This is a genomic window from Fluviicola chungangensis (assembly GCF_007558725.1).
GTDB lineage: Bacteria > Bacteroidota > Bacteroidia > Flavobacteriales_D > Crocinitomicaceae > Fluviicola > Fluviicola chungangensis.
This window is the reverse complement of record NZ_VLPL01000001.1, coordinates 536,479-594,149: the sequence shown is the minus strand read 5'-3', so window position 1 is coordinate 594,149 and position 57,671 is coordinate 536,479. Positions and strand designations below refer to the sequence as shown.

Sequence of the window (57,671 nt, the reverse complement as noted above, 5' to 3'; positions counted from 1 at the left end):
CTTCTTTCTTTTCCGTTTTTGGATCTTTTTCGGTTTGAGCCATAGCAACTCCACTTCCGATCAGGATCAATCCAAGGATTGTGATCTTTTTCATACTCATAAGTTTAGGAGGTCAAAATACACGCTTCTTCCAACAATGAAAAATGCAGGATGTTAAGCGATGTTAAGAAGTAAGGAAAAGGAAAGAATAGACAAGTTTTGAAGATTTTAGTTTAAATAAATAGAACCTTAATTAAATAATTTGCTTATCGCGACTAGTTTCGGACCATCAAGTTCAATAGTATTTGAGTTTTCCCTTACGAAACTTTTTTTATCTACAAAAGAAAGTTCTTTTTGACGTGGTACTCTAAGTCTTAATACGGTTAATCCCTTATAATCTATGACATCAAGTTGACTTAATACCTGGCTTTTTAAAGGTTCTGATAAGTTTGATTTTGAAATTTTATTTAAAAGTCTGTTAATGTAATCATCAAGAGAGCCTTTTTGTAATTCTAATTCACGGTCTATCCCAACAATGTGTCTTTGATTAATTGTTTTATAATCGATTCTATCTAAAACCTGAATTCGTTTTGCATCGGCCTCCTTATCAGCAACACCGATGAATAGAAATCCATCTTCTTCAGGTCCAATATTTGCGATACCACATATTGTTTCAATAATTTCATCATAAAGATTTTCATTTAAATCTCGTGTGTTTGAAAGATCATAGAATCCTTGTTTGCATTCATACCTATTCGACTCTATTTTGGCTCGTCGAATTGAATTTTCAAAATCTAATGCCAAACCTGCTCCGTGTCTTAGTACTGGAGGATCTTTTTTGACAAAATATTTTTGAATCAATCCTGTTGTAAGATTGATATTTTTTTCTCTATCTGGAGTAACAGAATAATTTGCTGTTGAAGTCATCTTTTTTTGCAATCCGTGAAGTGCTTTTACTATTTCTGCGCTGTCGGCAGGAGATTTTTCTTCCTTAACAATTAAATGAAAAAAAGACATGAAGATAGAATAAAAGGATTCCTTAACTGGATTTCTGGATTTCGGGTTGACGACATTAATGATACTTGTATTTTGATCTTCAAATACCCCTTCAATTAGTGAAAAAGTAACTTTGATCTCGTGCATTATTCTATCAACTCCATATTTTACTAAAAGAGAATTGAACTCCTTATGTTCATTATTCTCAATATTGTATATTTTGTTGAATAGCTCACGACTTTTTGCTAAAGGCTCATCTTTTACAATACTTGCAATGATATCTAGAATCATTTCTTCATCTTCGCTATCTCTAAGTTGTTTTTTCCATATAATTCCGTTCTTACACCAAAATATATCTTCGGCGATAAGTCCATATCCTATATTTTCTCGATTGGAATCAATACTAATTTCAGGCATTTCTGCTAAATCCAATATATCCTTAGAAGAATCTCCTCTTATTTCTGAAGAAACCTTTCTAACTGTGTCAGAAAGTACATCGAGCATTCCTGCCTGCCTTTTTTCTTGAGGACTTAGTTGTTTCCCTCCAGAATTTATTCTCCCAAAAATATCTGTAATCTCAGCTTCGTTGTCGGTTGGATAAATAGTAATTGCTAATTGATAATCTAGAAAATTAGCACAAACTTTAGCGTCTAACAATTGAGTATCATCTGTTATTGGAACAAAAATACCTTCTTCTGCAGATTGCTTTGCTCTTGATGATTGTTTTGTGTCAAAATATTTTCCATGGATTGAAAATCGATTTTCTACAAAGGAAATTATAGCGTTCATGCGCTGGAGACCGTCTATAATTTCAAGTTTACCGTCATCCGTCTGAGCTAAAAGAATCAAGGGAATTGGTAAATCATTTATGATACTATCAATCAGATATTCTTTTTCATCAACCGTCCAGACAAGTTTTCTCTGGTACTTTCTGTTTACTAGGAACTTTCCTTCCGAATAATTTCTATAAGCTTCTTGCAAGCTCATACCTCTAGGAGTAATACTCATCTTTAATAATAATTAATCATTTTAACTAGGGATGTATAAATACTAAATTCATTTTTCATCAAGATTTAAGCCTGAAAATCAACAGAAAATCGTGAATGTGGTTTCAGTAAATAGTGCATTTGCGCGTTTCGCTCTTCCAATACTACTTAAAAAATCGAAACGAAAGTGATAGTTAGATAAATTGGTTACAAAAAAAGTGGAATTGTGAAAACGATTCCACTACTATAATTAGTTAAAAGTCTTAATTCTAACAGTCCTGACCCTTGACTCTTAGTCGTTTGTCTGGTTTTCCAAATCCATTCTTTCGTGCAATATCCGTATAATCTCTATTTCATTTTCTGAGACCAGGTGATAAAACAAAATGTGTTTTCCCGACTTGAATCCTAATAAATTCGGGTTTACTTCTATGTAAACTTTTCCAAGTGTTGGATCGTTTCCAATTTCTTTGCAGGCCGATTGAATTGCTTGATAATACTTGTCCGCTTGTTTTTCTGACCACTTATGTAAGGTATACTGCCAAATGTCAGTTAAGTCGTTTATTGCCTCTTGTCTTAAGATAACTTTAGGCATTTCTACTTCTTTTCAGATTTTAAGTTGGTTAAATGTTCATCAAAGTCAAAATTCTCAACTCTTGGACTATTTAGTCCTTCCTGGATAGCACTTTTTAAAGCAATTAATTTACTTTCTTCATTCTCCAAAAGTCGAAGCCCGGCGCGAATAACCTCACTCACATTTTTATACCTTCCGGCTGAAATTTGTTGACTTACAAATTCATCGAAATAATTACCAAGTGACACAGATGTATTTTTCATGATCGAAATTTTTCTTAAAGTTACCAAAAATTGGTACTTTATCCAAGTGTTTGATTTTTATGTCATAAAAAAGTGGAACTGCTTTCACAATCCCACTTGAGTATTATAAGGAAGAATTAATAGTTGTCCTTCCTCCCCCTTAATCCCCCTCCAAAGGGGGAGATAGATTCTCTACTTCTGATAAAAAGGCATCTTCACCACTTTTGCCAAAACTCCTTTGTCGCGGATCTCGATAAAGATCTCGCTGTCCGGAGCAGCAAATTCGGTATTTACATAACCCATTCCAATTGCTTTCTTCACGCTTGGTCCTTGTGTTCCGGAAGTGACTTTCCCGATCACGTTTCCGTTTGCATCCAAAATGCGGTAATCGTGACGTGGAATTCCCCGGTCGATCAGTTCAAATCCAATCAGTTTTCGGCTTACACCTGCTTCTTTTTGCGCTTTTAACTTCTCAGAATCCACGAAATCTTTCGTGAATTTCGTGATCCATCCCAATCCCGCTTCCAACGGAGAAGTCGTATCGTCGATGTCGTTCCCGTATAAACAGAATCCCATTTCCAGACGCAAGGTATCGCGAGCTGCCAAACCAATCGGTTTGATCCCGAATGGAGCGCCTGCTTCAAAGACTTTGTCCCATACTTGCTTCACTTCCGAGTTTTTGCAGTAGATCTCAAAACCTCCCGAACCGGTATATCCTGTTGCGGAAATAATTACATGATCAATCCCTGCAAACGGCCCCACTTCAAAATGGTAGTATTTGATCGCAGAAAGATCAACAGACGTCAGTGATTGCATTGCTTCAACGGCTTTTGGTCCTTGAATGGCCAACAAAGAATAATCGTCTGAAAGGTTTCTCATCGATACATTTTTGGTATTGTGAGAAGTAATCCAGTTCCAATCCTTTTCGATATTCGAAGCGTTCACTACCAGCAGGTATTCCTCTTCTTTGATCCGGTATACAATTAAATCGTCCACAATTCCGCCTTTTCCGTTTGGAAGACACGAATACTGAGCGCGCCCGATAGTTAATGTCGAAGCATCATTGGTGGTAACCCGCTGAATCAAATCCAAGGCATCCGGACCGGATAACAAAAACTCTCCCATGTGAGAAACGTCAAATACACCAACAGCATTCCGAACTGTTTCGTGTTCAGCAATTACACCTTCATATTGTACTGGCATATTGAATCCCGCAAATGGAACCATTTTGGCACCCAAAGCCTCGTGGACCTGGGTAAGAGCAGTGTTTTTCATTTATTTTGTTTTTTTAGACTGTAAAAGTAATGATTTCGTTCAATTTCGAAGAGAGAACGCCGGAAGATTACTGCGTAACCAATTTGGATCCATGATAGGGGCAAAACTCATAGTTCGCAGGGAATAATTCTCCGTCATTCGTGCACTTTGCATCTTTGTATAAACTTGGAAGGGGAAGGTGAAAAGTAGCTTTTGTGGAAGCCAGGCTGAGATTAAAATCGGTATTTCCATACGGATTCAATAAATTATCTCCCACATTATCGGTGACTTCAAAATAAAACACCGACATTCCGGCTCCCATATCGCCAAGCATTTGAGCGAACATCGGTTTTAGGTAATCATTCAGCATCAGCAATTCTTCCGATAATTTGGATTCCGGAATGGGTTTGTAGTTTTTACCGTTGAATGTTGCAGAAATGTTATTACGCAGGTAGGAGGCTTCTTTTGATTCGAAGGTCCGTGATGCCGAACTTACTTTCCCGGAGATGGCAATAAAAATGGATTTGTTGCCGAGCATTTGTTTTAACTGGGTGATCACTTCCGGACCAAATGCCTTCGGGTCCTTTGCAGAAAGCACTTCCCAGTAAATTTCCGGGAACCAGTAGAGGATGGTGATCTCCTCGTTTGATGTATTGGTGTAAACAATATCTTTCAGGAGTTTGTTTTGATCAACATCCTTCAGCGCTAATTTTTGTTGTGCAAAGGAAGAAACTGAAAACGTCAGGATAATGAAGCAGAGTATATTTTTCATGTTCAAGGTTTTGAACACAAAGTTATCGAAATTGTCGAAATTCAAAGAGGCGAATTAATTCTCTTGTAATTTGGAAAAACGGATCAGGAAATCGCGTTCTTCGGCTGCCGGATTTTCAAAAGAACCGAAACGGAGTGTTGCAACCGATTTGTCCATGAAGTAATGCTGTTCCAGGATCGGTTTGATTGACTGAAAGATCTGGTCTGCATTTTTCCCGTTAAAATAAAGGTAACCGTCACCGAAATCCATTGAGATATCGTGACCTTCATATTTCCCCAACTCACTGTCTTTAATGTTAGAATCCAATTGCTTTTCCAGCTCATGCAATTCATTTAAATCCTCAATTCCATAGAAGAATTGAATAACAACCAAATGATTTTCGTCCATATGCGTGATATTTTCGTTGGTTGCTTTCTTTTTCTTCCGTTGAAAAAAACCAAACAAGTTCATTTTAAGTGTCTTTCAATTAAGAAGTAAGTTAGATAAAAAAAATGAAAATTCAAGGCCGGATGATTTATTTAACACTACTCTGATTCCTTGGGGAGCCGTCTTTTAAAACAGGAAGTGTGAATTCAATAAAAGATGTGAGTAGGGTTTATTTTGGTTATTTTTAGAAAGACCCCTTTGAATTAACAGGGGGTGTTTATAAAATTTTGCACTTTTTCTTGGAATACCCCCTTTGAAAAATGTATTTTTGTCAAAAATTTTGAATTTATGGCAACAAAGCGATTACAGGCGTATCAGGATGTACTCAATCGTACACCAAAACACATCGATTACGATGGGAAAGTTTCCGAACTGTTCGGGAAAAATGTATTTCATGCAGAAGTGATGCGTGAGTACCTTCCGTCGGATGCATACAAATCCATGATGGAATCCATTCAGAATGGAACCCGCCTGGATCGTAAAATGGCCGATCAGGTTGCCTCCGCTATGAAAGACTGGGCTATCACAAAAGGAGCAACACATTATACACACTGGTTCCAACCGCTTACCGGTGCAACTGCTGAAAAGCACGATGCATTTTTCAAACCGGTCGGACCAGGACGTGCAATTGAGCGTTTTGACGGAGAATTGTTGGTTCAGCAGGAACCGGATGCTTCTTCTTTCCCGAACGGGGGAATCCGGAATACCTTTGAAGCAAGAGGTTATACGGCGTGGGATCCGTCTTCGCCGGCATTTGTGATCGGGAAAACATTGTGTATCCCGACCATCTTTATTTCCTATACAGGTGAATCACTGGATTATAAAATGCCTTTATTGAAAGCATTGCACGCTGTGGATAGCATTGCCACGGAAGTATGCCAGTATTTCGATAAAAATGTAACGAAAGTAAACGCAACATTGGGTTGGGAACAGGAATATTTCCTGGTTGACCAGGCATTGTTCAACTGTCGCCCGGATTTGATGATGACAGGCCGCGCATTGTTCGGTCACGCTCCTGCAAAAGGACAGCAATTGGATGATCATTATTTCGGGTCGATTCCTGAACGTGTAACTGCATTCATGCGTGAGTTTGAAAATGAAGCCATCTTATTGGGAATCCCGGTAACAACACGCCATAATGAAGTTGCTCCGAACCAGTTTGAATGTGCTCCGATCTTTGAAGAATGTAACCTGGCAAACGACCACAACTTGTTGTTGATGGATTTATTGGAAAAAGTTGCACGTAAGCATGATTTCCGTGTATTACTACATGAAAAACCATTCGCAGGAGTAAATGGTTCCGGGAAACACAACAATTGGTCCTTAGGAACGAATACAGGAGTGAATTTGCTTCAACCGGGAAAAAACCCGAAAACAAATCTTCAGTTCCTGACGTTCTTTGTGAATACCATTAAAGCGATTCATGATAACGCAGATTTGTTGCGTGCATGTATTGCTTCCGCAAGTAACGATCACCGTTTGGGCGCAAACGAAGCTCCTCCGGCAATTATCTCCACATTCATCGGTTCCCAGTTATCGGAAGCGCTGGATGAGTTGGAAAAAAGTGTGAAAGCGGGAAAAATGTCCCCGCAGGATAAAACGGAATTGAAACTGAATATCGGTAAAATTCCTCAGATCATGCTAGACAATACGGACAGAAACAGAACTTCCCCGTTCGCGTTTACAGGAAATAAGTTTGAGTTCCGTGCGGTTGGTTCTTCTGCAAACTGTGCTTCTGCTATGATTGTTTTGAATACTATTATGGCGAAACAATTGCAATTGTTCAAAGTGAGTGTAGATGCACGCATCGAAAAAGGAGAATCGAAAGATGAGGCAATTCTGAAAGAGCTTCAAATCCTGATCAAGGATTCCAAGAAAATTCGTTTTGAAGGAAACGGATACGGTGAGGAATGGGTGAAAGAAGCTGAAAAAAGAGGATTAAACAACTTCAAAGACACTCCGCGCGCATTGAAAGCTTGGGGAGACAAGAAATTCGTGAAGTTGTTCGATGAAATGAATGTATTGACACCACGTGAGCTGGAAGCACGTCAGGAAATCGAGTTTGAAAGCTATATTTTAAAGATCCAGATCGAAGCCCGTTTGATGGGAGATTTGGTTCAGACACACATTATTCCTGCAGTAGTGGAATACCAGAACAGATTGTTGTCCAATATCCAGGGAATCATGTCTGCTTTGGGTGAAAAAGCAGGGAAAGAGGCTGCGGCAGCTCAAATAGAGTTGGTTACTAAGATTTCCATGCATTTGAATAAGATGAAAGCAACGTGTGATACGATGCTCCAGGCACGCAAAGACGCCAACAAAATTGAGCATGCGGAAGAGAAAGCAGTGGCATATTGTGATAAAGTAAAAGTTTATTTTGACGAAATCCGTTACCATGCAGATAAATTGGAGTTATTGGTAGACGATGAGTTATGGCCGTTGCCAAAATTCAGAGAAATGTTATTTACCAGATAAGAGAAAGCATCGCTTTCGGAAAAGTAAAATTCAACCCGGTTCTGATTCAGGATCGGGTTTTTGTATCATAAACTCTTTACGAAGTTTTAGAAAAAAAAACGATGCTTGGGATAAGTGCAAGCTTATCCACCATTTACCATGGTATTTAATTTAAGTTCTTTGGAGAAAGGTGATTATTTAATAATTGCAACTATTCCGTAACTTTGTTAAACAAATGAAACAATTCGATATTCCATCCATATTTCGCTCGCCGATCATTTCAAAAGTGAAGGCATTTCGGAAGAGTCAGGATCCGAGGAAGAAGGATTTCTCGCCGACGGTGTTGGATTTTGGAAATGTTCAGTTATTTATTGCGCGGCATTTTGGCTTTTGCTATGGTGTTGAGAATGCGATAGAAATTGCTTATCGCGCTGTGGAGGAAAACGCCGGAAAACGCATTTTTCTTTTGAGCCAGATGATCCATAATCCGACAGTGAATGCAGACCTCACACAACACGGTATTCGGTTTATTCAGGACACTTCGGGAAAACAGTTGATCCCCTGGGAAGAATTGAATCCGGATGACATGGTTATTATTCCTGCATTCGGAACAACATTGGAAATTGAACAAATATTAACCAATCGGGGAGTTTCGACCGAAAAATACGATACGACCTGTCCATTCGTGGAAAAGGTTTGGAACAGGGCAGAGAAATTGGGTACTGAAAATCATACATTGGTCATTCATGGAAAGTACGATCATGAAGAAACACGGGCCACATTTTCGCATGCGGCTTTGAATGCGGAAGCAGTAATTGTAAAAAATATGGAAGAGGCTGCTTTCTTGGCTAAATGCATTACCGGTGAAGCTTCAAAGGAAGAATTTTACCACTTTTTCAAGGGAAAACACACACTAAATTTCGATCCTGAAATCCACTTAAGCAAAATAGGAGTGATCAATCAGACAACCATGCTTGCAAGTGAAACGCAGAAAATAGCCGAATTCCTGAAAACCGTTACGGAAGAGTTCGCTGCACGTTCGAAAGTAAATAAAACAGTTGCCGATACGCGTGATACTTTGTGTTACGCAACCAGTGATAATCAAAGTGCTACGGAAGCCTTGATGAACGAACCACTGGATTATGCCATCGTAGTAGGCGGATATAACAGTTCAAATACCTCCCATTTGGTGGAATTACTGGAGCAAGGTTGTCCCGTATATTTCATAAAAGACGAAACGGAAATCGTGGATATGGAAACAATTCGCAGCTTCAATAGGCATACCCACGAGGTAGAAACCATTAAAAATTGGATGAGAGGTGGAAAAGTGGGAATTACTTCAGGTGCCTCTTGCCCGGATTCAATCATCGATCTTGTAATTACCAAGGTACTGCGATTGGCGAACGGTCAGAGGTCAATTGATGAAGTAATCAATGACTTAAATTAGCAGATTGTAATTTTTTGAAAATGAGTTTCATCGTCATAATGAGAGTCCTTTTCAAAAATTAATTCACTGGCATTGCATTGGATGTGCCATTTGAAACCCACCCCTTCAATAAAATTTTTACTGGTTTTGCTGGAGCACACAATATCAATGGTGTTGCATAATTTTTCTACACCGTTGACAATAACTCTCCATTCTTTGGAGTGGGGATCTTCTTGATTGTAGTTTGTATTGAAACGAATTAAAACTTCTAGCTCAGAGTTCATGAGGTAATACTTAGTATACGAAATTAATTAAATTTGCGATAAACCTTACGTATTTATGATAATTCAATTAACAGGAATGTCTGGTGCCGGAAAGACTTCACTTTCAATTTCTACAAAAAAAGTATTGCAGGAAAAAGGAATTAAAGTCGAAGTACTGGATGCGGACGATTACAGGCAAAATGTATTCAAAGAATTGGGTTATACAAAAGAGGACCGGAACGACAATATCAGAAGACTGGCATTTGTAGCGAACAAGTTTAGTCAGCAGGGAATTGTGGCCATTATTTGTGCCATTAATCCTTATGATGCCATTCGCAACGAATTGCTTGAAAAGTATTCGGAGATGTATACGGTTTACGTTCAGTGTGATTTGGAAACGCTTACGCAAAGGGATACGAAGGGATTGTATCACAAAGCGATGCTCCCGGATGGGCACCAGGATAAAATTTACAATTTAACCGGGGTAAACGATCCGTTTGAAGTTCCGCAGGTATGTCATTTAACCATTGAAACAAATAAAGAAACGCTGCATGAATCCACGCAGCGTTTAGCTCAATTTATTCAGTCAAAAGCAAATAACTAACTGATTGCTTTATCTTTTCTGTTTCTGTATAGTTCGGAATCAACGGATGCTACCATTTGAGCTACATCCAGCTTGTTTTCAAGAAATATATTGACCCGTTCAGCCTCTGCTGATGGATTTTCAATTACATCAGAGTAATTCACAAATAATACATCCATGTGTGGTTGAGCTTCCAACCATGCCCTGTTTTTCTCCTTTTGCTGTTCGAAAGTAGTTTTAAGCTTTGCATTGTAAGTATCAACCGGTTTACCCAACATCTTTTGCTGTGACTGCATGACTTCATCCAGGTCTCTTTCCATGAAAATAATTTTATAGTCACAGTTCAAATCCAGGTTTCCGAGTAATTGCATAATCACTTTGATTGTTTTGCCATTTTGGTCCTTTAACCAGGAATTGTCTTTCAGAAGGCTTTTAACAGGTTCGTATTCCAGGTATCCTTTCGGGTTGTTTTCATCACTCTGACGGATGTTGTCGGTAAGAATATCTGCTCCCCCTGCTTTCAGCATCTGCATCATCATGGATGTACCCGAACGGGGCAATCCTGAAACAATGGTTATTTTCGGTTTCATGTTTTTGTTTAATATTTCCTGATGTCTCTTGGCAAGTTCAGGTTTATTCAAATAATTGGTATAAATCTGTACCAGGTGTTTGCGGGCAATGCTGTATCCCGGTTCCTGTTGAAGTGCCATTTCAAACGCGTTGGCAGCGTGTTCATATTCCTTGGCAGCAAGTAAGGCCTCTCCTAAATGATAATGAGCAACAGGGAACCAGAACTTGATCCCGATAGCAGAAATACCGCTTTCTATAGCTTTTTGATAAGATTTCATCCTAAGATAGGTAAGGCAAAGACCATGGTAAGCGTCAGCATCTTCGTTGTTGAGCTGTACCGCTTTGTTAAAACTTTTATTGGCCTTTTTCCATTCTCTCAGCATCAAATATGTTTTTCCCTGGAGAACATAAGCTTCAGGGGTTTCCATTTCGCTATCGTTCAAACTATTCAATAATTCAAGCGCCTTTTTTGGATTCAGGTCCAGCATGTGAATCTTGCTTTCCAGTATATTGATATAAGGGGTGTTTTTGTAACCAAAAATTTCGCGCATTCTTTTAAGAATCGATTTTGCTCCTTCTATTTCTTTCAGGGAAACATAGGTGTTCAGCAAACGAATAAGAATCTTCCCGTTTCTTGGAGTCAATTCCAATAATTCGTTAAATAACACAATTGCTTCCTGAAGAGCTCCCTTGGAGTATTTGATGCGCGCAGAATGGTATTTGAACTCAAACTGCATTTGTCTCTTTTGTAAGTCTGCATTTTCACCAAGCGGTTCAACGTATCCTAAGGCGATGAGCTGTTCCAGTGATTCCTGGGCAGCCCAGACATCGTCTTTGTCATTCGGGTCCAATTCTCCCCAGTCTCCTTCACGATCAGTTTCGTAACTATCAATGTATTTGATTTCCTGCGGTTTCTCAAATGCCTGGACCAATACTTTCCCAGACATATCCCGAGCCACCGGAAGTCCGAATAAATGCAGGATCGTCGGTGTGATATCCAGTAACCCGGAGCCATAGATTTGCTCGTCTTTTTTTATTCCCGGACCGGATAAACAAACAATACCAAAAGGTGAATGTTCATATGCCGGAGCCATAGAATCTTTCGGAAGTTGCAGAAGACGTCTGTGGTCTGAATAGAATCCATGATCGGATAAAAGAATAATATATGTATCCTCATCAACTAAATGAAGCAATCTATCCAGCATCATATCATGATACCTGTAAAATCCTTTCATTACTTCGCTGAAGAGTTCATATTCGTCTTCAGCGACATGGGCTTGTCTGGGAGGATGGTATTTCATGAATTCGTGGGAGGCGCGGTCAATGGCATCCAGGTACAAACCTAAAAAGTTCCATTCTTTTTTTTCTAAGATCTCTGTAGCAACATTATGAAAGGAGCTGCAACGTGCGAGTAATAACGGAATTTGTTTTAATAAATTCTCATATTTGGGATTGTCCAGCTGTTCCTGTGTTGCTTTGGGTAAAAAAGGTCCTAAATGAGCCCAGGTTAATTCAGAAGGATGAATCCTAAGGTCTTTTAAATTTTCCAGCTCGGATTTTGGGTTCACATGGATTTCATTTAACGCCCAATTACTTTCGTTATCCTCTTTTGTGAAATCCGTAAAATGATTTGATACCATAATCCCATTGATCGGTTCACATGGATAGCTTGGCCACCAACCACACACATGTGTTTTCAAGCCCTCATGGTGCAGGATATTCCAAATTGCTCTACAGTTACGGGAATGGGATGAAATGGGCCTGCGTTCACCGGTTGTCGGATGAGGTTCCTGAAAAGATAAGATCCCGTGTTCGTCACCGTATTTGCCAGTCGCGATGGAAGTCCATAAAATAGGAGATAATGGAGGGTCCAATGTCTGAATATTCCCCATTACTCCCTTTTCAACAAGTGTTGCCAGAGCCGGCATTTCTCCTTGGTCTAATAATGGATTAATAAATTTCCAATCGGCAGCATCCCATCCCAAAAGGAGAACTTTTTTTTGATTCTTGGTACCTGACATCTTATTTTTTCTTTTTTGATTGAGACTTTTTTGCTTCGGCTTTAGCTGCCCGCCAAGCTCTTAATCCTAAAGAACCTAATGCCAGCAAGCCTAATGATCCATTTTCCGAAATGGTCATTTTATAGATGTCAATCGTTTCGTCTGTTGTTTTATTTGATTTGGAGTCCACTGTTCTTAAAATAAAAAACCTCCAAAAGTTTTACAACTAATGGAGGTTCAAATATAAATTAATTCTTAGTTAAGAATCACTTTTTTTGTTCCCATTACGCCATTGTCCTCAAACTGAACGATGTACATTCCGGAAGTAGCATGGCTAAGGTCCATAACAGCAGAACCGTTTTCCATTTTTCCTGTAGCAACTGTTTTTCCTGTCATATCAATCACAGTTAGGTTACCTTGTTGCTTAGAAGTAATAGTAACATTTTTACCGTTTACGGAAGTGAACCAAACATCCGCAGGCATTTCAGCAATTCCCAATCCTGTTTCACCTGTAGTAAGTCCCATATCAGGAGTCACACGGTAAGCGTAATCCTTGATCATTGTTGAACTAACATCTGTAGGAACCTGGATGCGAACCCATCCATAGTGAGTACCTGTAGTCAATACGAAACGAGCTCCGATATAAAGATCTGCTCCTGTATTGAATTGTCCGTAAGCACCGATTGTAGCAATATCTACTGCGTTTGAAGCTTGTGACCCACCGAAAGCAGTTGTATCATACCAGTTTGTTGCAGCCGGATCAACAAGCACTCCTGAAGCTAATGCAGCTGTGTATGGATATCCTGCATCATCATAACCCATTAATGCAGCAACATCGTTCGGCTGGATAAGGTTCATTGACAAGTTAATTTGACCTGCTGTCGGGTGAACGAATCCATAAGAACCAACAATCATATCAGCATTTCCATCACTGTCGAAATCAACTTCGTAAGCGTTTAATGAATCGTTGATTACATTCAATGTTACATCCGGGTTAACGTCTGTATAAACGATTTGTGCATCAGCTGCAGCTGCAGTTCCAAATACCGCAGAAGCCAAAGCTGAATAAGACTTCAATTTTTCTTTAAGTAATGATTTATTCATACCGTAATAGTTTTAAATAAAATATTTTGGTAACGAATATACTCGTTTTTTTTCTACAACTCACTTTCTCTATTATTTTTTTTATTAAAAGAATGTTTTTGATAAGTTAAATAATTGATTCTTTTTTTATCAGTTCTTGTAAAGTTATTTCCTTCATCACGGATTGGAATTAATTATTATCTTCATTTTTAGTTTGTAGATGTTTATGGAGCGACTGATTAACATTTTGATTATTGATGAAAAGGATTCGGACCAGCTGGCCTTAAAAGAAATTCTTGGCGGAGGTGGGAATATCCTGTTATTTTGTGATTCCATTGATGAGGCACACGATATTCTGAAAAGAAGAGAAGTAGGGATTATTTTAATCAATGTAGACAGTCCGCATTTTTCATCGATGGAAGATTTCAAGGAATTGTTGCACGTCCATGCTTCCAATACGCATTATTCAATTATTATCACTGAAAATACACGAACGGGATCCAAGCTGTTGAAAGGGTTTAATTCGGGTGCAGTGGATTTTATTACCAAACCGTTCAATCCTTTATTGATCCAGGCAAAACTGGATGTATACAAATCCTTGTATTATAAAGATCAGCGCATTGCCCAGCTATTGGGAAATATTCTTCCTGAAAATGTGCTCGACGATTTAAACCAGTTCGGTAAATTCTCTCCGAAAAGGGTCGACAAGGGAGTGGTCCTGTTTACCGATTTTGTGGACTTCTCTATGAAATCCAAATCCATCAAACCGATCAAACTCGTTAAGCGCCTGGAATATTATTTTACGGCATTTGATGAGATCGTTGAGCGGTATAAGCTTGAGAAAATTAAAACGATTGGGGATGCTTACATGGCAATTGCGGGGGTAAATGAAGACAATGCCCAACCGATATTGAGAGCCTGCATGGCTGCGCTGGAAATGCGCAATTTTATCCGCAACGAAAAGGAACTGGCGAAAGCTATGAAAAAGGATTATTGGGAAATCCGGATCGGTGTTCATGCCGGACCATTAGTTGCAGGGATCATCGGATCCAAAAGATATTCGTTCGACGTATGGGGCGACACGGTTAATATTGCCGCAAGAGCACAGCAGTTTTCGGGAATCGATCAGATTACGATTACCCAGGCGATTTATGATGAATGTCACGCGTATTTTGACACCAAAGACCTGGGGAACGTTCCGATCAAAAAACGTGGCGGAACGATGGAAACATTTGAACTGGAATCTTTGAAACAGGAATTTAGCCTGTATGCCAATGGGAAAGTCCCTTCCGTTGAATTACGAATCTTATGTGAAATTGCTACGGTAGATTTCGAACATATGCGAAGTGATATCCTGAATAAATTGAAATCCATGCTTCCGGATGAAGTTGTTTATCACGATTTGGGACATACCTTAAATGTGGAAAAGGCAGCGATTCGACTGGGAAAACTGGAAGGCTTGCATGACGATGAAATGCTATTGTTGAGAACTGCAGCGTTATTTCATGATACCGGGTTCATTTTTACCTATCACAAGAATGAATTACATGCTGTAAGGCTTATGGAACAAATGCTTCCGAAATACGGATTCAACCAGGATCAAATTTATCAAATCCGTGAAATGATCCTGGCCACTTCCCTGGATATTGAACCGGTGGGACTGCTCCAGGAAATTCTGTGCGATGCGGATCATGACTATTTGGGAAGAGCGGATTATTATGTAGTTGCATCTAAACTAAAAGACGAAATGATCGCTTTTGGAATGGAATTGTCGGAAGAAGATTGGATCCGGATGCAGATTCAGTTTTTAGGAGAGACGCATCAATTTTATACCATTACGGCAATGAATATTCGCCAAAAGGGAAAAATGAACCGTTTGGGGGAATTAAAGATCGCTTTGACAGAACTGCAGAACCAGCGAGTTTAAACAATTCAAATTGCAAAATTCAAACCCCTTAATAATTCACTAAAAGCTCGGTTCTATCAGCATTAAATAATCACTGGTTTGAATACTTGGCTTATAATCTTTTGCGGATGAGGCATAAAAACCTCCCGGATTTAAATCGGCATCCAAGCCTGCTTTAGTTAGAATGTTCAGATCTTTTTTTCCATCTGCTTTTTCCGCTCCAGTCGATTTGCTTTGATCATCGGCTCGGCCACTTGAAGAAGTGACCCTGCTTCCATCTGGACGGTTTACTTTATATGGTGCGCCTGCAACAACTGGTGGAGCAGAAGCTTTGTCGCTCAATGTATAGCTTGCTGAAGTTGTCCCATTACTGTAAATGGAAACATCTTGGGATACATTTTTATCTTCCGGAACGGCAGATGCTGCAGTAAATTCTTTTTTGGTCTCTTCATTAAGCGGGAATTTCTTCTTTTGCTCAATATTGACTGTTTCAGGAGAAACAGAATCTGTGCTTGCCGTTATTTTGGCTGCATGGCTTTTTTCCAATTGTTCTTCAGGAAGTGAGAACCAAAGGGTTGTCGCGCTAGCAGATAACAACAGAACAGCCGCTACACGAAATATCGTACGATTGTATAAGGGGACGATTTTCTTTTCAGTTACTTCGGCAGGTGCATTCCAGTTTTGACTGATTCCGGGATGTTTGGCCTGGAAAACAGTGTTCAGGCTTGTTTTCACGGAAGCAGAAACTTCCTCTCTGTTTGAAATAGCCAACTGATCAATCTCCGCGTAAAAGGATTTCATTTCATTGTATTCTTCTTCTGAAGAAACCAATTCCTGAATGATTTCCAGTTCGTTGGAGCTTAATTCACTGTACGCTTTTGTTTGTATGATTTCATCAAATGTATTCATGGTAATTTTGTATGTTCCGGTTGGTATTCTTTTAATCCTTGTGCCAGGTATTTGGTAGCATAGAATAAACGCGATTTGATCGTGCCCTCACTAATCTCCAAAGCTTCGGCTATCTCTTTAATCGATAATCCATCGAAATGGCGCATTTCAAATACTTCCCGATGTTTATCTTCCAGTTGCGTGACCTGATAATTATAAGCTTCCTTAAAAAGCGCATGATGTACTTGGTTCTCGGTATTTTTATTTACATCACTAACAGCATACGTGTGGTCTAATCCGTTCGTTGTGTTTTTTCTGATTTCTTGTTTTTTATATTCGTTTTTGCACATGTTGTTTGCTACCGAATACATCCACGTTTTAAAGGAACGGGTAGTATCAAACAGCTCGGGCCGGTGAATCAACTTGGTAAAAAAATCGTGTACAAAGTCTTCTGATTTTTCGCGGTCACGCCACAGCATGCGTATGAAATACGAGAGCAGGGCAGATGAATAACGGCCATAAAGTTTGTCAAAAGCTCGCTGATCACCTCCTGCCATCGCAATAACCAATTGTTCATCGGTCATCTGGTCGTATTCCTTTTTAATCATTCGCATCAGCGCTTAATTTTTGAAAGTTGACCGGTTTTGTGAGCCCTCGTGGCTACGCTCATGATGATGTGGTTGATTTCCTTAACGTCTTCTGTTTTATTGTATTCTTCATATAATCTCGAAACGCTCAGGAGTGCAGGCAGGTAATTTGCCGAGAGAGCATCCGATTGCTGATCCTTCCCAATACCCAGTTCGTATTTTTTCCATTTTGTTTCGACCAGGGAAATGTTCCAGGCATTGTAATCCAAAGAAGCTGATTGATCATATGCAAAGGTCAGACCAACCGGATTCAGGGCCGAACTCATTCCCTGGAAATACTCCTTCGGGAAAGACATGGAAAGATACAGGTTTTTTGAAACATTGAGTGCGCAGAAATTTTGCACGAAGGTGGTGTCAACATACGTTGAATTCGGGAGGATATATCCGCGAGAACTCAAACTTGCCTGATATTCCGGGCTTTGCATCAAATCCACTGAGATCAGCTGAAGATCAGCTCTTCCCAGCGTGTTTTTTTCATAGTTTACAGGAATTAATTCGGTATACCCATGTAAAAGAAGTGTTCCGTTACTCGGAACTGAATTCACCATATCAGTGGCATAACTCAACAAACCTGCACTAATCTTGTTTTGAGCGATCATTTGAAGCGCGACACTGTCTGCCAGTTCCTGGTCATTCACGGCTACTCCGTATGCTGCCAGTTCTTGCTGAACTTCCGTTTTGGTCGGTTCCAATTTAGCGGCTTGCAGCAATTCGGGGAATTGTTTCGGATCGTATTTGCTTAACAGATAGGTGTAAAAGTGTTTTTCAAAGCTTCCGGGCAGCATGTTCGCATAGATCTGTGCACTTTGCTTCATATTCAGAATTTCTTCCGCACTGGCACTTCTCCGGGTTAATTGATGTTTCGAATCGGCATAATTGCTTTCGAATTGATACTTCGCGCTTTTTAATTGTTGAATGCTTGCATTGGAATCCTTATCGGCAGACTCTTCCGCAAATTTTGGATTGGAAACTGTTCGGTAAGCTTTGCTTTTCTTTGTTGCAACCTGGATTTCCTCCAGTTGCGGTGCTGGAACTCTTGTGGTATCCTGTTGAAGGGGTTCGTTTTTATTGGAATTGTTTTGATATACATTGTTTTGTGCACTGCTATAAGCAGCTGTAAGAATGAACAAAACAAGAAATATGTATCGGTGCATAAAGCAATTTTTATCTGTAGTACAATCAGATTAAAATTAGGTTCAAAAAATGAAAGAAAAAAATTTCCTAGGAATTAGGATCCGCTGCAAACAAGAATTTGTTTGGGGACACCAGGTTTGTTTTTACAGCATAGATAACGATTCCGGCCGTATTCTTTACCCCAAGTTTCGCCATGATGTTCTTACGGTGTGTATTGATCGTGTGATTACTCAGGCACAGAGAATCTGCAATCATTACATTCGTTAATCCTTCAGCGATCATGGTAATGATTTCGGTTTCACGCTCACTCAGGGTGATGGGTTCGCAGCTGAACGAATCAAAATCGATATCATTCACATCAATGGAGGCGTCACGAATCGTTTCCAGGATTTGTCCGCAAAAGAATTTATTTCCTCTCCATGTCTCCCGGATAGAATCGATGATCTCTGAACTGTCACAATCTTTTTTGATGTAGCTTTTTACTCCTGAACGCAAGGCATTGACCAATGTCTGAGCGGATTGCTCCGGCGTAATTGCTACCACGCTCAGATCCGGTTTTTTTTGAAGAATTTGGGGAATTACATCAATGGAGAACCCTTTTGATGTATAATCAACCAAAATAATGTTCGCATCAAATGCTTTGTTCAGGGCAATGAGTTCTTCGTTATTCCGAGCTTCCCCCACAATCTGGATGTTTCGCTCTGTAGACAACAGTGTACGCAATCCAATACGTATGATTTCATTACTGTCGGCTAAAATGAGCTTCATTATTTAGATTAATTTTAAACAAGACAAAAGTAAGGAAAAAATGCTACCATGAAAACTTTATCCTTATAAAACTTTTACTTGTTGAATTCTCAATGAAATTCATCCGAAAATGTGTGAAAACTTTCCTGCAAAAGTGGTAGTTTTCTGTATGGAATTTTTGTTATCCGGAACGTATCCCCGGAAATATTTACCAGGTTCTCCTGCCAGTTGCAAGTTATGGTACCGTCATTTGAAACATACCGGTCGTGCGATTGAATTTCCATATTATAATCCTTGAATTCGTCCTGATGAGATTGCAGGATCAGGTAGTGCTGACGGTGAACGAAGAGGTGCTTGATTTGGCTGCTTCCGTATACGCGATATGCACCATGGTGTGCCAAACGCGGGAACCGGTCATCATTGAAGTTCCTGCTGGAAATGGTAGGAAAGATGCATTCGGCAATAACCAAAAAAGCAAAGCAGAATCGGAGCATCAGGTGTCCTTTGGAATGAACGGGAAAGATGGGATTTGTTTGAAATCCGAAAATACTTTTCCAGTTCTCAGCAAAACAGGAGCTGTAGACGATGCTGAATAAAAGCAGGGAACAGGATAACAGCTTGACGGAAATATCAAAGGAGAAATTCACCAGGACCACTTGTGTGAATACTGCGATCGCCAGCAGGGAGGCGAGGAATTGAGTGCGCTTGAACAGAAGGAGCAGTGCAGTGAATACTTCAATGATGCCTAAAGTGACCGTGTAGGAATAGGAGCTTCCAACCAGCGACCAATAGGCGATGTCTTTGGACAATTTCCCGAAAGGAGTGTAAGCGGTATTTGGTTCGGGTAGGTAAAACTGGCTCTTTGTGATTTTATCCCATCCGTATTTAAACAGGAAGAAAAACAGGATTGCGGCAAGGGATGTTTTAAGCACCTGAGTGGGATTCCACTTCAACTTCGCACAAGCCTGACTGATTACCGGGGAAAAAAGGGCTCCAAACAGGATACTCAAAGAAATCAGTATATAGGTTCCGTAAGTGTCTGTTTCGAAGATCAACGCTTCATCAAGGGTTTTTAGTAAACCAGTGAAAGGTTTTTGTATCGTCTTGAAGATCCGGTCAAAGAGAGAATAATCGAATGGAAGCAGAAGAATCCACCAAAGGGTTATTCCGATAAAATTCAGTTTCAGGTGTTCTTTCATGAAGCAATTTGAGGAGAAAATGCCTGCTTAAGGATTCGGAGTATCAATAGTCCGCCGCCTGTTATTCCGAAAAGGAACAGGAGATAAGACTTCTTTTTCTTTTTGGGATTGGGCTCTTGAACAGGTTTGTAATCTGATTCTTGCGGGCTTAATTCGGTGTCTTTGATCAGCTGTTGTAATTGCATACTTGGAGCTTTGACACGTCCGGTATCTGCTGTATGCTTAAGATTGATATATTCGATGTGTTTATAATATTCCTGTTGATAAATAGAGTCAATATCTTCATTGTAAGTACTGATTTTTCTGTTTTTACGAATAGTGTCGTGATAGATCATTCCTGAAAATTCAGAGTAAACTTCAATATAGGTTGAGTCATTCAAACGTACAATTTGGATCAATCTAGGACCAGGCTCTCCAAAATTGGAGTTTGGATCAACAAAAAAGTCTATAGCTGTCCCCGAATGGCTTTTGTGAGCAATAATGGAGGTTTGTGACTGGGATAACGAAGCCGCCAAACAAATGCAAAGAGTGAATATTGTTTTCATAACTTAAGAAATTGAAGGCTTTGATTGACCGAATACTTTCAGGATTAGCATTCCGCCTCCGGTAATTCCAAACAGAAAAAGCAAGTAGGATTTCTTTTCTTTCTTTTTTTTGGGGGTATCCAGCTGCTTTTGCTTTAGTTCAAGCTGCATTTGTGATTCTTCCGCTTGCTTCAACTCCTCCTGGTAGTGTTGCATTTGCTCTTCTTTTTGAATGGAGTCCAAATACCTGGCACGGAATACCGTTTCGGAATACCGCTGTTTGTTTGATAGTGTATCGGTTTCGATGATTTTTTGGTTGAAATCTGTTACTTCCAGGATAATCGCAGAATCATTCATAGACCTGAAATGTTTTGCAGGGTATGATTTTAATTCCGGTGCTGGGCGGTCAAAATCTGTTTTAATTGCTCCGAAATTACTCATTGGATTAACAACGTAATTGATTGCTGTTCCTGCATGGCTCTTATGGAAAATTAAGGGTGTTTGGGCAGTTGTCAGGAGTGCAGATCCGGCAAAAATAGCTGTAAGAACTTGATACATATTGTTGTTGTTTGGAAGGGAATACAACCGGGAATTGAATTGGTTCAAAATAAAAAGCCCCCGGTTGCCGCCGGGAGCTCTGTCGTATTCCTACAACATTGTTTGGTGTATATTTCCCTTTACACGTTAATGAAATGCAGGATTTATGAAAAGTAACGGAAGAATTTTATCATTAACCGCTAGTCTGTAAGTAAGTTAACTAACATGCTAATTATTTTAAGTTAAAACATTGATTATGAATAGTTTAAATCGGGTTGTAAGTAAGTTAGCTAACATGCTAATTGTTTTATATTAAAATGTTGATTATGAACAGTTTAGAATGGGGTTGTAAGTGAGTTAGTAAACTTGCTAATCGCTTTAATCCTCAATCGGAATCTCCCGAATAATCAGTTTATCAATCCGCGCACCATCCATATCAACCACTTCAATCTCAAAATTCAGCCAATGGAATTTCTGACCCGTAGAGGGAACACTCCTCGATTCATTCAAAACCAATCCTCCGATGGTGGTGAAATTTAAATCGGAAGAATTGTCTTCCAGACCGAACTGGCGGAAGAATTCAGCGATCGGGTACTGACCGTCAATTAACCACGATCCGTCCTCGCGCTGAATGAATTCAAATTCCTCTGAATAGAAATCATTGAAATCGCCTACAAGCGCCTGCAATAAATCGTTCAAGGTGACAATTCCCTGAACCTGACCGAATTCGTCGGTGATGATCCCGTAATGTGTTTTTGTATCCTTAAAATGAACCAAGGCTTCATAAGCCGAGATGTTCTCCAAGAGGAATTGTGGTTTCAGCATCAGGTCCTTCAAGCTGAAATCAGCGTGATTGATCGTTCGAAACAAATCCTTCAACAGCACAACTCCCAATACGTGTTCCCGTTCGTCATCAAAAACGGGGTAAACCGAGTGCATTTCCTTTTCTACCTGTTCGCGGACTTCATCCTTCGTGTCATTAATGTCAATAAAGATCACGTCGTTTCGATGCGTCATCAAGGAGCTGATGTTCCGGTCACCGAGGTGGAAAACACGTTCCACGATATCTTGTTCGATTTCCTGCACTTCGCCACCTTCCGTACCTTCCTGGATGATTGCTTTGATTTCCTCTTCCGTTACTTTTCCTTCCGAAGACTGTTTGATGCGAAGTACTTTGAGTAAAAGATCGGAAGTAACCGTTAGCAACCAAACAAACGGTGCCGTGATTTTAGAGATAATCAGCATCGGTCTGGCCATCGTTTTTGCAATTGCCTCCGGATTGGTCAGACCGATGCGTTTAGGAACCAATTCTCCTAAAACAAGGGAGAAAAAAGTAATGATGACTACTACGGAGGTTACAGCCAAAAAATGAGCATAGGGTTTCAATGCCGCAAAACCCTGGAAAAATCCCTGGATATCCGAAGTCATTTTTTCTCCGGAGAAAATACCCGTTAAAATTCCGATCAGGGTGATACCAATTTGTACCGTCGAAAGGAATTTGTTGGGTGAATTCATGGTTTCAAGAACCAGCTTAGCACTTTTGTCGCCTCTTTTTGCGGCTACATCCAATTTGGATTTTCGGGCAGAAACCGTAGCGATCTCAGCCATGGAGAAAACCCCGTTCAGGATTATTAAAAAGAGGATTATGAGTAGTTCCATTTATCTGATCGTTCCTGGATAAATTTCCAACGCTTTTTCCAAACAAACAACTGCTTTCTTCAACGAATCCTGGTTTAACACATAAGCAATACGTGCTTCCTGCAACCCTGCACCAGGTGTAGAGTAGAATCCGTTTGCCGGTGCCATCATCACGGTTTGACCTTCGTATTCAAATTCTTCCAGTAACCACTGACAGAACTTTTCTGCATTATCAACAGGGAATTTAGCCACGCAGTAAAATGCTCCGCTGGGTTTCGGGCAGAAAACTCCCGGAATACTGTTCAATCCGTCAACCATGATGTTTCTGCGTTGTACATACTCGGAAACAACATCATCGAAATAAGACTGAGGCGTATTCAAAGCTGCTTCCGAAGCAACCTGGTCAACAGTAGGAGGGGAAAGCCGGGCTTGACCGAACTTCAGTGCTGCAGTCATCACTTCCTTGTTTTTGGAAACCAATGCTCCGATACGCGCCCCGCACATAGAGTAACGTTTGGAAACCGAATCGATCATAATCACATTGTTTTCGATTCCCTCCAAATTCAAAACAGAAAAAGGTTGCGCACCGTCGTAACAGAATTCTCGGTAAACCTCGTCAGCAAATAAAAACAAGTCGTGTTTCTGAACGATATCGCGCAGTTGTTCCAATTCTTCTTTGCTGTACAAATAACCGGTAGGATTTCCGGGGTTGCAAATAACAATTGCTTTTGTTTTGGAAGTGATTTTTGCTTCGATTTCGGAAACCGGAGGTAAAGCAAATCCTGTTTCGATACTTGAAGTAACCGGAACAACGGTTAACCCTGCGGTTACCGCAAAGCCATTGTAGTTTGCATAAAAAGGTTCCGGAATAATGATTTCATCTCCCGGGTTACACGTTGTCATGAACCCGAAAATCAACGCTTCAGATCCACCCGTTGTAATAAGGATATCCTCCGTGTTTACGGGAAGACCGCCTTTTCGATATGTTTCAGCCAATTTGGTTCTGTAAGATTCAAATCCTGCTGAATGGCTGTATTCAATGACTTTGTGATCAAAATTGCGAATAGCGTCTAAAGCTACCTGGGGTGTTTCGATATCCGGCTGACCGATATTCAAATGGTAAACAGTTTTACCGGCTTTTTTGGCTTTTTCAGCATAAGGTACCAATTTACGAATCGGCGATGCTGGCATGTCAATGGCTTTTTGGGCAATTTTTGGCATTTCTTTTTCTTTATTTTGAAGAGAACAAAAGTACAGGAAATGTTGACATATGCATAAAAAACCTGATTTTTACGTCATGAAAAAAATAGGTGTTTTACTTCTAAGCGGGTTATTGGCAGGCGCATGCTCGGAATCCGCGGAATCTGAAAATTCATTTAAAAAACCACTTGCTACTAAAGAAGCCGATTCGGTGGAAGAAACAGAGGAAAAAGCGCTTGTGCCGAATAAAGGCTTTATCTTCCATAAAGGGGATACTTTGGTGAGTGTGGATCATTTCAATAAAAATATTTGGTGGGAGTTGAAGTATGCGTCGAAAGACAATTTTATGCGACGTATTTTATACGATACCTTGGAAAGAGCTTATGTACAAATAGAGGTAGCGAGACGGTTGGCAAGGTCCCAGGAATATTTAACCGGCAGAAATCCGGAATATCATTTATTGGTCTACGATGGACTTCGACCTTTGAGTGTACAATGGGAAATGTGGAATGGCCTGGATAGCATCCCTTTCTTGGAACGCATTAAATTTGTGAGTAATCCTAAAAACGGAAGTGTTCATAATTACGGGGCTGCGGTTGACCTGACCATTTGCGATTCAAAACGAAACCCCCTGGACATGGGAGCAGGGTATGACGACATGCGGAAGGTGGCCTATCCTTCCCTCGAATCCGAATTCCTGGAAAGTGGTGAAATCACCCAAAAGCAAATTGATAACCGGAAATTACTGCGGCGAACTTTGAAAAGTCAGGGTTTTTCCAATATCCCGACTGAATGGTGGCACTTCAATGCTTTTCCAAGAGCAATTGTGAAAAGGAAATACCGGTTAGTGACAAAGGAATTGGCGGAATAGAAGGCTGGTTTTAATCATCCTCTGAAATGGAAACGCTGTTTAATTCCTATTAAATTAGTAGTATATTTGTTTCATGATACCAAAGAGATCCAAATACGCAATTCAGGCGTTAAAGTGTTTAGCGAAAGTTTACCGTGAAAAGAAGCACTTGTCCATCGCAACGATCGCCGAAGAAGAAAATATTCCCAGGAAGTTCCTGGAAACAATCCTGCTTCAGCTCAGGAATGGTGGAATGGTCGGAAGTAAAATGGGTGCAACCGGGGGATATTTCTTGGTGAAGCATCCGGATGAGATTGTACTCAGCAGCATTATTCGCGCAACCGGCGGACCAATTGCTTTACTGCCTTGTGTGAGTCTGAATTTCTACGAAGAATGCACAGAGTGTCCGCACGAAGAACTCTGCGGATTGCATGATGTCATGCTCGAAGTACGTGAAGCAAGTATTCATATTCTTTCTAAAACCAGTTTGGCGGATTTAATTTTGAGAGAAAAAAAATTGCTGCGAAAATCTGAAAACAAGCGTAAATAGTCATTTTTTTGAAATTTATTTCCTACTTATTCGATAGGAGAAATGGAAAATAATTTTACTTTTCCTTGCACTTTTAGGGAAGAGCCATTTACTTTGCACCATCAATTACAGAAAACAATGATGCGAAAAAACTTCATGCGTAACATGTCCATGCAGCTATGTTGTATGTCCCTTAAGGGACAGCGGAAGGTATAACTATAAATGAACAATTGAGTTACAGCCCTTCTCCGCATTCGACAGAGAAGGGTTTTTTAGTGCAATCAGAAATTAAAAAATGAAAAAAGTATATATCAATGAATACGGTCCGAGGGTTTCAGCAGCGGTTTATGGTTTCTGGCGCTGGACGGAAGAAGATCTTCTCGATTCCCGGAAATTCGAAGAGGTCGTATTGTTTACACGGGAATTGGGAATCGATACCTATGATTTGAGCCCGGGAAAAGGAACAGGGGAATTGGAAACGCAGTTCGGGAAGCTGATCGAATCAAAAGTGATCAATCCCTCGGAATTGATCTTGTCAAAAAAAGTCGGTTTACGTGAGTATTCCGGTTCGCATGGAAGCGGCATTTATTACGATTTGAGTTCGCAGTATCTGACCAAAAGCGTGGAGCAATCGTTGATCCGGTTAAAATGCGAAAAGATCGATATCCTGATCCTTGAAAACTTCGATTTCCTCTCGAATTTTGAAGAAACCGCATCGGCTTTATTGAAATTACAACGGAGCGGAAAAATCGCTTACATCGGTGTTTCGAATTTCAATGTTTTCCAGCAAAGACTCCTGTCTTCATCGCTTTCGCAACCCATTATTACCAATCAGCTGGAACTGAATTTATTGCAAACGGAGGCACTTCATGACGGACGTTTCGACTTTATCCGTGAACAGCACAGCAGGGCACTGGCATTTTCTCCTTTGGCTGACGGACGCATTTTGCTTGGAGAAGATGCACAGGCGGTAAAATTACGCCTTGCCTTGATTGAGATCGGTAAGAAATACGAAGCGAATGTGGAGCAGGTTGCTGTTGCATGGCTGCATAAACTGGGAGCTTTACCCATTATCGGAAGCAAGGAAAAACGCCGGATCCAAAACGCGGCAACCGCTCATTCTTTTGAGCTTACACGGGAAGAATGGTATTACCTCTACAACGCCACAAAGTAGTCATGGAAAGCTTTAGAACACCATACGAAAAACAGGTCGGAAGCAGGAAATTACTGGTTGAAAAGGATGTTTTGGAACTGGGTGAAAAAATTGCGGCCTTTAAAGACGGAAAAATCTCCGATGATAAATTCCGGTCCTTGCGTTTGGCGCGCGGTGTTTATGGTCAACGTCAGCTGGGAGTTCAGATGATCCGGATCAAGTTGCCTTATGGAAAAGTAACTTCCCGGCAGCTGCGCAGAATTGCTCAGGTCAGTGAGGAATATAGTACCGGGCGTCTGCACATAACAACGCGCCAGGATATTCAGATTCATTTCGTCTCACTGGACCGTACTCCACAACTGTGGGCAGACCTGGAAAAAGACGATGTAACTCTGCGGGAAGCTTGCGGAAATACGGTTAGAAACGTCACGGCAAGCGACAATGCAGGGATCAATCCGGATGAGTTATTTGACGTGACGCCTTATGCGGAACAGGTATTTCAGTATTTCCTGCGAAAACCTTTCGGACAGGAACTGGGACGCAAGATTAAAATTGCCTTCAGCTCGGACGATCGGGATGACGCTTTTACTTTTATCCACGATTTTGGATTTATTCCACGCATGGAAATTCAAAACAGTCAGGAAGTAAAGGGATTCAAAGTCCTGGTTGGCGGAGGTCTTGGTGCACAGCCATTCCTCGCACAGGTTGCCTGTGAATTTCTACCCGCAACGGAGATCATTCCTTTTATTGAAGCTTCGGTACGCATTTTTGACCGGTACGGTGAACGGAACAGCCGGAACAAAGCCCGCATGAAATACTTAGTTTCAAAACTTGGGTTGGAAGTGTTTTTGGAGTTGGTCGACCAGGAGAGAGCAGCTGTTCAGTTTGATCCGGAAAAGAATCCGTTGATCGAAGTGAATAATTTTGATTATCAGGAGCTTGATCCGGTTGATATCAATCAATTGTTTACAAATGATCCGGTTTATAATCAATGGGTGAAAACCAATGTGTTTCCACAAAAGCAGCAAGGATATCTGGCCGTTTATGTGAAAGTTCCACTGGGAGATTTTTATACGGATCAGGCACGCTCACTCGCGTATTTACTGGATAGTTTACAACTCACTGAATTGCGTTTTACCATCAATCAGAATATTCAGTTACGCGGGATAAAACCGGAACAATTGCAACAGGTATATGCGCAACTTTCTGTATTGAACCTGATTGAGTCTGGCTACGGTGGTTTATCGGACATCACGGCCTGTCCAGGGACAGATACCTGTAACCTGGGAATTGCGAACAGTACTCATGTCGCGCTGGAACTGGAATCGTTTATTCGAACAAATTATCCGAAACTGATTGAAGAAACCGGTATTTCGGTTAAGATCAGTGGCTGTATGAACTCCTGCGGACAGCATGGTCTGGCACAAATCGGGTTTCACGGAAGTTCGATCAAAACAAAAGAGGGTACTTTGCCTGCCTTACAGGTATTACTTGGCGGTGGAAAGACGGGATCCGGGGCAGGCAGAATGGCAGAAAAAGTGATTAAAGTCCCGAGCAAACGTATTTTGAAGGTGGTCCAATTGCTGTTGGATGATTTCCTGGAATTCCATGAGAATGAAGAAACGTTTAACGATTACTTCGACCGGCGGCAAAACGGGTATTTCTACAGTTTACTGAAACCGCTGGCAGATGTGGAGAATGCTATCCCGGAGGAATACCTGGATTGGGGACAAAATGAACGTTTTGCAACTGCAATCGGGGTCGGGGAATGTGCCGGTGTGATCATTGATTTAGTGGCAACCCTGTTCTCAGATGCCGAAGAGAAATGGGAGGCTGCAACACAAGCTTTTCTGCAAGGGCGTTTCGCGGATGCAGTTTATTATGCTTATTCGGCCGGGATTCATGCAGCAAAAGCCAAATTGATTGAAAAAGGGATTCGTTGTAATACCCAGCAGGGAATCCTGATGGATTTTGATACACATCTTGGTGCTGATTTCGGATTTTCTGAAATGAATCGTTTCAGTGAGCTGATCCTTCGGATAAACAAAGAGAAAGCTTCTGAAACAGTTGCAAAAGCATATCTCAACGAAGTAAATGAAGTACTTACGAAACTGAAGAAAAAACATGAATAAGAATCAAACACCATGGGTTTCACTTGTTGGTGCGGGCCCCGGAGATATTGAGTTGATTTCTGTAAAAGGATTGAACCGATTGAAAAAAGCCAACGTGGTGCTATATGATGCCCTTGTGAATGAAGAATTACTCACCTTTGCGCCAACAGCGAAAAAAATCTTTGTTGGTAAACGTTTGGGATTTAAGGCTTATGAGCAGGATCAAATCAATCAGTTGTTGGTAAATTCGGCGAATGAATTCGGCTATGTAGTGCGCCTGAAAGGAGGAGACCCCTTTGTCTTCGGAAGAGGAATGGAGGAAGTCGGGTTTGTGCAGCTACACGGTATTCCGGTGGAGGTCATACCCGGAATTTCAAGTTCGATTTCGGTTCCGGCATTGGCAAATATTCCGGTTACACACCGTGGATTGAGTAACTCGTTTTTGGTGATATCAGCTACCTTGGCCGACGGTTCATTGAATCCTGAATTGAAGGAAGTAGTTTCATTGAATGCGACTATTATAATTTTGATGGGATTAAGCCAGATTGAAAAGATTATGGAGGTGTTTTTGGAAAATTTCAAACCGGAACTTCCTGCAGCGATTGTTTGTAATGGCTCCTTGCCAGATCAGGAGGTGCTGACAGGAACAGTTGCAACGATCTCCGGTTTGTACCGGGAAGCCCGGATTAGCGGTCCGGGAGTCATTGTGATCGGGGAAGTCGTTGCGTTTGCAAATGAATTCTGCGGAGTATTAACGGAATCAGGCTGTATTTCATGAGAGAATCGGACTCCAATGAATTATTTCCGGTGTTTCTGAAAACACAGGAGCTGCAGGTGTTACTCGTCGGTGGAGGAACGGTTGCTTTGGAAAAATTGCGTGCACTGCTTTTGAACTCACCCGAAACCACGGTCACAGTTGTTGCAAGGGAATATTCGGATGCATTCATTGATTTTGCCGAACGACATGAAACGGTTTATTTGGAAGTGCGTGATTTTGAAAGCAGCGATATCGAAAACAAACAATTGATCATAACAGCATTAAATGATTTGGAAATCTCGGAACAAATAATGAATCTGGCGAGTGATGCAGGGATTTTATATAATGCGGCGGACAAACCCGAATTATGTACCTTTTACCTCGGATCAGTTGTGAAGAAAGGCCATTTAAAAATTGGGATTTCAACCAATGGAAAATCCCCGACCCTGGCAAAACGGCTAAAGGAATTATTGGAGGAGCATTTACCCGATGAGCTCCATGATTCGGCAATCCATTTAAATAAATTCCGAAACTTCCTGAAAGGAGATTTTACCAATAAAGTGAAGAAAATGAACCGGGCAACAGCTTATTTGATCAGTAAATCGGAAAGGCCCTGGTATTTCTTTTCTCCATGGAAATTAAGTGCTTATTTAGCTGGGGTTTTGGTGATCATGATAACCGGGCATTTGATCTTTACACTGATTCCACCTGGGAATATCTGGGACTCCGCAACAACCATGATCGATTCGCTGACGATTGATTTTGTTTATTTTATGCTAGCAGGTTTCATCGCACAAATGATTGACGGAGCACTGGGAATGGCTTATGGAGTAAGTGCAACTACGTTTTTGTTGTCGTATGGGATTTCACCTGCGGTTTCCAGCATGTCTGTCCATGCATCCGAAATCTTCACCAGCGGAGTTTCCGGAATTATGCACCTGCGCTTTGGAAATGTAAATACCCGTTTGTTCAAGTCTATTTTACTTCCGGGAGTTTTAGGTGCGATTATCGGGGCATACATACTGTCGGAATTTGAAGCGTTCAATTACATCATAAAACCGGTAGTGAGTTTATACACCTTGGTTTTGGGAGGGTTGATTGTCTATAAAGTGGTTCGGAAAAGACAAGTCCGGAAAAAAGTAACAAAAGTCGGATGGCTGGGACTTTTGGGAGGATTCCTGGATTCAATCGGCGGAGGAGGCTGGGGACCGGTCGTTTCATCTACATTAATTGCACGTGGAAAACACCCGAGAATGATCGTCGGATCTGTTAATTTAGCGGAGTTTTTCGTTTCTTTGGCGAGTTCTTTTACCTTCTTTACCGTGATCGGAACAAACAATGTATGGCAACCTGTTTTAGGCTTGGTTTTAGGGGGGATTTGTGCGGCACCAATCGCAGCGTATTTAACTTCCAAATTGAATATGAAAGCGATGATGTTATTTGTCGGGATCGTCGTGGTGATTGTTAGTTTGCGCAATTTTTTAACGGTATTATTTTAAGAAGAAATGATTGAGAAAATAAAAGAAATAACCTATACCGGTCTGGAGGATTATTTGTTTCGAATAGCTTCTTTGGAAGGATTAAGACTCGCTTTTTCTTCCAGTTTGAGCTGGGAAGATCAGGTATTGACACATGCCATTTATTCGCAGGATTTGCCGATTCGTGTATTTACACTTGATACGGGGCGTTTATTCCCGGAAACTTACAGTGTAATGGAATCCACGCGTCAGCGATACAACAAAGAGCTGAAGGTGTATTTCCCGGATTATCAGGCCGTAGAACAACTGGTAACTCAAAAAGGTCCGCTTAGCTTTTATGAATCGCTTGAAAACAGGAAGGAATGTTGCTTTGTTCGCAAAGTAGAACCCTTGAACCGTGCACTCGAAAATGTAGATGTGTGGGTTACCGGACTTCGTGCGGAACATTCGGAAAACCGGGCCGGTTTGGAGTTGGTAGAATGGGACGAACAACGTCGGATAATAAAAGTAAATCCTTTGGCAAACTGGAGTTTGGAAGAGGTGAAAGCATACATTAAACAGTACAATATTCCTTACAACGTGTTGCAGGACAGGGGATTCATCAGTTTAGGCTGTCAGCCTTGTACACGCGTTGTTAAAGAGGGAGAATCCTTCCGCTCGGGGAGATGGTGGTGGGAAGATAGTTCAAAAAAAGAATGCGGATTACATAGTTAATTAGAGGAATTAAATGAAAGATTATTTAGACGAATTGGAAGCAGAAGCAATTTATATCCTGAGGGAAGTTGCCGGACAGTTTGATCGGCCTGCCTTGCTGTTTTCAGGAGGAAAGGACAGTATTTGCCTGGTACATTTGGCCTTGAAGGCTTTCCGGCCGGGTAAATTCCCGTTCCCGCTGGTTCATGTAGATACAGGACACAATTTCAGGGAGGCGCTCGATTTTCGGGATGCACTGGCAGCCGAATTGGAAGAGCAGCTGATTGTTCGGAAGGTGGAGGATACGATTGCCAAAAAGAAATTGCAGGATGCAAAGGGAAAGTTTCCGAGTAGGAATGCATTGCAAACGTTTACATTATTGGATGTGATCGAAGAATTTGAATTTGATGCCTGCATCGGTGGTGCGAGAAGAGATGAGGAGAAAGCAAGGGCAAAGGAACGTGTTTTTTCTGTGCGGGATGAATTCGGACAGTGGAACCCAAAGTTGCAACGGCCGGAATTGTGGAGCATCTATAATGGGAAAATTGACAAAGGCGAAAATGTACGGGTGTTTCCGATTAGTAATTGGACAGAGCTGGATGTGTGGAATTACATCAAACGTGAAAACATTCGCCTGCCTGAAATTTATTTTACCCACGAAAGGGAATGTGTACTAACGGAACAAGGCCAATTGATGGCGAATAATGAATTCCTGAACCTGGATGAAAATGACCGGATCGTTATCAAAAACGTCCGCTACCGGACTGTCGGGGATATGACATGTACTGCAGCCATTGAAAGTGAAGCTTATTCGGTCGATGATATTATTTCAGAACTGAAAGAAGCCAAGATCTCTGAACGAGGTGCTACGCGCATGGATGACCGCATTTCGGAAGCGGCGATGGAAGACCGGAAGAAGGGGGGGTATTTTTAATTATCAATTGTTTCCCCCTTTGAAGGGGGATTAAGGGGGATGGCCACCCCTCTTAATCTCCCCTCAAGGGGAGAGGGGCAAACAATTTAAAAAAAAATGGATTTATTACGATTTTTTACGGCAGGAAATGTGGATGACGGGAAAAGTACCCTGATAGGTCGTTTGTTATACGACAGCGAGTCAATTTCCACAGATATTATAGAAACACTGACACGCCAGAGTAAAACAACCGCTGACAATACAGAAATTGACCTGGCTTTGTTAACCGATGGTTTGCGTGCTGAACGCGAACAGGGAATTACCATTGATGTGGCTTACAAGTACTTTTCGACGGGTAAACGCAAATTTATCATCGCGGATACTCCCGGACATGCGCAGTATACACGGAACATGTTCACTGGGGCATCAACGGCACAATTGGCAATTATTCTGATTGATGCACGGAACGGAATTACCGATCAAACCAAGCGTCACAGTATCATTGCTGCTGTCCTTGACATGCCGCAGGTTTTACTTTGCATTAATAAAATGGACCTGGTCGATTACAGCGAACAGCGCTTTGAAGAAATTGTTTCGGAATACACCGATTTTTCAAAGAAAATAGGATTGAAGCAAGTGGATTATATTCCGACTTCTGCTCTGGTAGGAGAGAATGTGGTTCACAAAAGCAAACGAATGAACTGGTTTCCGGGTCCGTCCTTACTTCAGTACCTGGAAAATATTGAAATAACAGCTTCAGACGTCTCGGAAGAAGCCCGTTTTCAGGTGCAATATGTGATTCGTCCTCAAACGGAAGCGTTGCACGATTACCGGGGATATGCCGGCAGTGTCCTGAACGGAACTTTCCGGGTAGGCGATGAGGTAACCGTTCTGCCTTCCGGACTGACAAGCAGAATTTCCGCAATTGAATACAATTTGAAGGAAGTTGCGCGTGCGGAAAAGAATCAACCCATCGTGCTGCATCTGGAAGATGACCTGGATATCAGCCGTGGAAACACAATTGTTCCGACCGGAGCTTTACCTCTTTCTGAAAAATCTCTGGAAGCCACCATCTGCTGGATGGATAGTAAGGCATTTAATTCAGGACAAAAATTCATTTTGCAGCAAAACAGTTTTCGCACCAAAGCAGCAATAAAGGAAATTCATTCAAAGATTGATATTCACAGTTTCCGGGATTTGGAAAGTGACGGAACACTCGCTCTGAATGAATTGGCTAAAGTCTCCATCAAAACGGCTGAAGCAGTGAGTTACGATGCATTTAAACGATTGGCGAAAACAGGCTCCTTTATCTTAATCAATGAAAACACCCATCAAACAGTCGCGGCGGGAGTCATTTAAATGGAACATGTAAAAGTGATAATTGAAAAGACTTTTACATGTTTCCAGTATCAATTAAAAACAAAAATCATGATCGAAACAGATATCCTTATTATCGGTGCTGGGCCTGTGGGCCTGTTTACAGTTTTTGAAGCCGGATTGTTAAAGTTGCGTTGTCACTTAATTGACTCACTTCCTCAGCCTGGCGGACAATGTTCGGAGATTTACCCGAAAAAACCGATTTATGATATTCCCGGTTTTCCATCGGTGCTGGCAGGAGATTTAATTAATAACCTGGTGTTGCAGAGCGCTCCGTTTAAACCTGGTTTTACATTGGGAGAAGCAGCATCAACAATTGAAAAACAAGCCGACGGAACGTTCGTTGTAACAACTGTGAAGGGAACGGAACACAAAGCTCCGGTTGTCATGATCGCAGGAGGATTGGGTGTTTTCGAACCGCGAAAACCACCGATTGACAGTATCGGGCTTTTCGAAGAAAAAGGAGTGGATTATATGATCAAAGACCCGGAAGTCTTCCGGGGGAAAAAATGTGTAATCGCCGGAGGTGGTGACTCAGCCCTGGACTGGTCGATTTACCTGGCGGAAAATAACATCGCTTCGGAAGTAACGCTGGTGCATAGAAGTGCTTCGTTCCGAGGTCACCTGGATTCTGTTCAAAAAGTAATTGATCTGGCGGATTCCGGAAAAATTATGCTCATTACGGAAGCCGAAGTAACGGATTTAAAAGGAGGGAGAGTACTGGAAGAAGTGGTGATCAGTCATTCGAAAAACGGGGAGATTATCACAAAAGCGGATCATTTTATTCCCTTGTTCGGTCTGAAACCTTCTCTTGGCCCGATCGCAGATTGGGGACTGGAAATTGAGAAAGGAGCCATCCGGGTGAATACACTGGATTATTCCACCAATATTCCGGGAATTTACGCAATCGGAGATGTCAATACCTACGAAAATAAATTGAAGTTGATCTTGTGTGGTTTCCATGAGGGAACCCTGGCTGTTCAATCAGCATTTGCACGCATCCATCCGGATAAGAAGAATATCCTGAAATATACAACCGTCAACGGGGTAAACGGTTTTTAGAAAAGGTGAAGGCATAAATAAGAAATCCCCGGCTTCTTTAATTATAGAACCGGGGATTTATTATTCGTGAATGAATTTCTTAATGGCTGTGACCTTCACCTTCCTTGTGCTCGTGCTCGTGGTCATGACCTTCAGTAGTGGAACAAAGTCCTTGGATCTGATGGAACACATCGTGCAGGCCTGAAAGAGATTTGGTAATCTTCTTGTCGCTTGCACCGTCCTTAATTGCTGTTTGCAGCTTTTCACTGTCAGCAACCAATTGATCAACCGCTTTTTTCATTTTTTCATTGTTGTAATCAGACGGAAACTTCGATGCCTGAAGCGCTTTTGCCTTTTCTACCATTTCCCCGATACGTGTTTTGATCGGTTCCAAATTTCCTTCTTCACTCGGGTGAAATGTTTGTGCCATCACCTTGTGGAACTCTTTCAGTTCCGGCCATTCTTGTTTGCTTTGTGCTGAAGCATGGTTTGCAAGTGCCGCAAATCCAAATCCTACTAATAGTAATAAAGCGATCTTTTTCATCATTGTATTTTTTAAATCCCGACATGTTATCGCCGGAGGTTTTTAGTTCCGTAAAATTAGGGAGGATTTTCGGACTGAAATGATAAATAACAATAATTTAAGTCCTCGCCGGCTGAAGAACTCTCTAAATGAAATCAGTCTAAATAAATGGAAAACAAAAAAGTCGCTGTGTTCGCAGCGACTTATGAAGTGAGAGGGATGAATTAGCGCTTAATCAACTTACTGAATTTTTCCCCGGCAGCTTTTGAAATCACCTGGAGAATATACGTTCCCTGTGCCTGATTTTTCAAATCAAGGGTGGTCCAGCTGTTGAAATCGTAAGCTGTGATCGCACTTCCTTTCGAATCTGCCAGCACCAGGCTGTAGTCACCGGATTCTCCCATTTGCACCGTGACCGGTCCGTTTGAAGGATTCGGGTATACGGAAATGCGTGGTTTGTTCGGGTTGTCTTCGAGTCCGGCTGTGAAATTGACGTCTTTGACAATCCCGTTCGATTTGTTACAAATCCAGTTATTCGGATCTATTTTGGTAATGTTCACATAGTTGGAAGCATTGGGAATAATGAATTGGTTTTGAGCACCGGTAATCTGGAAACGAATGGTCGTATCTGCAACACCGCTCCTGTCAAAAAGCAATTCCAGGTCATTGGTGAATAATGGAGTTACAGTTGGTTTGGAGGTTGTTTGATTAATTTCCACCAGTAAGTCGCTTCCTACATTGTTCCATCGAACCGAATAGGTAGGATATCCTTCACCGAAGTACCATTCTTCCAGGAAATTGGTCAGGTCTTTTCCGCTTTCGGTTTCAACCACATTTACCAGTTCAATTCCTGAGGCTACTGAGTCTGCATAGTTGGTTTGGTAAGTTTTTAATGCAGCATAAAATACCGGGTCATTGTCAACCAGGAAACGCATGGTATGCACAATAGCGGCTCCCTTGTCGTAAACCAGTCTGCCAGAAAAAATACTTCCGTCGTTTAGTGAATCGGACACCCAAACGGAACCACCTGTCTGTGTCATAATGTTATCGTGTCGGTCCAGCATGTCCTGCAGCTCATCGCCCGGATACAAATGCTCCAGCATAATGTATTCGGCATAAGAAGCGAATCCTTCGTTTACCCAAATATCAGCCCAGGAAGAGCAGGTAACGTGATCCCCGAACCATTGGTGTGCCAATTCGTGGCAGGTTAAGGTCGGATTGAAAAAACCCTGTGTAGTCATGGTTTGGTGTTCCATTCCTCCTGAAATCGGGGCCATGCAGTGACCATATTTTTCATCGGCGAAAGGATACGGACCGAATAAATCAGCATACAATTCCAAAAAATCAACTGTTTCATCGATGTCATTTTGGAAATTGGGAAGTGTGGCTGGATTGTCATAAATGTAATTTTGGATCAGAACCGGTCCGGAACCTACCGGGTTTGCTGTGACATTGTACTCGACGTATTTGGCAACCGCTACGGAAATCAGGTAATAGTCGATCGGGTGTTTGTGTTTCCATTCGAAACGGTGGGTCCCGTTTCCTAAATCAACTACCTGTTGAAGAACCCCGTTGGAACCTGCTTTACAGTTGGTAGGTACGGTAATCCATACAGCACAGCTGTCGGCTTTGTCTTTTAAGGATTGTTTGGCTGGAAACCATTCGTACGCGGCAAAGGGTTCGGACAAAGACCAGGTTACCTGGTTTCCCCAGGAAGGAGAACTCGCGTTGGTCATTCCGCCTCCGCCTAGCGGATTGGTTGTTGCATTGGGAGGTGTTCCGCTGTAATTGACATGGATCACAAAGTTTTCTCCCTGCAGTTTGTTTACCGGAACTTTCAACGCACTGTTTTGGCGCGAATAGGTCACAGGTGTTCCGTCAACTTCAATGGATGAGATCACAAATGTTTGAAAGAATTCGACTAATGCAGTATCCAGGTCTGTCCGTGCTTTTGCATGGATTTCAGCAGAACCGGATAACGTGGTGGAAGTATTTGTCATGTTCAGGTCCAGAAAGTAATAATGAACATCATACAATTCTGTTTGTGCAATCTGTGCAATGGTAAATGTATTGCTCTTCTGCACTGAGTTGGTGTATTTCTTCACCGAGGAACAGGAACCTTTTGAATCCTGCGCAAAATGAAAAAACGGGAGGAAAAGAAGAGAGAGGAGAATGTTGTTTTTCATAGTATCGTTTTATTAGCGTTCGAATTTAAGGAATACTTGACATAAATACATGAAAAGCACAAAAACAAGTAGCCAAATGCATGATCCGTTTAGTGTAAGGCACAATCTATTCATTTTTAGCCCTTTTCATCGAGGGTTTAAAATAAAGCTGGAAAATAATCCCTAATTTCACGTTAAATGTTTGTTATTCAAATTTATGAGTTCCAAACCTGGAAAAATAGCTGGTAAGCGTGTTAGATTCGGATTACTGACCTTATGTGTTCTCCTGAATCAATCTGTCGTGTTCGCGGATTCCATTCAGGACAAGGCGTATTCCGTGACCAAAATGCTGCGTCGTGCAAAGGAAATGGAGGATTCGGACATTTATTCCAGCATCGCTCTGTTGTCTAAGGCGAATCGCCTGCGTGAAACCAATAGCAAAAAGAACCTGAAGTATGAGGTTTTACACACCCTGAGCGTTTATCAAAAGCAAACGGGTAACCTCAAGTCTGCTACGGATTATGCTTACCAGGCACTCGCGGTGGCCGAACAGATGCAGGATCATCAACGGATTGCTGAAACGGAAAAATTAATCGGCCAGATTTTTAAGAACCTGAGAGTGTTTTTGAAAGCCAGGAATCACTTTGAACGGGCAATGGCGGAATTTAGAAAAGGGAAAAATCTGGAAGAGTATTTTACATGTAAAAGTTACGTGGGGCATTGTTTAACTGATTATGGACATGAGAAAAAGAATACCTGGTACCTGGGTTGTGCGGAAAAAATCTACAAGTCGACCTTGTTTGAAGCAAAAACGAAGAAGTTTGATCATTTCATTTTATCATCTAATAACAACCTGTCGAATTTATACCTGATCTATTACCAGGTTCGGAAGCAAAAAGAGGATTTGACAACCAGCCGGAAATATGCACAAAAATGCATTGAAGGGGCGTTGGCCATGAAAGATACGGTCAGCTATGCGGTTGGCTATTCCAATTATGGTGAAGCATACGGACTGGAAGGGCAAACAGACAGCTTGAAAAAGTACTTGGATTTTGCACGTAAGATTTATGTTCGTAAAAAAATGCCGGAATTCATTTACAGCAATTGCAGGTTGCTGATAAAATCGTATTTACAAAGTAACCGGTTGAATGATGCCGAGAAACTCCTGGGTGAGTATCAAAAATACATCGAACAGTTTCAGTTTTTATCGGAATATAAAGACTATTACGCGTATTATTCGGACCTGGAAAGCAAGAGAGGGAATTACAAAGCAGCTTACGAATACCGGATCAAATACAATGAGAAGCTGGAGGAATACAGCGATGAAGAAAATGCAAAGGAATTGGTTCGCTTGCAATTTCTGTATGATCTGAATAAAAAGAATGAAGAAATTGCCATTTTGAACAAGAACAAACGGCTTCAAAGCGATAATAATGAAAACCAAGTTATTATTTTGAACCTGCTGATAGGAAGTATCGCGCTTTTGATCGCTTTGCTGATTTTTATTTACGTCCGCTATAAAGACCGGGTTTCTTCCAACGAAGTCATTCTCTCCAAGAACAAACAGTTGGAAAGATTGTCTATCGTTGCCAGCAATACGAATAACGGGATTAAGATCACGAACCCACAAGGCGTTATTTCCTGGGTAAATGAAGGATTTGTACGCCTATACGGTTGGAATTCGGCGGAAGAGTTTTTCGAGAAAAAGGGAAACAGTATTTACGAGCTCAGTGGCCTGACGCGCGCTGAAATCTCAGCTTTTATTGAGCAGGCAATCGAAACCAAAGAATCGGTAGTTTTTCAGGCCTTTAAAGAATTGAAAAATCAGGAACAAAAATACATTCAAACGTCTTTGACTCCCGTTTTTGACGAGCACGATGAATTGAAATACTTAGTCTATGTAGACACGGATATTACTGATTTACTGGAGGCGAGGGAATTGGCTATCCGCGAGAAACGGAAGGCTGAGAACGCATTGAAGACACAGGAACTGTTCCTGGCAAATGTCAGTCATGAGATCCGCACACCGATGAATGGGATCATTGGTCTGACCAGGCAGCTGAATGACGAAAAATTGTCCAGGGAACAGCGGGAAATTGTCCATACATTGGGGGTTTCAGCTAACGGACTGTTGCACGTTGTAAATGATTTGCTGGATGTTTCAAAGATCCGTGCTGGAAAAATGTCCTTTGAATACGTGCGGTTTTCGTTGCAGGATTTGTTGTCGAATTTCGTGAATTCGATAGCATACAGGGTAGAAGAGAAAGGATTGGTACTGAAACTCGATTTGGACGAAAAATTGCCCGATTATGTGATTGGTGATCCGGTTCGTTTGAATCAGATCCTGTTAAATATTGTAGGAAATGCAATCAAATTCACTATTGATGGCAGCATTACCCTGAAGGTACAATGCATTCATCAAAAAAAGGGAATGGAGCGCATTTACTTTGAAGTGAAAGATACCGGGATCGGAATTCCTCTGCAAAAACAGGATTTCGTGTTTGAGAATTTCACCCAATTGGAAGATCACCGCACAAGAACTGCTTCCGGAACCGGTTTGGGATTGGGAATTGCAAAATCGCTCGTGGAAGCGATGGGGGGACAGATCAGCTTATTCAGTAAAGAAGGGCAGGGAACAACACTTTCATTTGAACTGGATTTTGAACTTCATAACAAGCATGTGGAAACCAAGGATATCAGTAATGAAGACATTGTCTTGGTGAAAAACCTAGAGGGTTTGCGTGTTCTCCTGGTAGAGGATAATTCCATTAATCAGCGTGTTATCCTGTATGACCTCCATAAATGGAACGTAGAAGTACTTGCAGTGGATAATGCGATTGATGCCATTACAGTTTTGAAAGACCGGAATTTTGATGTAATCCTGATGGACTATTACATGCCGCGAATGGATGGAATGGAAGCTACCCGTTTTATCCGGACAAAATTTGCCGAACCGACCTGCTCTGTTCCGATTATTGCAATTACTGCTTCTGCCATGGTGGGGGATCAGAATAAATTCATTGAAGCCGGGATGAATGATTATATCTCAAAACCATTCAATCCTGAAAAACTCTATCAGTTATTGGTAAAATGGGGATACCAGAACAATATCCTGTTTACGGAAGCGAAGAACCAGGAGGAAGAAGAAACTCCCGAATTGCTGGATCTCTCGATCCTGGAAGAACGTGCAGAAGGAAGCGAAGAGTACCTGATGGAAATGTATGGAGCCTTCCTGGAAATGATGCCGCAATATTCCATTGACCTGATCCATTTCTTTGAAGACGAGGACTGGGAGGGATTGCGAAAACAAGCGCATCAGATTTTAAGTCCGGCAAGATTGTTCGGAATGAATATCACTGCCGGATTATTGCTGAACCTTGAAAAAGATACCCAACTCAGCAAAGAAGAAACCAAAGAACTGGTTTCTAAAATTGTAGACCAGATTCAAACCTGCGGAAAAATGATCCGCGACCAGATGAAGCGCATCAAATCAAATTAATTATCAAGGGCGAAGGATCTCTTGATAAAATCGTTTTATAATTGCTTTCAGGTCAACCCTTCTTCATCCAGGATTTTGATAAAATGGAATCCCCTGGGAGCATATCCCTGGTTGTAATAAAAACGGTGTGCCTTAAAATTAGTGGTGTAAGCATCCAGGACCATGATGTTGCATTGAAGCTCAAACGCTTTTTCTTCCAGGTATTGCTGGATCACTTTTCCTACACCACTTCCTCTGGCAGATTCACGAACGATCACATTGTCCAGTTCCAGGTACCGGCCGCACCACAATTTTGTTGCCAGCCAATACCCGCTGATTGCCACACAATCGGAAGCAATGAATACTCCGATTTGTGCATAATTGTTCGGAATCATGTCCGTTAGCATGTTTTGGTAACTTTCCAGGTCCAGGTTGGGATACATTTCCTGCAGAACCGGAAGATGAGGTAACATGTCTTCTAAGGTGTTTAATTCTCTAATCTCCATGATCTTAAAAAATTGCGAATGGTTCTTCTAAAGAAATACCTGGTGAACACGGAAGTTAGTTTAAATGAGTTTCAAAAAGTTCTAAAATCCGTCTGTACTCATCAATCCATGCAGGAGTAAAGGTAAATCCATGCGCTTCAGTGGGGAAAATGCTCAATTGGAAATTTGTCTTCCCAAGTTCAATAAAACGCTGGTTCAAACGCACAATATCCTGGAATTGCACATTGTCGTCAACCATTCCGTGAAGCATTAGTAAGGGATTCTTCAGGTTTTCTGCAAAATAGATCGGGCTGCTCCTTTTGTATGCTTTTGGGTCCGTAGAAGGGTAATTCAGGATGTTGCTCGTATACTCGTGGTTGTAGTGCGCCCAATCCGTTACAGAGCGCAAGGCTGCTCCGCAATGGAATGTGTCCGGGGTTTTTAGGAGGGCCATCAGTGTAATGAACCCGCCGTAACTTCCGCCGTAAATTCCCACCCGGTTGGAATCAATAGCGTGATTTTTGACCAGGTAGTTTTTGGCATCAACATAATCAGATAGATCACGGTTTCCCATGTTTCGGTAAATACCTGTTCTCCAATCTCTTCCATACCCTTCACTGGCGCGGTAATCCAAATCCAGGACAGTATATCCTTTGGAAATCAGCAATTGGTGGAACAGCATTTCACGTTGGTAATAGCTCCAGTAATAATGCGCATTTTGCAAATATCCGGCACCATGAACAAACAATACCGCGGCTCCGTTCGATTTCTCCGGAGTGTATTTCCGGGAATAGATTTGTTTTCCGTCTGAAGATGGAATTTGAATGATTTCGGGTGCTCGGAGTATCAATTGTTCAAATCCAGGCAGGGTACTTTTGGTAACCGGGACTAATTTTTGGCCGGTTGTATTCGGAACAATGCATAATTCCCATGGCTGTGTGCTTGTTGAGTAGCGGATTGCCCAGGTTTTCTCATCCGGTGATAAACTCCATTCAATTCCGAAATTCCCTTCAAAAAGAGGCGTGATTTTTCCCGAAACCAGGTCCAGTTTATATCCGTTTCGAACGCCCGGATGAACTTTATTGCCGACGAAATAGATTGTTTTTTTGTCGTTGGATAGGAAGGGATCTCGCACTTCCCAGTTGCCGTCGGTTAATGCTCTTTTCGTTCTTGTTGAAGCGTTCATGGAGTACAGGTGTGAATAACCGCTCGCTTCACTCTGAAAAACGAAATCGCCGGTATTTATCCAGAATAGGGTTCCTTCTTCCTCGTTCCATTCCGAAATCCCAGGTCCGCCGATCCAGGCTTCATCGTGCTGGTGTTCCAATTCATTCAAATAACCTGTTGCAAGATCTACCGAACAGATCCAGCGGTCTTTATTATCATACGAACGGATATCAACCAGGGCGGTATTTTCGGCCGGATTCATAATCGCCTGGTGAAAACAGATATCGCGGTCTTTTGAATACGATCCGGTTATTCCGTAATCGGCAAGGTAGGCAGGTTTTTTGCGAATGTCTTTCAGGGAAGAAGCGTTTACAAAATAAACGGTATCCTTTCGTGTGTCAAAAATTCCCATGCGGGTGTTCGGTTCTTTGTCGTTTACCTTCGGTCTCGCTTGTCTGGAGTGTGTAAATCCGTCACCAGTGATATATGATTCGTAATTCGTTGTCGGCTCGTCGGAATCCATGACCAAAACAAAAGAAACATAATTCCCGTCCGCACTTACATTCACGCGGCTCACATATTCATTTTTGGAATAATAAATCCCCGTCGGAACAGGTCGTTTCGGTTGCTTTTCATTCCACTGTTTCTTCTCATCCTGCAATTTAATAAACGAGAATAATTCACGTTGCTGCTGGTAAAGAAAGCTGGTGTCTGCTTTTTCGGCAGGTTGACTTCCCTGGATAAAATTGGTTATCTGTACGATACTTCCAACCGTTTCATTGTAGCAAAACAGGTTGTTCTCCAACATAAAGTAGATGAATGGAGAATTGTTGTTTCTAAAGACCGCTCCAATAGGTTCCTTTCCCGAATAAATAGTTGTTTTTGATTTCGACTTGGAATGATAGCGGGCCAAATCTCCATTGTCATTAAAGTAATGGTTGTCAGATAGGTGAACGTGGTTATCTAAAGTAGGAGTCCAGAAAAAGCGATTGTCGACAACCGGGACTTTAAGTGTGCGCTTTTGTTTCAGTTGATAAGCATACAGGCTCCTTCCCAATTCCCCGTTCGGATTCCAGTCGAACGTGACGGATTCATTATCCATTGCCCAGTGAATGTTCTGTGGCGAAAACCCGACAAATTCTTCCCCTTTCATGATTTCCTCCAAACGAATGGTTTGCGCAAATCCTTGGTGAATGAAGAGTAAAGAAATAAGACCAAAAAGAAGTTTATTGCTCATAATACGGATGTTTACGGTATTTTTTTTCAAATTTTCGGGACATGGCTTGCATGGAAGCTTTCGGATGAGAAGAAATCACCTCAAATAAGGTTCTTAATTCACGCATCAACTCCGGATAAGCAGGTAAATAATGCTGTTCGATCATGCGAAAGGCATGGTGTTTCAAAGCAGGAAGCGTTTCCGGTTGATGCAGGAAATCAATCAACAGGTCCAGCAATTCCCCGTTTTCAGAACAATCGAAGGGTGCATTCACTAAGGCATTGGTCAAATTGCGCTGGACAGAGTGATTTTTGGTCTTTCTCAAAACAGAAACCATCGTATCAAACTCCTCGCGGGTCATCAGTTCAGGATGTTTTTCAAAGAAATGAACCGCAATCCAGGATGCATATTCGGGAAAAGGATATACTTTGGATCTAATTTCGTCAAAAATGGCAGTTTTAAGTTCCGCATCCCTTACCAAAAGTGGGACAACTTCGCTGAAATTGCGGGTAAATTTGAAATCGGATAAAAACTCCTGTGCTGCATTCATATTCAAAGAAAAGCATAATCCTCAAATTGAAAGGGAATTTTTACCTGAAAAAGTGGAATGTATCGAAAGTTGTGTTGCAGCTGACTCCGGTTCTTTTTCATAAACAACGATGGAGAATACTCACTCAACAATTGTCCTGAACGTTAAATTCACTCGCGGTTTATTGGAAAGCTTGGTAGGAGGAAGTCGGTGCAGCCAGTGCTTTTGGGTTTCTCCTTTCATGACCAGTAAACTTCCGTGCTCCAATAAGAGTGAAACGGTTTCCGAACTTTTTTTATGTTTGAAAGCAAACTTGCGCTCACTGCCGAAGCTTAGAGACCCGATAGCTCCGTTTTTCTTCAAATCCCTTTCCGCATCACTGTGCCAGGCCATTCCTTCGCTTCCGTCGTGGTACAGGTTGAGCAGGCAGGAATTATAGGTTTCACCCGTTTTTGTTTCGACAACTTTTTTAAGTTCAAGCAATTCCTTTGTCCAGGGTAGCGCGCGTTTGGTGGTATTAGAATACGTGTATTCAAATGCCCGGTCACCATACCAGGCTACTTTTCGCTTCGTAACGATCAGCTTCCCGAAAATAACCGCTTCGTCGTTTTTCCATTCGATGTGTTCCAACAGGTATTGGAGAAAACGATCTGCCTCTGTTTTTGGGAAAACAACCCCATAATAATGCACGATGCCATCTTGCGGAAGCAGGTTGGTCGTTTCATCTGTGGAGGAGAATAAATCCATTTTTTAAAATTATGAATGATCAATGACGCAATTACCAAGTGGATACGACTTTAGATTATTGATAGTTGCTAATTGATTATTAAAAAGTTTACTTTTTCCGGTAGAATTTCATCATTGCTTTTCCGAAGATCAGGAACAGGAAACAAGTACAGGCTGCGCCTAAAAAGATCCCATTCTTCAAAATCGTTTCGATTCCGTGATTGATATGGAACAAAACCAGCGCAAGTAGAAACTGCACAACAGCATACCAGATATTGGCTTTTGGCTTGTAGCCGAACATCCCGAGAAAACGCGTTTTTGTAATACCCAGTAGCAAGTGGGGAAGCGAGTTCACCAGCAGCACACCGGTTAGAAAATCTATAATCATATATCACTATTGAAAGATTGAAAGTTACAAAATAAAAAAAGCGATCCGTTCATGAATCGCTTTTAAAATTCGCTAAGTGTTGGTCATTAATAAAGTTCTTTGATAAACTCATTCAAAGAACGGGGTTTTCTTCCCAGCAATTGCTCTAAATGATTGTTCGGAACATCGAAGTCTCCGTCTTTGGCTGCTGTTGCGAACCCAATTGAAAAACCGATCATTGCTTCGGGAACTCCAGCCTCTGCCAGTGCTTTTGAAAACTCATCCGCCGAAAGATCATGATAAGCTACTGTTTTTCCCGAATGGGCAGAAAGTGCATCGGCAACATCCTGGAAAGAATAACTTTCTACGTTGGAAATCTCATAGGTTCTGTTTTCATGGTCTTCCGTACTCAATACATTTGCGAAGGCTTCTGCCATTTCTGTTCGCAATGAAAAAGCAACTTTTCCCTTTCCTGCCGGGAAGTTAATACCTGTTTCAAGCACATGCTCTCCGATAAACATCGGAATAACGTCTGCATATAAGTTATCCCTTAAAAAGGTATAATTCAATCCGGAATCCAAAATGTATTTTTCCGTGTCAAAATGTTCTTCCATCAGGTGTTTTAATGCTGAATTTTCAATGTTTTTCATGGAAACACCGGTGTACAAAATGTGTTTTACTCCGGCTTCTTTGGCAGCATCAACTGCTCTTTTTTGCTGTCCCAACCGATCGTTGAAATCATTGGAAGAGATCAAAAGCAGTTTGTCAATCCCCTGAAAAGCCTTTATCAATGAGTCTTTATCGTTATAATCACCGGTTCTCACTGCTACTCCCAAGGCTTTCAGATCTGAAGCCTTATTTTCGTCACGTACTAAAACTGCAATGTTGTCTGCAGGAATCTTCTTTGCCAGAAATTCAACGGTTGCTTTTCCCAAATTTCCTGTTGCACCTGTTACTAAAATCATTTGTCTTTTTTTTAATTGTTAATTGAGCCCCGATATCCATCAGTAGGGTTTGGGTGACAAAGCTATGGATGTAAAGTATATAAAAGGAAGTGCTATACTAAAGTATAGCGCTATACTTTAGTATAGTCCAAAGCCTTAACTTTGCATTATGGGAAATAAAATGACATTGGAACAGGCAAAATCATGCCCCATTCAGTTTGTTTTGGCAATGAATGATACACTGAATGTTATTTCAGGGAAATGGAAGCTGCAAATTATCGGATCGTTACTTTTCGGGAAGACGCGCCGTTTTACGGAAATCCAACGGACTATTCCAAAGATTACACCGCGAATGCTGTCTAAGGAATTGAAAGAATTGGAACTGAACGGAATTGTGAAACGAACGGTTTATGATTCCATCCCGGTAACCATTGAATATGAATTAACGGGTTCTGCCAGACAACTTCAGGAGGTCATGGATACTATGATCCAATGGGGAATCAATCACCGGAAAGGCTTGTTTGAAGAGGAAGTGACCGAAAAAATAGCCGGTTAAAAAATCAGAATTCGAGAATTCGGGTGTTCCCAAAGATACGAACAGATTTACAAGTAAATAGTTCATTTTTAAACTATTACATTTTTAAAATAGATTAAAATAAACCCACGGATTCTGTAAAAAATACCCCGATCCGTTTCTCGTCTGGAATCCTCCAAGGTATCATTTTTTTTTAACCAGTTAACTTTTTGAACATTTGAAGTACTTTTGAGCATGAAGCTGACTTTTTTCGCACTGATTTTTCCACTAATTGGATTCACTCAATGGGACGGAAATAAAACACCGACATATCCCGAATTAATTGACATCTATAAAAAGTGGGATGTCGGTCACCCGGAAATTGAACTTTACCAAATGGGGAAATCCGATACTGAATTTCCTATTTATCTGGTTATTCTGAACGGAGCAGGAGATTCTTTGCAAACGTTTGAGAAAGCAAAGACAAAGACGACGGTTTTAATCAATAATGCCATTCATGCGGGGGAACCGGATGGAGTCAATGCTTGTTTGTTGTGGATCGAAGAGTGGATCAAAAAAGGGAAGAACACAAAAGAGTTGCCTGTAATTGCGATTATTCCGGCTTATAACATCGGAGGAATGCTGAACCGTTCGGCTTCAAGCCGGGCAAACCAAGACGGACCGGAAGAATATGGTTTCAGAGGAAATGCCCAAAACCTGGATCTGAACCGTGATTTTATCAAAATGGATTCGAAAAACATGCAAACGTTTGCAAAAATATATCATGCCCTGGATCCGGATGTATTGGTAGATACACACGTTTCCAACGGGGCCGATTACCAGTATACACTAACGCTGATTCATTCCATGAAAGAGCGGATGACTCCGGGTATGTACCATGTTTTTAGTCAGGAATACATTCCGGATCTAACGAAAACTTTGAAAAAGAAGGGATGGGATTGGTCACCATATGTGGAAACAAGGGAAGAAACTCCCGAATCGGGAATTCAGGCTTTCAATGATCTGCCTCGTTATGCACAAGGTTATGGTTCACTGTTCAATACATTCAGTATCACTGTTGAAACACACATGCTGAAACCTTTTCCACAACGGGTGAAGGCTACGAAAGATTATTTGGATTTTTTAATGCATTGGAGCCAGGTAAATTCAAAGGAAATCGAAAGCGCAAGACAGCAGGCGAAACTTGAAAGCAAGCAGCATGCATCCGGTATTTTCCGGTTCAACTACCAATTGGCGGATAAAAAAGACTCGTTGTTATTTAAAGGATACGAGTTCGGATATAAGCCAAGTGAAATTTCCGGAAAGGAGCGATTATTTTATGATCGTTCGAAGCCTTATGCGAAATACATTCCCTATTATCAAACCTATTTGTCTCATGATTCCGTGCGAATTCCAAAGGGGTACATTGTTTCAGGAGAAGCAACTGCCGTGATCGAGCGGTTAAAAACCAATGGAGTTCAATTCACGGAAATAGAGGATAGGTCCATCCGGAAAGTGCATACGATCCGCATATTGGATTTTGAATCGGCAGCAAAACCCTATGAAGGACACTACCTTCACCGGAAGGTGAAAAGTATGGAGAATGAAGAAGAGGTGAATGTTCCGAAAGGAAGTATATGGATTCCGTGCGACCAGGACAAAGTGAATTTTATCCTGTCTGTTTTGGAGCCGCGTTGCGAAGATTCGTATTTCGTCTGGAACTTCCTGGACAGTTATATCCAGGAAAAAGAATATTTCTCTGCCTATGTTTTCGAAGATGAAGCAGCAAAGTTGCTAAAAGAGAATCCAAGCCTTCGTGAGGAACTGGAAAAGAAGAAAACCGATGACCCGGAATTTGCCAAAAGTGCTGAAGCGCAGTTGTTCTTTGTCTATCAGAACAGTCAACGGTTTGAAAAAAAGACCTTTAACCGGCTTCCAATCTACAAAGTTTACTAACCAGCTTTGCAATAGTTGAGTGTAAAAAAGGGTGTTTGTCCCGAAAATGTCGCAAAATCGATGTAGTTGCAGAGACGTGTTTGGACTATCTTTACCATTCTATACTTGATTATAAAACATGAAAAAATTGACTTTAAGTCCGCTGCGGTGGATTCTCTCCGGTGTCTTGGGATTAATTGCAATGACTTCTCTTGCTCAGGATACGACCTGGGTTCAAACCTATACGTTTGATACCATCAGCACACGTAGAGCTGAATTCCAATTTCCGGCTAGTTTGGATACAAAGCGCTTTGAGAAAGTGCTGATGTATTACAAGTTGAAATGCAGTCCTTTGACAACCTGGGACAATTACAATTGTGGAGAATGGGATTATTTGGCTTACACACGCATTTTTGAACATACAGGAATCATGGACTCAGTCCAGTTTGACGGGAAGAAGTTTAAAGTGAATACTATTGCACCGGCTTCTTATGCGTATGCCAACCAGGCATATTTTGATCAGCAATACAGGCAAGTTACCAGAAGAACCGTGCAGAGTTCTGATATGCATGCCATTTCTGGAACAGCTTCTTCGGTGATCAATTTTGTGAATGCAGGTTCCAACGGAGCCAAAATGCAATGGATCGTTTCTGCTTCTGATTTGGCTGCAAACGGAATCGTTGCGGGAAATCTCCAGGCTTTGCAATTAATGTTCAACCAGGATGTTTCCGAATTGGAAAATGTAACGGTCAAACTCAAGCATACTTTAGCTGCTTCCCTGACTGCATGGGAAACAAGTGGACTGACAACCGTGTATGCGGATGATATCATGAATATAGTGAATGGAGCAAATGTTTTTCATTTTGCACAACCGTTCAGTTATAACGGAACAGATAACCTGATTATCGAAATTTCTTATGAAGATGCTCACACTGCAAGCATTTCAAGCGGATTGGCTATGCAAACACTTGGTTCGGGCACATCGTTGTTTTACAATAACAGGGGAGGTGTTTTCCATGCAACCGGAAGCAATTTCGCTGATTTGAATTTAAGTAATGTCAATTTGGGTGGCGATGTAACAGTGGCTTTCTGGGCAAAAGGAAATGGAGTGGCAGGAACGAACACTTCAGTTTTGGAAGCTGTTGACTCCTTAAATCACCGTGTATTCAACATCCATTTTCCCTGGTCTGATAACAACATTTACTTCGATGCGGGGAATGGACCCAATTACGATCGAATTTCAAAACTGGCAACGGCAGCGGAAATTGATAATGTTTGGCATCATTGGGCCTTTGTGAAGAAAACTTCAACAGGTCAGATGTTCATCTATAAAGATGGAGTACAATGGCATTCGGGAACCGGGAAAAATTTACCGGTAGGAAAGATCTCGCGATTTGTTTTGGGTGCAAATGCTGCTGAAGGGAATTTTTATAATGGCCAGTTGGATGAATTTTCTATTTGGTCAACAGCTTTGAATGCCTCCGATATTGCAGCGTGGATGAATAAAAAAATAAACAATTCCCATCCGAATTATGCTGATTTGGAACTGTACTATGATTTCGACGGTGAAAGTGGAATAATCGACCGCAGTGTGCATAATCGGTTAGCAATGGCTTCCAATACGAGTGCAGTAATGATTTTGAACAACAGCTATATTGCGGGAACGGAAAGCCTGAATGAAATTCCTGTTTTTTCATTGGATAATGGGACGTACAACGCCCCTGAAACGGATTCTGTTTTAACGGCAGTTTTCCCGGAAGTTTCTGTGAAATTCAACTACGTTGCAAGCGACAATAGTTTCATTGTGGCTTCCAATGAGAAGACCTATGCTTTGGGGACAATCGATACGTTGACATCAACCGGTGCAACAATTGGTTCTGGACCAAGTCCGGTTGACATAACTGAAACGAATGCAACCATTACCTATTACGAACCTCCTTTTGAAGAAGTGAATGATATTGAGATTGGCCGCTACATTACTCCTTATGGGATTGGGTTTGATTTGGGACCGCAAGGATTTACCTGGATTTATGATGTGACCGATTATCAGAAATACCTGCATGGCATGGTGGATCTTGCTGCTCACAATACCCAGGAACTGATCGATTTGAAGTTTGCATTTATTGAAGGAATTCCGGCAAGAGATGTGCATGACATCAAACCGATCTGGCAAAACTGGACATCTTATAATTATGCCGATATGGCAAATGATGTAGTCCTGCAGGCAAAAGAAGTAGTTCTTTCAGATACTTCTGCCAACTTTAAGATCAGAACACGTTTAACCGGACATGGTCAGGTTGGAAACGGCGCATGTTGCGAATGGCAGGATAAACAACATAAAATCATCATCGATGGAGTAGAGCGGTTCAGCTGGAGTATTTGGAGAACGGATGGTTGTGGAGAAAACCCGAATATCGGACAGGGAGGAACCTGGCCGTATGCACGTGAAGGCTGGTGTCCGGGCGACATGGTCACAGATTTCGATCACGAACTGACATCTTACGTTACACCGGGTGATACCGTAACGATTGATTATGACATTACAGATGTACCTGTAAACGATCCGGGACAGGCCGGAGGTAATTTTATTACGGCCATTGACCTGGTATCGTATTCAGCTCCAAACTTTCAGTACGATGCGGCTATTCTGGATGTATTGAATCCAAACAGTTATGAATACTATAGTAAATGGAATCCTACTTGTTCGAATCCGCGTGTGATCCTGCAAAATAACGGATCTCTCCCGCTGACTTCCTGTAAGATCCGCATTTGGGTGACCTATGGCAATTTTATCGACTATGTTTGGACCGGGAACCTGGGATTCCTTCAGAAAGAAATGGTTGAAATCCCGATTACCAACCAGAATTTTTGGTTCGGTGCAAATCCGTCCAATGGATTTTATGCCCGTGTAATTGAAATTTCCGGATCCAATACACTCGACGAATACCATCAAAACGATGAGTTCAGAACGAAATATACTGCCCCGGAAGTAATTAACGGTGCGTTCTACGTGTGGATGACCACCAATAACAAGGCGAATGAAAACAAATGGAGATTGGTGGATCAGAACGGGAATATTATTTTCCAGAGAACCACATTGACAAATACAACGGATTATAAGGATACATTCGATTTGGCACCTGGGTGTTATTCGTTGATTTTGGAAGACAGCGACGACGATGGAATCGGGTTCTGGTATTCGGCACAAGTGGAAGGAGAAACAACCGGTGGATTCAGAGTAAGAAAAGTAGGAGGTTCCATGATCGAAATTTTCCCTTCGGATTTCGGATCATATCACCGATACGATTTCTCCGTTGGTTTTGGTTTAGGTCTGGAAGAAGAAGTGTCGGATAATGAGCTAATGGTTTTTCCGAATCCGTCTGCGGATAAAATCCGTGTGGAGTTGGTTGGAAATGTTGGAAACAACGCCAAAGTAGAAATTATTGATATGAATGGCCGGGTGGTGAAACACCAATCGGTTAACGGGAATAATCAAACGTATGCGGCAGACTTCCGCGTGGATGATATGCAGAACGGATACTATTTGGTACGTGTAAGCGGAGATAACGGTTCCGAAACGACACCGTTTGTTAAGCAATAAGGATTAAACTGAAAATAGAACGGGGTTCATTCGCATTGGCGAAGAACCCCGTTTTTATTTATGGAACGCTCAAAGGTAATCGAGCGAAATGGGTTATTGTTAGACTATTTTAGTGCGGCGGCTATTTTGTTGAAACCATAAGGCAATACGCCCAGCCCCAAACCGTAAAGTACATTGGTAAGATTTCCCAGGTCTACCTTTTCCGTACCGGTAAAAGACTTGTAGAAATAAAATGTGCAAATACAGCAAGCCAGGGCAATGGATGTGATCCCGCAAATGAATACGATCAGCCTGCTGGTGCTTTGTGTTTTTTGGCTATCGGCTTCTGTATCTGCGGTGGTGTTTGCCGGCTGATCCAATGTGGCCGTAGCGGCTGTAACCTGGTCCGGACTTGTAAAAGCTTGTGAGTTGTTTTTAATAATATCTGCTTTTGTCTCCAGTGTTTTAGCTGCTGTCGCCGCCGCTGCTTTTTTCTTCTCTGCTACCGCTTCTTTGTCAATCAGGATATCGCTGAGTTTGACCCCGTCTTTTCTTAATTTGAAAAAGATCATTGAGATCAGTACACTGAAAAAAGCGACCGGTAAAAATGTAATGACGTCCTGTACAACTTTGCTGCCTGCCGTGGCTGCAGTAGACGGGGTATTTGCAGCTTTTGTGACTGTGCTGTCCTGTGTTGCAGGTTTGACAGCGGGTTGCAGGGCGTTGATAACTGATTTGTTACTTCGCTCAACGATCCTGCTGATAGTAGCTGAATCCAGTGGTTGAGCTGAGCAAAGGGTGTTTACCGGCATCCAAGCCAGTAGCGTGTAAAAGATGTAGTATTTCATAAATAGTGATTTTTTTCAAATGTAGCATTAAAAATGAAATAGCTGCAAAAAACACGATCTGGTTTTAATGAACCGCGTTTTGGTTTGGACCGATGATTTTTTAAAACCCGTTTTGGAATCTCATTTTTGTTTCGATTTTTACTAAAGAAACTGCTGAATTTCCTTGTATAATCGATTGGTGGGCAATCCCATTACATTCGTATACGTACCTTCCATGCGTTTCACGGCAACATAACCGATCCATTCCTGAACACCGTATGAGCCGGCCTTGTCAAATGGCTTATATTGATTGATATAGAAGCTGATTTCCTCATCCGATAAATTTTCAAATTCCACTTCCGTTCGTTCCGAGAAAGAAGTATTCCTTGTTTTGGAACCGATAAAAACACCTGTAATTACCGTGTGTCTTTTCCCTGACAAACGACACAACATTCGATGTGCATCTTCAAAATCAAGTGGTTTTCCCAAAATTTCGCCATCTAAGATCACTACCGTGTCTGCGCAAATAACTGCTTCATGCTCACTCAAATCCGGGAGAAGTGCTTCTGCTTTTAATGTTGCCAGGAACTCCGGAACTTCTTCCGCAGGAAGCGAATCAGGATAAACTTCTTCGGTATCTTGTATCCGAACCTCGAATTCAACACCAATACCTGCCAAAAGTTCTTTTCTCCGGGGAGATTGAGAACCGAGGATCCATTTAAACATTTTCATAGAAAATACCAGTAAAACGGCATACAGCAGCCAATGAGCATCGTTATTTTTAAAATCAGGTCAATTTGCTTCAATCGCTTTTGTTCCGGCTTTTTCATCAGGAGTACACAGCAGAGTAACAACAAGATGTATATAATAAAAGAGGGACCCATGACACGAACGAAGGTTTGATTGAAAACAGAATATCCTTCGATTAAAAAAGGAAGGGAAATAAGAATGATTGCAACCAAACAAACCAATGAGATCCATTTTGCTTTGTTAACTCCCAAAACGATAGGAATTGTTTTTGCTTTTAATAATAAATCACCCTTCACATCTTCCATATCTTTTACAATTTCGCGAACGAGATTCAAACAGGATGCAAAAAATGCCAATGCGACAATGAAGAAAATTTTCAGGTTTAATTGAGAGATCCAATTCGCACCTTCTTTAAAATCACTCATAAAATTGGCACTTTGAAACGGAGTTGTCAAACCTAAAAAGTGAATTCCGCACAATAGGGGAACCAGCCCGGTTAGAGCTGCAATGAATAGATTCCCGATCAGGAATTTTCGTTTGAAATACATCGAATAAAACCAAAGGACATTGATACTTAATAAATGAATGAACACATACCAGAATGTTTCATACGCCCAGGTTAAATAACAGGCAATGGAAAATGCAACAAAGTTTAAGGTCCAATGCGAAACAATTGCCCAGCGGGGTTTGATGTGTTTTCCAACGATCAGTTTATCCGGTTTATTGATCCGGTCCGCTTTTACATCAAAATAGTCATTGATAATGTTTCCGGCTGCAGCAATTAATACAGTGGAAAATACCAACAGAAAATAATCCAATGCTTCGTGTGGATGTGATTTTTTTAGCAATACATCTTCTGAAAAGTAAGGAAGGAAAAATAGACGTATTCCGTACATTGTCAGGATAATGACAAGCAGATTGATTGGTCGTATGAGTCGAAAGAAATGCATTATTTCAAGATCTTATATTCTGTTCTGCGGTTTTCCTGGTGTGCCTTCTCTTTTTCGCTTTCTTTGGTCATTTTTGCGATTGCTTCGTCGGTAAAGATCGGTATGGATTCACCGTATCCTTTGGATGACAAGCGGGAGGTCTCAATTCCCTGCTCGATCAGATAATCCTTCACCGATTTCGCACGTGCTTCCGATAGCTTCAAGTTGTCTGCAGCGTCACCGCGTGTATCCGTATGTCCACCGATCTCAATTTTAATAGCCGGATTTGCTTTTAATAAGTCACGTAATTTATTCAATTCTACATACGATTCCGGACGAAGAGTTGCCTTTCCTAAATCGAAGAATACGTTACGTAATGCTGTTGCAGGTCCTGCCTCATCGATCGGATTCATAGGAACATCCATGTGGAAAGATTCCTGGTTGTCTGCCACAGTCATGTTAAAGTTTTGAGAGTAGAAGGTATATCCCGGATAACTTACGGATAAAGCATATTCTTCATTCAAAGGAAGCGACACAGTGAATGTTCCGTTTACCTGGTCAGCCTCCGATTTAATCACTTCAACCCCTGTTTTGATATTTACCAGGGAGAATTTTCCAGCAAGTGGCTTTTTAGTTACGGCATCGAATACTAATCCATCGAAGTAAAGGGTCTTCACCGGTCGGAATTTTTCCGGCATGACAAAATAGTAAATATCCAAATCACCAAAACCACCTTCCCGGTCAGAAGCAAAGAATGCGATTTCTCCGTCGGCGCTCACCAGTAAGGAATTTTCATCGGCGCTGGTATTGATCGGGTAGCCTAAATTTTCCGGTTTACCCCATTCGCCTTTTTCATTCATACGGGAGACAAAAATGTCCAGACCACCCATTCCCGGATGTCCCTGGGAAGAGAAGTACAGCGTTTTTCCATCGGGATGGATCAAAACAGATTCTTCCATATAGGGTGTATTGATTGTATTTGGCAAACGTACCGGCGTATCCCAGGAACCATCTTCTTTTAACGTTGAGAAATAAATGTCCGAGTCCGGTCTGCCGTTTCGGGACATGACTTTTCGTACAAAATAAAGCGTCTTTCCATCAGCGGATAACGATGGCTGCGATTCCCAGTTCCCGGTATTAATCGCCCCTGGAAGGTTTACCGGATCCACCCATTGATTTCCGAGTCGTTTGGTGTAAAACAAATCGCAACTTCCCTTTCCTTTCCGGTTTTCGCCATAGTTTATTCCACTTTCATCGGAACAAGCCACAAAAATCAGGTTTCGGCCGTCAGCACTGATTGTCGGAGCACCTTCATTATTAACAGTATTGATATTTTTGGGCATCGGTACAGCCGTTTCCCAGGTATTGAATGTACTCAAATTGGATACGTAAAAATCTTCCTGTTTTTGGTAAGATCCTTTGACCCGTTTGTCATCAATTAGGCGCGTAAACAAGAGTGTTTTACCATCAACAGTAATAGTTGGAAAATACTCCGGATCTTTTGTATTGACCCCCGGACCAAGGTTTACCGGTTTGAACTGAGTAGGATTTTTCATTGCTTCTATAGCAAACGAACAATCATCAATAAGTTGTTTTGCACGTGCAATGTTCTCCGGATGTGCACCTTTTGCCTGGGTGAATGTTGTCAGGCTCTTTACAGCATTTTCGTATTCACCTATCGTGTATTCCAATGTTCCAAGGTAGAAATAAACCGCTCCTCCGGAAGTTGGATTCGGGTTGATAGCAATTGCTTTCCGGTAATGTTCAATGGCTTTATATGGCTGATTCAGTTCTTCATACATTTCTGCTTCCACCATATGCGCTTCCCAGAAATTCGGATCTTTTTCCAATGCTTTTTCCAAAAGGGCGATTCCTGCGGCGTAATTGGGGCCATGTGTTTTCGGATCGACAGACTTACTTGGTTCCGCCCGGCCTTCTTCAAAAAGGGCAATTGCTTTTTTATTTTTGGAGGAGTAGGACATTTGTGCTGTTGAGCAAGAAGCGACAGCCAAAATGAAACAAGCCATTAAAAGGTTTTTCATGCTTAAGGTATTTCTAAGTATTTATGCGTTTGCAAAGAAATCTTCCATTTCGGATGATTTTTCACATACTCAATGATCGTCGGCAATAATTGTTCCCTTTTTGACCATTCCGGTTGCAAATAGAGCACGCAGTTTTCATTCACTTTATTGGAATGATCTTCTGCCCATGCCAAATCTGATTTGTGAAAGATAACAATTTTTAATTCGGAAGCTTTCGCATACGCTTCTTTAACGGGTGTTTTAAATTTTTTTGGAGAGAAGGTATACCAGTCGACATCTCCTGCCAATTCACTCGTTCCGGATGTTTCAATGGCTACATATTTCCCGATGGAATGCAGTGCATCCACTAAAACGGTCAAGTCGTACATGGCAGGTTCTCCACCGGTAATAACGACTAATTCTCCCGGAGATTGGGAAACGATGTTTTTTAATTCTTCCACGCTCATTTTCGGATGAATATCCGCATTCCAGGATTCTTTTACGTCACACCAAACACAACCCACATCACATCCACCCAATCGAATGAAATATGCCGAAGTTCCTGTATATTTTCCCTCACCCTGCAGC

At 41.4% G+C, this 57,671-nt stretch carries 50 protein-coding genes (2 of these 50 only partly in view); 18 read left to right on the top strand and 32 right to left on the bottom strand.

Annotated elements, in window-relative coordinates; all coding sequences use genetic code 11:
* The 7 genes from FO442_RS02905 to FO442_RS02875 all read right to left on the bottom strand — a co-directional run.
* Positions 1-94, bottom strand: partial view of a hypothetical protein gene (locus tag FO442_RS02905; RefSeq protein WP_144331635.1) — the 5' portion only. Its footprint begins 356 nt before the window's first position; 94 of the gene's 450 nt are visible here — the first part of the coding sequence; it begins with the start codon at positions 92-94; its stop codon lies beyond the left edge, outside the window.
* Between the two features lie 134 nt (positions 95-228).
* Complete coding sequence (locus FO442_RS02900; protein ID WP_144331634.1) at positions 229-1,983, bottom strand: GmrSD restriction endonuclease domain-containing protein; 1,755 nt, start codon at positions 1,981-1,983, stop codon at positions 229-231.
* Positions 1,984-2,253: 270 nt separating this feature from the next.
* Entirely contained in the window at positions 2,254-2,553 is a 300-nt protein-coding gene (locus FO442_RS02895) for a type II toxin-antitoxin system RelE/ParE family toxin (RefSeq protein WP_144331633.1), read from the bottom strand.
* A 2-nt stretch (positions 2,554-2,555) separates the two neighbouring features.
* On the bottom strand, positions 2,556-2,795 hold the full coding sequence (locus FO442_RS02890; RefSeq protein WP_144331632.1) for a type II toxin-antitoxin system ParD family antitoxin: 240 nt from the start codon (positions 2,793-2,795) through the stop codon (positions 2,556-2,558).
* Positions 2,796-2,966: 171 nt separating this feature from the next.
* Positions 2,967-4,049 carry a glycine cleavage system aminomethyltransferase GcvT gene (gene gcvT / locus FO442_RS02885; RefSeq protein ID WP_144331631.1) on the bottom strand — a complete coding sequence of 361 codons (1,083 nt, stop codon included), beginning with the start codon at positions 4,047-4,049 and terminating at the stop codon, positions 2,967-2,969.
* Positions 4,050-4,116: 67 nt separating this feature from the next.
* Positions 4,117-4,800, bottom strand: coding sequence for a hypothetical protein (locus tag FO442_RS02880; RefSeq protein WP_144331630.1), 684 nt, complete (start codon positions 4,798-4,800; stop codon positions 4,117-4,119).
* A 54-nt stretch (positions 4,801-4,854) separates the two neighbouring features.
* Positions 4,855-5,250, bottom strand: coding sequence for a hypothetical protein (locus FO442_RS02875; RefSeq protein WP_144331629.1), 396 nt, complete (start codon positions 5,248-5,250; stop codon positions 4,855-4,857).
* 264 nt (positions 5,251-5,514) lie between these two features.
* Between FO442_RS02875 and FO442_RS02870 the strand changes: the two genes are divergently transcribed.
* The gene (locus FO442_RS02870) at positions 5,515-7,701 is read left to right on the top strand and encodes a glutamine synthetase III family protein (RefSeq protein WP_144331628.1); all 2,187 of its coding nucleotides are present in this window, start codon (positions 5,515-5,517) and stop codon (positions 7,699-7,701) included.
* A gap of 214 nt (positions 7,702-7,915) precedes the next feature.
* Complete coding sequence (locus FO442_RS02865) at positions 7,916-9,127, top strand: 4-hydroxy-3-methylbut-2-enyl diphosphate reductase (RefSeq protein ID WP_144331627.1); 1,212 nt, start codon at positions 7,916-7,918, stop codon at positions 9,125-9,127.
* On the opposite strand, the gene FO442_RS02860 is transcribed toward FO442_RS02865, so the two are convergent.
* Positions 9,124-9,390 (bottom strand): hypothetical protein, encoded by a 267-nt coding sequence (locus FO442_RS02860; protein WP_144331626.1) that lies wholly within the window; start codon positions 9,388-9,390, stop codon positions 9,124-9,126. The two genes, FO442_RS02865 and FO442_RS02860, sit on opposite strands and share 4 nt — an antisense overlap.
* A 55-nt stretch (positions 9,391-9,445) precedes the next feature.
* On the opposite strand from FO442_RS02860, the gene cysC reads away from it, so the two are divergent.
* Positions 9,446-9,973 carry an adenylyl-sulfate kinase gene (gene cysC, locus FO442_RS02855; RefSeq protein ID WP_144331625.1) on the top strand — a complete coding sequence of 176 codons (528 nt, stop codon included), beginning with the start codon at positions 9,446-9,448 and terminating at the stop codon, positions 9,971-9,973.
* Here cysC and FO442_RS02850 read toward each other — a convergent pair.
* Positions 9,970-12,543, bottom strand: a complete 2,574-nt coding sequence (locus FO442_RS02850) for an alkaline phosphatase family protein (RefSeq protein WP_144331624.1) — start codon at positions 12,541-12,543, stop codon at positions 9,970-9,972. The two genes, cysC and FO442_RS02850, sit on opposite strands and share 4 nt — an antisense overlap.
* A gap of 234 nt (positions 12,544-12,777) precedes the next feature.
* Positions 12,778-13,626, bottom strand: a complete 849-nt coding sequence (locus FO442_RS02845; RefSeq protein WP_144331623.1) for a T9SS type A sorting domain-containing protein — start codon at positions 13,624-13,626, stop codon at positions 12,778-12,780.
* A gap of 205 nt (positions 13,627-13,831) precedes the next feature.
* On the opposite strand from FO442_RS02845, the gene FO442_RS02840 reads away from it, so the two are divergent.
* Positions 13,832-15,532 carry an adenylate/guanylate cyclase domain-containing protein gene (locus tag FO442_RS02840; RefSeq protein WP_186279853.1) on the top strand — a complete coding sequence of 567 codons (1,701 nt, stop codon included), beginning with the start codon at positions 13,832-13,834 and terminating at the stop codon, positions 15,530-15,532.
* 39 nt (positions 15,533-15,571) lie between these two features.
* On the opposite strand, the gene FO442_RS02835 is transcribed toward FO442_RS02840, so the two are convergent.
* The 9 genes from FO442_RS02835 to FO442_RS02795 all read right to left on the bottom strand — a co-directional run bounded on the left by FO442_RS02835 (position 15,572) and on the right by FO442_RS02795 (position 24,046).
* Complete coding sequence (locus FO442_RS02835) at positions 15,572-16,420, bottom strand: hypothetical protein (RefSeq protein ID WP_144331621.1); 849 nt, start codon at positions 16,418-16,420, stop codon at positions 15,572-15,574.
* Positions 16,417-17,007, bottom strand: a complete 591-nt coding sequence (locus FO442_RS02830; protein ID WP_186279851.1) for an RNA polymerase sigma factor — start codon at positions 17,005-17,007, stop codon at positions 16,417-16,419. The genes FO442_RS02835 and FO442_RS02830 overlap by 4 nt, the downstream gene beginning before the upstream one ends.
* A gap of 5 nt (positions 17,008-17,012) precedes the next feature.
* Positions 17,013-18,200, bottom strand: a complete 1,188-nt coding sequence (locus FO442_RS02825) for a hypothetical protein (protein WP_144331619.1) — start codon at positions 18,198-18,200, stop codon at positions 17,013-17,015.
* Positions 18,201-18,267: 67 nt separating this feature from the next.
* Positions 18,268-18,948, bottom strand: coding sequence for a LuxR C-terminal-related transcriptional regulator (locus FO442_RS02820; RefSeq protein WP_144331618.1), 681 nt, complete (start codon positions 18,946-18,948; stop codon positions 18,268-18,270).
* An 89-nt stretch (positions 18,949-19,037) separates the two neighbouring features.
* On the bottom strand, positions 19,038-20,126 hold the full coding sequence (locus FO442_RS02815; RefSeq protein ID WP_144331617.1) for a hypothetical protein: 1,089 nt from the start codon (positions 20,124-20,126) through the stop codon (positions 19,038-19,040).
* On the bottom strand, positions 20,123-20,671 hold the full coding sequence (locus FO442_RS02810) for a hypothetical protein (protein WP_144331616.1): 549 nt from the start codon (positions 20,669-20,671) through the stop codon (positions 20,123-20,125). Before FO442_RS02810 ends, FO442_RS02815 begins: the two co-directional genes overlap by 4 nt.
* Before the next feature lie 3 nt (positions 20,672-20,674).
* Positions 20,675-21,208 carry a hypothetical protein gene (locus tag FO442_RS02805; RefSeq protein WP_144331615.1) on the bottom strand — a complete coding sequence of 178 codons (534 nt, stop codon included), beginning with the start codon at positions 21,206-21,208 and terminating at the stop codon, positions 20,675-20,677.
* Between the two features lie 357 nt (positions 21,209-21,565).
* Positions 21,566-22,846 carry a hemolysin family protein gene (locus FO442_RS02800; RefSeq protein WP_144331614.1) on the bottom strand — a complete coding sequence of 427 codons (1,281 nt, stop codon included), beginning with the start codon at positions 22,844-22,846 and terminating at the stop codon, positions 21,566-21,568.
* A complete protein-coding gene (locus FO442_RS02795) occupies positions 22,847-24,046 on the bottom strand; it encodes a pyridoxal phosphate-dependent aminotransferase (protein ID WP_144331613.1) in 1,200 nt (399 codons plus the stop codon).
* Between the two features lie 76 nt (positions 24,047-24,122).
* Between FO442_RS02795 and FO442_RS02790 the strand changes: the two genes are divergently transcribed.
* The 10 genes from FO442_RS02790 (at position 24,123) to FO442_RS02745 (ending at position 34,948) form a co-directional block, all read left to right on the top strand.
* Entirely contained in the window at positions 24,123-24,896 is a 774-nt protein-coding gene (locus tag FO442_RS02790; RefSeq protein ID WP_186279849.1) for a M15 family metallopeptidase, read from the top strand.
* Between the two features lie 73 nt (positions 24,897-24,969).
* Positions 24,970-25,425, top strand: coding sequence for an RrF2 family transcriptional regulator (locus FO442_RS02785; protein WP_144331611.1), 456 nt, complete (start codon positions 24,970-24,972; stop codon positions 25,423-25,425).
* Positions 25,426-25,699: 274 nt separating this feature from the next.
* A complete protein-coding gene (locus FO442_RS02780; RefSeq protein WP_144331610.1) occupies positions 25,700-26,578 on the top strand; it encodes an aldo/keto reductase in 879 nt (292 codons plus the stop codon).
* A 2-nt stretch (positions 26,579-26,580) separates the two neighbouring features.
* Positions 26,581-28,689, top strand: coding sequence for a nitrite/sulfite reductase (locus FO442_RS02775; RefSeq protein WP_144331803.1), 2,109 nt, complete (start codon positions 26,581-26,583; stop codon positions 28,687-28,689).
* On the top strand, positions 28,682-29,446 hold the full coding sequence (gene cobA / locus FO442_RS02770) for a uroporphyrinogen-III C-methyltransferase (protein WP_144331609.1): 765 nt from the start codon (positions 28,682-28,684) through the stop codon (positions 29,444-29,446). Before FO442_RS02775 ends, cobA begins: the two co-directional genes overlap by 8 nt.
* Complete coding sequence (locus FO442_RS02765; RefSeq protein WP_144331608.1) at positions 29,443-30,924, top strand: TSUP family transporter; 1,482 nt, start codon at positions 29,443-29,445, stop codon at positions 30,922-30,924. Before cobA ends, FO442_RS02765 begins: the two co-directional genes overlap by 4 nt.
* Positions 30,925-30,930: 6 nt before the next feature.
* Positions 30,931-31,617, top strand: coding sequence for a phosphoadenylyl-sulfate reductase (locus FO442_RS02760; protein WP_144331607.1), 687 nt, complete (start codon positions 30,931-30,933; stop codon positions 31,615-31,617).
* 13 nt (positions 31,618-31,630) lie between these two features.
* Positions 31,631-32,530, top strand: coding sequence for a sulfate adenylyltransferase subunit CysD (gene cysD, locus FO442_RS02755; protein ID WP_144331606.1), 900 nt, complete (start codon positions 31,631-31,633; stop codon positions 32,528-32,530).
* A 96-nt stretch (positions 32,531-32,626) separates the two neighbouring features.
* Positions 32,627-33,868: a sulfate adenylyltransferase subunit 1 gene (locus FO442_RS02750; RefSeq protein WP_144331605.1), complete on the top strand. Its 1,242-nt coding sequence runs from the start codon at positions 32,627-32,629 to the stop codon at positions 33,866-33,868.
* A 69-nt stretch (positions 33,869-33,937) separates the two neighbouring features.
* Positions 33,938-34,948 carry an NAD(P)/FAD-dependent oxidoreductase gene (locus FO442_RS02745; RefSeq protein ID WP_144331604.1) on the top strand — a complete coding sequence of 337 codons (1,011 nt, stop codon included), beginning with the start codon at positions 33,938-33,940 and terminating at the stop codon, positions 34,946-34,948.
* A gap of 79 nt (positions 34,949-35,027) precedes the next feature.
* Here FO442_RS02745 and FO442_RS02740 read toward each other — a convergent pair whose 3' ends face one another.
* On the bottom strand, positions 35,028-35,471 hold the full coding sequence (locus FO442_RS02740) for a hypothetical protein (protein ID WP_144331603.1): 444 nt from the start codon (positions 35,469-35,471) through the stop codon (positions 35,028-35,030).
* Positions 35,472-35,674: 203 nt separating this feature from the next.
* On the bottom strand, positions 35,675-37,636 hold the full coding sequence (locus tag FO442_RS02735; RefSeq protein WP_144331602.1) for a M1 family metallopeptidase: 1,962 nt from the start codon (positions 37,634-37,636) through the stop codon (positions 35,675-35,677).
* A 196-nt stretch (positions 37,637-37,832) separates the two neighbouring features.
* On the opposite strand from FO442_RS02735, the gene FO442_RS02730 reads away from it, so the two are divergent.
* The gene (locus tag FO442_RS02730; RefSeq protein ID WP_144331601.1) at positions 37,833-41,114 is read left to right on the top strand and encodes an ATP-binding protein; all 3,282 of its coding nucleotides are present in this window, start codon (positions 37,833-37,835) and stop codon (positions 41,112-41,114) included.
* A 47-nt stretch (positions 41,115-41,161) separates the two neighbouring features.
* Here the strand turns inward: FO442_RS02730 and FO442_RS02725 are convergent, their stop codons facing one another.
* The 6 genes from FO442_RS02725 to FO442_RS02700 all read right to left on the bottom strand — a co-directional run bounded on the left by FO442_RS02725 (position 41,162) and on the right by FO442_RS02700 (position 46,548).
* Entirely contained in the window at positions 41,162-41,599 is a 438-nt protein-coding gene (locus FO442_RS02725; protein ID WP_144331600.1) for a GNAT family N-acetyltransferase, read from the bottom strand.
* Positions 41,600-41,654: 55 nt separating this feature from the next.
* Positions 41,655-43,982 (bottom strand): S9 family peptidase, encoded by a 2,328-nt coding sequence (locus FO442_RS02720; RefSeq protein WP_144331599.1) that lies wholly within the window; start codon positions 43,980-43,982, stop codon positions 41,655-41,657.
* The gene (locus FO442_RS02715; protein ID WP_144331598.1) at positions 43,972-44,511 is read right to left on the bottom strand and encodes a hypothetical protein; all 540 of its coding nucleotides are present in this window, start codon (positions 44,509-44,511) and stop codon (positions 43,972-43,974) included. Before FO442_RS02715 ends, FO442_RS02720 begins: the two co-directional genes overlap by 11 nt.
* A gap of 120 nt (positions 44,512-44,631) precedes the next feature.
* The gene (locus FO442_RS02710; RefSeq protein ID WP_144331597.1) at positions 44,632-45,237 is read right to left on the bottom strand and encodes an alpha-ketoglutarate-dependent dioxygenase AlkB family protein; all 606 of its coding nucleotides are present in this window, start codon (positions 45,235-45,237) and stop codon (positions 44,632-44,634) included.
* Between the two features lie 88 nt (positions 45,238-45,325).
* Complete coding sequence (locus FO442_RS02705) at positions 45,326-45,604, bottom strand: hypothetical protein (protein WP_144331596.1); 279 nt, start codon at positions 45,602-45,604, stop codon at positions 45,326-45,328.
* An 86-nt stretch (positions 45,605-45,690) separates the two neighbouring features.
* Positions 45,691-46,548 carry an SDR family oxidoreductase gene (locus FO442_RS02700; RefSeq protein ID WP_144331595.1) on the bottom strand — a complete coding sequence of 286 codons (858 nt, stop codon included), beginning with the start codon at positions 46,546-46,548 and terminating at the stop codon, positions 45,691-45,693.
* A 148-nt stretch (positions 46,549-46,696) separates the two neighbouring features.
* On the opposite strand from FO442_RS02700, the gene FO442_RS02695 reads away from it, so the two are divergent.
* The 3 genes from FO442_RS02695 (at position 46,697) to FO442_RS02685 (ending at position 52,577) form a co-directional block, all read left to right on the top strand.
* Positions 46,697-47,083: a winged helix-turn-helix transcriptional regulator gene (locus FO442_RS02695; RefSeq protein ID WP_144331594.1), complete on the top strand. Its 387-nt coding sequence runs from the start codon at positions 46,697-46,699 to the stop codon at positions 47,081-47,083.
* A 213-nt stretch (positions 47,084-47,296) separates the two neighbouring features.
* Entirely contained in the window at positions 47,297-48,997 is a 1,701-nt protein-coding gene (locus FO442_RS02690; protein ID WP_144331593.1) for a M14 family zinc carboxypeptidase, read from the top strand.
* A gap of 118 nt (positions 48,998-49,115) precedes the next feature.
* Positions 49,116-52,577 carry a T9SS type A sorting domain-containing protein gene (locus tag FO442_RS02685; protein ID WP_144331592.1) on the top strand — a complete coding sequence of 1,154 codons (3,462 nt, stop codon included), beginning with the start codon at positions 49,116-49,118 and terminating at the stop codon, positions 52,575-52,577.
* A gap of 104 nt (positions 52,578-52,681) precedes the next feature.
* On the opposite strand, the gene FO442_RS02680 is transcribed toward FO442_RS02685, so the two are convergent.
* From FO442_RS02680 to FO442_RS02660, 5 genes are all read right to left on the bottom strand, one after another.
* Positions 52,682-53,404, bottom strand: a complete 723-nt coding sequence (locus FO442_RS02680) for a hypothetical protein (protein ID WP_144331591.1) — start codon at positions 53,402-53,404, stop codon at positions 52,682-52,684.
* A gap of 141 nt (positions 53,405-53,545) precedes the next feature.
* Positions 53,546-54,109, bottom strand: a complete 564-nt coding sequence (locus FO442_RS02675; protein ID WP_246073804.1) for a Maf family nucleotide pyrophosphatase — start codon at positions 54,107-54,109, stop codon at positions 53,546-53,548.
* Positions 54,110-54,111: 2 nt separating this feature from the next.
* Positions 54,112-55,029, bottom strand: a complete 918-nt coding sequence (locus FO442_RS02670; RefSeq protein WP_186279847.1) for a geranylgeranylglycerol-phosphate geranylgeranyltransferase — start codon at positions 55,027-55,029, stop codon at positions 54,112-54,114.
* A 53-nt stretch (positions 55,030-55,082) separates the two neighbouring features.
* Positions 55,083-57,104: an OmpA family protein gene (locus FO442_RS02665; RefSeq protein WP_144331588.1), complete on the bottom strand. Its 2,022-nt coding sequence runs from the start codon at positions 57,102-57,104 to the stop codon at positions 55,083-55,085.
* 2 nt (positions 57,105-57,106) lie between these two features.
* Positions 57,107-57,671, bottom strand: partial view of a 7-carboxy-7-deazaguanine synthase QueE gene (locus tag FO442_RS02660; protein WP_144331587.1) — the 3' portion only. It continues 50 nt past the right edge of the window; the window shows 565 of its 615 coding nt (coding positions 51-615); the start codon falls outside the window, past its right edge — the gene reads right to left on this strand; its stop codon occupies positions 57,107-57,109.

Coding starts and splice junctions, on each gene's coding strand:
- FO442_RS02900 (WP_144331634.1), bottom strand. CDS start 1,983: ATGAGTATTACTCCTAGAGGTATGAGCTTGCAAGAAGCTTATAGAAAT.
- FO442_RS02895 (WP_144331633.1), bottom strand. CDS start 2,553: ATGCCTAAAGTTATCTTAAGACAAGAGGCAATAAACGACTTAACTGAC.
- FO442_RS02890 (WP_144331632.1), bottom strand. CDS start 2,795: ATGAAAAATACATCTGTGTCACTTGGTAATTATTTCGATGAATTTGTA.
- gcvT (WP_144331631.1), bottom strand. CDS start 4,049: ATGAAAAACACTGCTCTTACCCAGGTCCACGAGGCTTTGGGTGCCAAA.
- FO442_RS02880 (WP_144331630.1), bottom strand. CDS start 4,800: ATGAAAAATATACTCTGCTTCATTATCCTGACGTTTTCAGTTTCTTCC.
- FO442_RS02875 (WP_144331629.1), bottom strand. CDS start 5,250: ATGAACTTGTTTGGTTTTTTTCAACGGAAGAAAAAGAAAGCAACCAAC.
- FO442_RS02870 (WP_144331628.1), top strand. CDS start 5,515: ATGGCAACAAAGCGATTACAGGCGTATCAGGATGTACTCAATCGTACA.
- FO442_RS02865 (WP_144331627.1), top strand. CDS start 7,916: ATGAAACAATTCGATATTCCATCCATATTTCGCTCGCCGATCATTTCA.
- FO442_RS02860 (WP_144331626.1), bottom strand. CDS start 9,390: ATGAACTCTGAGCTAGAAGTTTTAATTCGTTTCAATACAAACTACAAT.
- cysC (WP_144331625.1), top strand. CDS start 9,446: ATGATAATTCAATTAACAGGAATGTCTGGTGCCGGAAAGACTTCACTT.
- FO442_RS02850 (WP_144331624.1), bottom strand. CDS start 12,543: ATGTCAGGTACCAAGAATCAAAAAAAAGTTCTCCTTTTGGGATGGGAT.
- FO442_RS02845 (WP_144331623.1), bottom strand. CDS start 13,626: ATGAATAAATCATTACTTAAAGAAAAATTGAAGTCTTATTCAGCTTTG.
- FO442_RS02840 (WP_186279853.1), top strand. CDS start 13,832: ATGGAGCGACTGATTAACATTTTGATTATTGATGAAAAGGATTCGGAC.
- FO442_RS02835 (WP_144331621.1), bottom strand. CDS start 16,420: ATGAATACATTTGATGAAATCATACAAACAAAAGCGTACAGTGAATTA.
- FO442_RS02830 (WP_186279851.1), bottom strand. CDS start 17,007: ATGATTAAAAAGGAATACGACCAGATGACCGATGAACAATTGGTTATT.
- FO442_RS02825 (WP_144331619.1), bottom strand. CDS start 18,200: ATGCACCGATACATATTTCTTGTTTTGTTCATTCTTACAGCTGCTTAT.
- FO442_RS02820 (WP_144331618.1), bottom strand. CDS start 18,948: ATGAAGCTCATTTTAGCCGACAGTAATGAAATCATACGTATTGGATTG.
- FO442_RS02815 (WP_144331617.1), bottom strand. CDS start 20,126: ATGAAAGAACACCTGAAACTGAATTTTATCGGAATAACCCTTTGGTGG.
- FO442_RS02810 (WP_144331616.1), bottom strand. CDS start 20,671: ATGAAAACAATATTCACTCTTTGCATTTGTTTGGCGGCTTCGTTATCC.
- FO442_RS02805 (WP_144331615.1), bottom strand. CDS start 21,208: ATGTATCAAGTTCTTACAGCTATTTTTGCCGGATCTGCACTCCTGACA.
- FO442_RS02800 (WP_144331614.1), bottom strand. CDS start 22,846: ATGGAACTACTCATAATCCTCTTTTTAATAATCCTGAACGGGGTTTTC.
- FO442_RS02795 (WP_144331613.1), bottom strand. CDS start 24,046: ATGCCAAAAATTGCCCAAAAAGCCATTGACATGCCAGCATCGCCGATT.
- FO442_RS02790 (WP_186279849.1), top strand. CDS start 24,123: ATGAAAAAAATAGGTGTTTTACTTCTAAGCGGGTTATTGGCAGGCGCA.
- FO442_RS02785 (WP_144331611.1), top strand. CDS start 24,970: ATGATACCAAAGAGATCCAAATACGCAATTCAGGCGTTAAAGTGTTTA.
- FO442_RS02780 (WP_144331610.1), top strand. CDS start 25,700: ATGAAAAAAGTATATATCAATGAATACGGTCCGAGGGTTTCAGCAGCG.
- FO442_RS02775 (WP_144331803.1), top strand. CDS start 26,581: ATGGAAAGCTTTAGAACACCATACGAAAAACAGGTCGGAAGCAGGAAA.
- cobA (WP_144331609.1), top strand. CDS start 28,682: ATGAATAAGAATCAAACACCATGGGTTTCACTTGTTGGTGCGGGCCCC.
- FO442_RS02765 (WP_144331608.1), top strand. CDS start 29,443: ATGAGAGAATCGGACTCCAATGAATTATTTCCGGTGTTTCTGAAAACA.
- FO442_RS02760 (WP_144331607.1), top strand. CDS start 30,931: ATGATTGAGAAAATAAAAGAAATAACCTATACCGGTCTGGAGGATTAT.
- cysD (WP_144331606.1), top strand. CDS start 31,631: ATGAAAGATTATTTAGACGAATTGGAAGCAGAAGCAATTTATATCCTG.
- FO442_RS02750 (WP_144331605.1), top strand. CDS start 32,627: ATGGATTTATTACGATTTTTTACGGCAGGAAATGTGGATGACGGGAAA.
- FO442_RS02745 (WP_144331604.1), top strand. CDS start 33,938: ATGATCGAAACAGATATCCTTATTATCGGTGCTGGGCCTGTGGGCCTG.
- FO442_RS02740 (WP_144331603.1), bottom strand. CDS start 35,471: ATGAAAAAGATCGCTTTATTACTATTAGTAGGATTTGGATTTGCGGCA.
- FO442_RS02735 (WP_144331602.1), bottom strand. CDS start 37,636: ATGAAAAACAACATTCTCCTCTCTCTTCTTTTCCTCCCGTTTTTTCAT.
- FO442_RS02730 (WP_144331601.1), top strand. CDS start 37,833: ATGAGTTCCAAACCTGGAAAAATAGCTGGTAAGCGTGTTAGATTCGGA.
- FO442_RS02725 (WP_144331600.1), bottom strand. CDS start 41,599: ATGGAGATTAGAGAATTAAACACCTTAGAAGACATGTTACCTCATCTT.
- FO442_RS02720 (WP_144331599.1), bottom strand. CDS start 43,982: ATGAGCAATAAACTTCTTTTTGGTCTTATTTCTTTACTCTTCATTCAC.
- FO442_RS02715 (WP_144331598.1), bottom strand. CDS start 44,511: ATGAATGCAGCACAGGAGTTTTTATCCGATTTCAAATTTACCCGCAAT.
- FO442_RS02710 (WP_144331597.1), bottom strand. CDS start 45,237: ATGGATTTATTCTCCTCCACAGATGAAACGACCAACCTGCTTCCGCAA.
- FO442_RS02705 (WP_144331596.1), bottom strand. CDS start 45,604: ATGATTATAGATTTTCTAACCGGTGTGCTGCTGGTGAACTCGCTTCCC.
- FO442_RS02700 (WP_144331595.1), bottom strand. CDS start 46,548: ATGATTTTAGTAACAGGTGCAACAGGAAATTTGGGAAAAGCAACCGTT.
- FO442_RS02695 (WP_144331594.1), top strand. CDS start 46,697: ATGGGAAATAAAATGACATTGGAACAGGCAAAATCATGCCCCATTCAG.
- FO442_RS02690 (WP_144331593.1), top strand. CDS start 47,297: ATGAAGCTGACTTTTTTCGCACTGATTTTTCCACTAATTGGATTCACT.
- FO442_RS02685 (WP_144331592.1), top strand. CDS start 49,116: ATGAAAAAATTGACTTTAAGTCCGCTGCGGTGGATTCTCTCCGGTGTC.
- FO442_RS02680 (WP_144331591.1), bottom strand. CDS start 53,404: ATGAAATACTACATCTTTTACACGCTACTGGCTTGGATGCCGGTAAAC.
- FO442_RS02675 (WP_246073804.1), bottom strand. CDS start 54,109: ATGTTTAAATGGATCCTCGGTTCTCAATCTCCCCGGAGAAAAGAACTT.
- FO442_RS02670 (WP_186279847.1), bottom strand. CDS start 55,029: ATGTACGGAATACGTCTATTTTTCCTTCCTTACTTTTCAGAAGATGTA.
- FO442_RS02665 (WP_144331588.1), bottom strand. CDS start 57,104: ATGAAAAACCTTTTAATGGCTTGTTTCATTTTGGCTGTCGCTTCTTGC.